The sequence below is a fragment of the Photobacterium aquimaris genome (assembly GCF_002954455.1).
Taxonomy (GTDB): domain Bacteria; phylum Pseudomonadota; class Gammaproteobacteria; order Enterobacterales; family Vibrionaceae; genus Photobacterium; species Photobacterium aquimaris.
This window is the reverse complement of sequence record NZ_MSCC01000002.1, coordinates 985440-1043110: the sequence shown is the minus strand read 5'-3', so window position 1 is coordinate 1043110 and position 57671 is coordinate 985440. Positions and strand designations below refer to the sequence as shown.

The 57671-nt window shown below is 36.8% G+C and carries 54 protein-coding genes and 1 pseudogene (1 of these 55 only partly in view); 28 read left to right on the top strand and 27 right to left on the bottom strand.

The genetic code is table 11. The annotated features are described in order from the left end of the window. The 3 genes from BTN98_RS15400 to BTN98_RS15390 form a co-directional block, all read left to right on the top strand. Positions 1–26, top strand: partial view of a hypothetical protein gene (locus BTN98_RS15400; protein ID WP_060999430.1) — the final stretch only. It extends 343 nt beyond the left edge of the window; 26 of the gene's 369 nt are visible here — the last part of the coding sequence; the start codon falls outside the window, past its left edge; its stop codon occupies positions 24–26. A gap of 48 nt (positions 27–74) precedes the next feature. After that, complete coding sequence (locus BTN98_RS15395; RefSeq protein WP_060999429.1) at positions 75–332, top strand: hypothetical protein; 258 nt, start codon at positions 75–77, stop codon at positions 330–332. 579 nt (positions 333–911) lie between these two features. After that, positions 912–1112 carry a hypothetical protein gene (locus tag BTN98_RS15390; RefSeq protein ID WP_060999427.1) on the top strand — a complete coding sequence of 67 codons (201 nt, stop codon included), beginning with the start codon at positions 912–914 and terminating at the stop codon, positions 1110–1112. A 310-nt stretch (positions 1113–1422) separates the two neighbouring features. Here BTN98_RS15390 and BTN98_RS15385 read toward each other — a convergent pair whose 3' ends face one another. The 9 genes from BTN98_RS15385 to cyoA form a co-directional block, all read right to left on the bottom strand. Then, positions 1423–3090: an RluA family pseudouridine synthase gene (locus BTN98_RS15385; protein ID WP_060999426.1), complete on the bottom strand. Its 1668-nt coding sequence runs from the start codon at positions 3088–3090 to the stop codon at positions 1423–1425. Positions 3091–3232: 142 nt separating this feature from the next. Further along, on the bottom strand, positions 3233–3733 hold the full coding sequence (locus tag BTN98_RS15380) for a hypothetical protein (RefSeq protein WP_060999423.1): 501 nt from the start codon (positions 3731–3733) through the stop codon (positions 3233–3235). A 13-nt stretch (positions 3734–3746) separates the two neighbouring features. Further along, the gene (locus BTN98_RS15375; protein WP_060999421.1) at positions 3747–4250 is read right to left on the bottom strand and encodes a copper chaperone PCu(A)C; all 504 of its coding nucleotides are present in this window, start codon (positions 4248–4250) and stop codon (positions 3747–3749) included. 11 nt (positions 4251–4261) lie between these two features. Further along, a complete protein-coding gene (locus BTN98_RS15370) occupies positions 4262–4882 on the bottom strand; it encodes an SCO family protein (protein ID WP_060999419.1) in 621 nt (206 codons plus the stop codon). Next, positions 4879–5796: a heme o synthase gene (cyoE, locus tag BTN98_RS15365; RefSeq protein WP_060999417.1), complete on the bottom strand. Its 918-nt coding sequence runs from the start codon at positions 5794–5796 to the stop codon at positions 4879–4881. The genes BTN98_RS15370 and cyoE overlap by 4 nt, the downstream gene beginning before the upstream one ends. A 13-nt stretch (positions 5797–5809) precedes the next feature. Next, entirely contained in the window at positions 5810–6163 is a 354-nt protein-coding gene (gene cyoD / locus BTN98_RS15360) for a cytochrome o ubiquinol oxidase subunit IV (protein WP_060999415.1), read from the bottom strand. Continuing rightward, the gene (gene cyoC / locus BTN98_RS15355; protein ID WP_060999413.1) at positions 6163–6807 is read right to left on the bottom strand and encodes a cytochrome o ubiquinol oxidase subunit III; all 645 of its coding nucleotides are present in this window, start codon (positions 6805–6807) and stop codon (positions 6163–6165) included. Before cyoC ends, cyoD begins: the two co-directional genes overlap by 1 nt. A gap of 15 nt (positions 6808–6822) precedes the next feature. Further along, complete coding sequence (gene cyoB, locus BTN98_RS15350; RefSeq protein WP_060999411.1) at positions 6823–8910, bottom strand: cytochrome o ubiquinol oxidase subunit I; 2088 nt, start codon at positions 8908–8910, stop codon at positions 6823–6825. After that, entirely contained in the window at positions 8900–9787 is an 888-nt protein-coding gene (gene cyoA, locus BTN98_RS15345) for a ubiquinol oxidase subunit II (RefSeq protein WP_060999409.1), read from the bottom strand. Before cyoA ends, cyoB begins: the two co-directional genes overlap by 11 nt. A 512-nt stretch (positions 9788–10299) precedes the next feature. On the opposite strand from cyoA, the gene BTN98_RS15340 reads away from it, so the two are divergent. The 4 genes from BTN98_RS15340 (at position 10300) to BTN98_RS15325 (ending at position 15677) form a co-directional block, all read left to right on the top strand. Next, positions 10300–11265, top strand: coding sequence for a LacI family DNA-binding transcriptional regulator (locus tag BTN98_RS15340; RefSeq protein ID WP_060999407.1), 966 nt, complete (start codon positions 10300–10302; stop codon positions 11263–11265). Positions 11266–11358: 93 nt separating this feature from the next. Further along, positions 11359–13092: a glycoside hydrolase family 13 protein gene (locus BTN98_RS15335; protein WP_060999405.1), complete on the top strand. Its 1734-nt coding sequence runs from the start codon at positions 11359–11361 to the stop codon at positions 13090–13092. Positions 13093–13151: 59 nt separating this feature from the next. Then, on the top strand, positions 13152–14774 hold the full coding sequence (locus BTN98_RS15330; RefSeq protein WP_060999403.1) for a PTS transporter subunit IIBC: 1623 nt from the start codon (positions 13152–13154) through the stop codon (positions 14772–14774). Positions 14775–14864: 90 nt separating this feature from the next. Beyond that, a complete protein-coding gene (locus BTN98_RS15325; RefSeq protein WP_060999401.1) occupies positions 14865–15677 on the top strand; it encodes an endonuclease/exonuclease/phosphatase family protein in 813 nt (270 codons plus the stop codon). A 71-nt stretch (positions 15678–15748) separates the two neighbouring features. On the opposite strand, the gene BTN98_RS15320 is transcribed toward BTN98_RS15325, so the two are convergent. Both BTN98_RS15320 and BTN98_RS15315 read right to left on the bottom strand, forming a co-directional pair. Further along, positions 15749–16261 carry a DUF3157 family protein gene (locus tag BTN98_RS15320; protein WP_268875311.1) on the bottom strand — a complete coding sequence of 171 codons (513 nt, stop codon included), beginning with the start codon at positions 16259–16261 and terminating at the stop codon, positions 15749–15751. A gap of 178 nt (positions 16262–16439) precedes the next feature. Continuing rightward, positions 16440–18422, bottom strand: a complete 1983-nt coding sequence (locus tag BTN98_RS15315; RefSeq protein WP_060999444.1) for an FUSC family membrane protein — start codon at positions 18420–18422, stop codon at positions 16440–16442. A gap of 601 nt (positions 18423–19023) precedes the next feature. Between BTN98_RS15315 and BTN98_RS15310 the strand changes: the two genes are divergently transcribed. Further along, on the top strand, positions 19024–23574 hold the full coding sequence (locus BTN98_RS15310) for a GEVED domain-containing protein (RefSeq protein ID WP_060999399.1): 4551 nt from the start codon (positions 19024–19026) through the stop codon (positions 23572–23574). A 60-nt stretch (positions 23575–23634) separates the two neighbouring features. Here BTN98_RS15310 and BTN98_RS15305 read toward each other — a convergent pair whose 3' ends face one another. The 3 genes from BTN98_RS15305 to BTN98_RS15295 all read right to left on the bottom strand — a co-directional run bounded on the left by BTN98_RS15305 (position 23635) and on the right by BTN98_RS15295 (position 26166). Beyond that, positions 23635–24354, bottom strand: coding sequence for a sulfite exporter TauE/SafE family protein (locus BTN98_RS15305; protein ID WP_060999443.1), 720 nt, complete (start codon positions 24352–24354; stop codon positions 23635–23637). 314 nt (positions 24355–24668) lie between these two features. Next, positions 24669–25151 carry a hypothetical protein gene (locus BTN98_RS15300; RefSeq protein WP_060999397.1) on the bottom strand — a complete coding sequence of 161 codons (483 nt, stop codon included), beginning with the start codon at positions 25149–25151 and terminating at the stop codon, positions 24669–24671. A gap of 352 nt (positions 25152–25503) precedes the next feature. Then, positions 25504–26166 (bottom strand): hypothetical protein, encoded by a 663-nt coding sequence (locus BTN98_RS15295; protein WP_105030032.1) that lies wholly within the window; start codon positions 26164–26166, stop codon positions 25504–25506. Between the two features lie 184 nt (positions 26167–26350). Here BTN98_RS15295 and BTN98_RS15290 point away from each other — a divergent pair, with 184 nt between their 5' ends. Beyond that, positions 26351–26671: a hypothetical protein gene (locus BTN98_RS15290; RefSeq protein ID WP_060999394.1), complete on the top strand. Its 321-nt coding sequence runs from the start codon at positions 26351–26353 to the stop codon at positions 26669–26671. 87 nt (positions 26672–26758) lie between these two features. Here BTN98_RS15290 and BTN98_RS15285 read toward each other — a convergent pair whose 3' ends face one another. From BTN98_RS15285 to BTN98_RS15265, 5 genes are all read right to left on the bottom strand, one after another. Further along, positions 26759–27217, bottom strand: a complete 459-nt coding sequence (locus BTN98_RS15285; protein ID WP_060999392.1) for an NfeD family protein — start codon at positions 27215–27217, stop codon at positions 26759–26761. 14 nt (positions 27218–27231) lie between these two features. Next, entirely contained in the window at positions 27232–28188 is a 957-nt protein-coding gene (locus tag BTN98_RS15280) for an SPFH domain-containing protein (RefSeq protein WP_060999390.1), read from the bottom strand. Between the two features lie 640 nt (positions 28189–28828). Next, complete coding sequence (locus BTN98_RS15275) at positions 28829–29125, bottom strand: hypothetical protein (RefSeq protein ID WP_105030031.1); 297 nt, start codon at positions 29123–29125, stop codon at positions 28829–28831. Between the two features lie 79 nt (positions 29126–29204). Further along, a complete protein-coding gene (locus tag BTN98_RS15270; RefSeq protein ID WP_105030030.1) occupies positions 29205–29816 on the bottom strand; it encodes a winged helix-turn-helix domain-containing protein in 612 nt (203 codons plus the stop codon). Positions 29817–30205: 389 nt separating this feature from the next. After that, positions 30206–30658 (bottom strand): DUF3069 domain-containing protein, encoded by a 453-nt coding sequence (locus BTN98_RS15265; protein WP_060999387.1) that lies wholly within the window; start codon positions 30656–30658, stop codon positions 30206–30208. Positions 30659–30872: 214 nt separating this feature from the next. Between BTN98_RS15265 and BTN98_RS15260 the strand changes: the two genes are divergently transcribed. The 5 genes from BTN98_RS15260 (at position 30873) to BTN98_RS15240 (ending at position 34652) form a co-directional block, all read left to right on the top strand. Next, complete coding sequence (locus tag BTN98_RS15260) at positions 30873–31847, top strand: GGDEF domain-containing response regulator (protein ID WP_060999386.1); 975 nt, start codon at positions 30873–30875, stop codon at positions 31845–31847. 182 nt (positions 31848–32029) lie between these two features. Further along, positions 32030–32689, top strand: coding sequence for a YceH family protein (locus tag BTN98_RS15255; RefSeq protein WP_060999383.1), 660 nt, complete (start codon positions 32030–32032; stop codon positions 32687–32689). Positions 32690–32801: 112 nt separating this feature from the next. After that, complete coding sequence (locus BTN98_RS15250; RefSeq protein WP_060999442.1) at positions 32802–33089, top strand: GIY-YIG nuclease family protein; 288 nt, start codon at positions 32802–32804, stop codon at positions 33087–33089. A 95-nt stretch (positions 33090–33184) separates the two neighbouring features. Then, positions 33185–33727, top strand: coding sequence for a YaeQ family protein (locus BTN98_RS15245; protein ID WP_060999382.1), 543 nt, complete (start codon positions 33185–33187; stop codon positions 33725–33727). Between the two features lie 265 nt (positions 33728–33992). After that, positions 33993–34652, top strand: coding sequence for a YdcF family protein (locus tag BTN98_RS15240; protein WP_060999380.1), 660 nt, complete (start codon positions 33993–33995; stop codon positions 34650–34652). An 86-nt stretch (positions 34653–34738) separates the two neighbouring features. Here BTN98_RS15240 and BTN98_RS15235 read toward each other — a convergent pair whose 3' ends face one another. The 3 genes from BTN98_RS15235 to BTN98_RS15225 form a co-directional block, all read right to left on the bottom strand. Continuing rightward, complete coding sequence (locus tag BTN98_RS15235) at positions 34739–36106, bottom strand: TrkH family potassium uptake protein (RefSeq protein WP_060999378.1); 1368 nt, start codon at positions 36104–36106, stop codon at positions 34739–34741. Continuing rightward, entirely contained in the window at positions 36103–36765 is a 663-nt protein-coding gene (locus BTN98_RS15230; protein WP_060999376.1) for a potassium channel family protein, read from the bottom strand. Before BTN98_RS15230 ends, BTN98_RS15235 begins: the two co-directional genes overlap by 4 nt. 507 nt (positions 36766–37272) lie before the next feature. Continuing rightward, positions 37273–37632: a VanZ family protein gene (locus BTN98_RS15225; RefSeq protein WP_060999374.1), complete on the bottom strand. Its 360-nt coding sequence runs from the start codon at positions 37630–37632 to the stop codon at positions 37273–37275. 221 nt (positions 37633–37853) lie between these two features. Here BTN98_RS15225 and BTN98_RS15220 point away from each other — a divergent pair, with 221 nt between their 5' ends. Then, the gene (locus tag BTN98_RS15220; RefSeq protein WP_060999373.1) at positions 37854–38183 is read left to right on the top strand and encodes a hypothetical protein; all 330 of its coding nucleotides are present in this window, start codon (positions 37854–37856) and stop codon (positions 38181–38183) included. Between the two features lie 80 nt (positions 38184–38263). Here the strand turns inward: BTN98_RS15220 and BTN98_RS15215 are convergent, their stop codons facing one another. Continuing rightward, positions 38264–39646: an endonuclease/exonuclease/phosphatase family protein gene (locus tag BTN98_RS15215; RefSeq protein ID WP_060999371.1), complete on the bottom strand. Its 1383-nt coding sequence runs from the start codon at positions 39644–39646 to the stop codon at positions 38264–38266. A 157-nt stretch (positions 39647–39803) separates the two neighbouring features. After that, positions 39804–40343 carry an NADPH-dependent FMN reductase gene (locus tag BTN98_RS15210; RefSeq protein ID WP_060999369.1) on the bottom strand — a complete coding sequence of 180 codons (540 nt, stop codon included), beginning with the start codon at positions 40341–40343 and terminating at the stop codon, positions 39804–39806. A gap of 131 nt (positions 40344–40474) precedes the next feature. On the opposite strand from BTN98_RS15210, the gene BTN98_RS15205 reads away from it, so the two are divergent. Continuing rightward, positions 40475–41374, top strand: coding sequence for a LysR family transcriptional regulator (locus BTN98_RS15205; RefSeq protein ID WP_060999368.1), 900 nt, complete (start codon positions 40475–40477; stop codon positions 41372–41374). A 138-nt stretch (positions 41375–41512) separates the two neighbouring features. Beyond that, positions 41513–42037 (top strand): spermidine N1-acetyltransferase, encoded by a 525-nt coding sequence (gene speG, locus BTN98_RS15200; protein WP_060999366.1) that lies wholly within the window; start codon positions 41513–41515, stop codon positions 42035–42037. A 93-nt stretch (positions 42038–42130) separates the two neighbouring features. Here the strand turns inward: speG and BTN98_RS15195 are convergent, their stop codons facing one another. Beyond that, a complete protein-coding gene (locus BTN98_RS15195; protein ID WP_060999365.1) occupies positions 42131–42790 on the bottom strand; it encodes a glutathione S-transferase in 660 nt (219 codons plus the stop codon). Between the two features lie 182 nt (positions 42791–42972). Here BTN98_RS15195 and BTN98_RS15190 point away from each other — a divergent pair, with 182 nt between their 5' ends. Both BTN98_RS15190 and BTN98_RS15185 read left to right on the top strand, forming a co-directional pair. Next, complete coding sequence (locus BTN98_RS15190) at positions 42973–44400, top strand: coniferyl aldehyde dehydrogenase (protein WP_231730710.1); 1428 nt, start codon at positions 42973–42975, stop codon at positions 44398–44400. Further along, positions 44393–44820, top strand: a pseudogene (locus tag BTN98_RS15185) (RDD family protein). The gene BTN98_RS15190 and the pseudogene BTN98_RS15185 overlap by 8 nt, the downstream one beginning before the upstream one ends. Before the next feature lie 97 nt (positions 44821–44917). On the opposite strand, the gene BTN98_RS15180 reads toward BTN98_RS15185, so the two are convergent. Next, a complete protein-coding gene (locus tag BTN98_RS15180; RefSeq protein ID WP_060999361.1) occupies positions 44918–45490 on the bottom strand; it encodes a PhnA domain-containing protein in 573 nt (190 codons plus the stop codon). A gap of 342 nt (positions 45491–45832) precedes the next feature. On the opposite strand from BTN98_RS15180, the gene BTN98_RS15175 reads away from it, so the two are divergent. The 7 genes from BTN98_RS15175 (at position 45833) to BTN98_RS20795 (ending at position 54613) form a co-directional block, all read left to right on the top strand. Beyond that, positions 45833–47062 (top strand): S1 family peptidase, encoded by a 1230-nt coding sequence (locus tag BTN98_RS15175; protein ID WP_065190125.1) that lies wholly within the window; start codon positions 45833–45835, stop codon positions 47060–47062. Positions 47063–47956: 894 nt separating this feature from the next. Then, on the top strand, positions 47957–49936 hold the full coding sequence (locus tag BTN98_RS15170; RefSeq protein ID WP_060999357.1) for a methyl-accepting chemotaxis protein: 1980 nt from the start codon (positions 47957–47959) through the stop codon (positions 49934–49936). Positions 49937–49938: 2 nt separating this feature from the next. Then, positions 49939–51321, top strand: coding sequence for an ABC transporter substrate-binding protein (locus BTN98_RS15165; protein WP_060999355.1), 1383 nt, complete (start codon positions 49939–49941; stop codon positions 51319–51321). 275 nt (positions 51322–51596) lie between these two features. Beyond that, on the top strand, positions 51597–52172 hold the full coding sequence (locus tag BTN98_RS20515; RefSeq protein ID WP_205853517.1) for an SIR2 family protein: 576 nt from the start codon (positions 51597–51599) through the stop codon (positions 52170–52172). A gap of 242 nt (positions 52173–52414) precedes the next feature. Then, positions 52415–52837 carry a hypothetical protein gene (locus BTN98_RS20510; protein WP_205853516.1) on the top strand — a complete coding sequence of 141 codons (423 nt, stop codon included), beginning with the start codon at positions 52415–52417 and terminating at the stop codon, positions 52835–52837. After that, positions 52834–53604 (top strand): helicase HerA domain-containing protein, encoded by a 771-nt coding sequence (locus tag BTN98_RS20800; protein WP_338090216.1) that lies wholly within the window; start codon positions 52834–52836, stop codon positions 53602–53604. Before BTN98_RS20510 ends, BTN98_RS20800 begins: the two co-directional genes overlap by 4 nt. A gap of 22 nt (positions 53605–53626) precedes the next feature. Beyond that, positions 53627–54613: an ATP-binding protein gene (locus tag BTN98_RS20795; protein WP_338090215.1), complete on the top strand. Its 987-nt coding sequence runs from the start codon at positions 53627–53629 to the stop codon at positions 54611–54613. A gap of 391 nt (positions 54614–55004) precedes the next feature. Here the strand turns inward: BTN98_RS20795 and BTN98_RS15150 are convergent, their stop codons facing one another. Then, positions 55005–55703, bottom strand: a complete 699-nt coding sequence (locus tag BTN98_RS15150) for a hypothetical protein (RefSeq protein WP_060999349.1) — start codon at positions 55701–55703, stop codon at positions 55005–55007. 129 nt (positions 55704–55832) lie between these two features. On the opposite strand from BTN98_RS15150, the gene BTN98_RS15145 reads away from it, so the two are divergent. Both BTN98_RS15145 and BTN98_RS15140 read left to right on the top strand, forming a co-directional pair. After that, positions 55833–56390 (top strand): recombinase family protein, encoded by a 558-nt coding sequence (locus BTN98_RS15145; RefSeq protein ID WP_060999347.1) that lies wholly within the window; start codon positions 55833–55835, stop codon positions 56388–56390. 323 nt (positions 56391–56713) lie between these two features. Beyond that, a partial coding sequence (locus BTN98_RS15140; protein WP_240616130.1) for a YobI family P-loop NTPase occupies positions 56714–57671 on the top strand: 958 nt, incomplete at its 3' end.

The window sequence follows — 57671 nt, the reverse complement described above, 5'->3', positions numbered from 1 at the left end:
TAGGTAAACAGGCTGTTATTATTTAAAATCAGGAAAATTTCTATCGCTATCAGGATTTTTTAGCAGTTATTGGTATGCCTAACTATGCCTTTGATTGCGATATATTATTGGGTGCAGGCAATCAAATTTGTCATTTATTTTGGAATGATAATCGTGGTGATGATGGTATTGGTGGACGTGTTGAAGGATTAAGTCCTACAAAAGTACAAGCATATCTAAAAAATGCTGATGATTATTTTAAGGTTGCGGTACGTCCACTGCAATTAAAGACGTTATATATGCTAATAGGTTACTTGATATTAATGCGATGCGCTTTTGTTTATTTCCATTAAAAGAAACTGATAACGCTAATGTGGGGGCATTTAGAGCGCTAGTTCGATTATTGTTTGATATGAAAACTGGATCTGACGCTTAGCGGTGGTGGCTTTTTGAATAATGTTGCTGCAGTCTTACGTTTTTCACTACGATCTTTAATGATTATATCGCTTTGCTTATTTGTAAATTAGATAAATTCTCCTTTGCATAAAGATAAATCAGTGTCATTTTCGATAATTGCGGTAAGCCCATTAATCCAGCAACATAAGTTGGCGGCAAGTCATGTAGAATATTTAATAATAACTCGATGCAAATTGTTTGATCAGGATTTTCCATTCTTGGCTGGTTAGTCGGCATTTCAAATATTTTTTGGATTGAAGGGGGGATTTTGTTTGTCGTGTTGAGTGGTTAGAGTGTGGTGTTTATGGTGCGCTTACACATTACAAAGTAATTTATATTTTTATGATTCAATGATTGTGCTGCGTTGGTAGATAAATATAGATATTGTGAATAATTTATTTTGGTCTTCCTTCAACTTTATTGGATATATTTAGTGACTTCTACTTAGCTATATATTTATGAAAATGAGGTGTGTAATGGAAATACTATTTTTTATTGCTTTTGTTATTTCGCTATTAAATGCGGTGTACGCATTAGTTACAAAAAATATATTCTTTTCCGGTGGCTGGATTAGTTATTATGCTAATAAGTTAAATTTTTTTGCCGGTTTGGTGACTTTTATAGCATTTATTTTTTTCTATGGTGGTTTTTACTTTTTTATTTTTCCATCATTATAATCGCTATCTCCAATGGTTTGCTTATCTCATCGAATAATAAAGATTTTTTCAAACACAGTATCGACTGCTGATAATTACTATCGCTCAGCTTCTTTTTATGTGTTTGGTTCCAATCATTGCTTTTTTAGTGATTGTTGAGAATAAGTTCGTATGAAGTAGGTTTATAAAATTGAAAATAAACGCAGATGTGTGGGGTGTTTCATTTGGATTCTTAATAGGATTTTTAACTGACCCCTCAATAGCTGGACACCTATTATTGGGAGTCAGTTAACTTCTTTAGCTTTGTAGATTTAGCCCATTCAAAGTCTACTTAAAAATCAGCATCGACCTCAAATACCATTGGCTCACCAGTGACGGGGTGGGTTAGGCCAAGGTATTGTGCGTGCAAATGTAAACGATCTGCTTTTTGACCATATAAGTCATCACCAATAATCGGCATGTTCATGCCGTTGTGGTGGGCAGAGTGAATGCGCAGTTGGTGAGTACGGCCTGTTTTGGGGTAATAATAAACCTTGGTTTTACCGTATTTACGCTCAAGAACCTGCCACTTTGTGAGTGCAGGTTTACCGTGTTCATAACAGACTAATTGGCGCGGGCGATCGTCTAAATCAACTCGCATTGGTAAGTTTATTTCACCGTGATCCTGCTCGGCAATACCATCTAATAATGCCACATAACGTTTTTCTGCGGTGCGTTCAATAAACTGTTTTTGCAAGGCTTTATGCGCATCTTTGGTAAGTGCAATGACTATTAACCCAGAGGTCGACATATCTAAGCGGTGGACAATTAATGGACTATCACTGTCAGGGAACATCGCTTGCATACGGCTATAAACAGAATCGGTGATGGTTTTTCCAGGAACCGATAGAAACTCTGCCGGTTTATTGATAACCACCATCGCATCGTCTTGATACACAATCTCTAGCTCTTTGCCTTCCGCTGGGTTTTGTAAAAGTGGATTAGCATCAATGTCTAGTCCTGCTAGCATATGCTGTAAAATCGGCTCGCATTTGTTTTTACACGCTTCATAAAAATATTTGTGCTTACGAATCTGTGCTGCAGGTGAGGCTCCCCACCAAAATTTAGCCATCGCTAAAGGTTTCAGATGTTGCTTAAAGGCATGTTGAAGTAATTTAATGGTGGCGCAATCTCCCGCACCTTGTGGCGGTGTTATACCACCAAAGAGATCATTTAAATCTTGTGTTTCGCCATACTGATTTAGAAATTGATATTGTGCGTAGCGCTGTTGTTGTAATGTAGCCGTTAAGTTGTCGTATTCTGATTTGAGTAAGGCCAACTCTGCTGTATCAGCTTGTAACTTATCGCTAATATCGGCCAGTGTTTGAGCCCACTGCTGACGAATTGTTTTCTGTTGGTGCTTATCAAATGCACTTTCACGGGCAAGGCGATGGAATTCTTGAGTCATGAATTCACTATCATTACTTTTCTCCGCCGCTTTGCGTTGTAATTTACGTTGTTTGCGCTGTTCTATCATTTGTAATCGAAATGATTCAGCGGCTAACTCAGCTTGAGTTTGAGCTGTTTGATACTGCTGTTGTAATTGAGTGTAGCTTGGCTTGCACTCAATTGCGGTTATTTTAGCGCTAAGTTCATCAATCAACGCTTGCTGAGCCTTCATCGCCGGATCGATGTTGCGTTCATCACACACTGGGGGAACAAAGTGAGGTAGGTGGGTTAGATTGGCAATCTTGTCTGAAAATGCCGATAAATAACCGAGTTCACCTTGTTGGTTTTGAACTAATAACACGCCAAACATGTGACCAATCGCATCATTGTTGTCTAACCCAAAATTATGCTGCCACTGCTGTTGAGTATCGATATGGTGCTGTAACTCTTGAGCGGCTAACACGCATAAGGGATGAGGCGTGTAGCAAAACGGAAACGTAAACCGCTCAGGTAGTGGGTGGATATCAGTTGCTGCGATAAAGCGGGTGAAGCTAGTGTCAGATGCGTGCATGATGGTATCTATTACGAATAAGGGCGGCGATTTTAACATCTTCACCACTCAATTTCGAGTTTGGGATACATATATAAAAAGGCTCTTAATTGAGCCTTTTTATGTGTGGTTATTTATTACTGATTCTTAAATAACAATAATATTAATTACTGATCACTTGCCTAGTTGTGACTAAACAAATATTGGGTAATTGATCAGTTAAAAAAGCTTGTTTGCCTTTAATACGTTTACTATTGAGTACATAAGTCCTGTCATTGAGCTTGCCTTGAAAATCCCATTTACTGAATGCTTCGTGACGAGCATCAGAACACGAAGTTTGTAATACGTAACTTTCTGTGACAGATGTATCACAGCGGCCAGCGGTATTTTTTACACCGTGAAAGCTAACATGGCTATCACGATCGCGATAGCTGGTTACTGCTAGTGCATTAAAGAGGTGAATATCGTCTGATTTATCGGTATAAGACAATATACGGTGAGGGTTGGTTTTCAATGTTGCGTCAGCAAGTTGTATCAATTCGCTCGAACAAGGGATAGCTTGACTCTCTAGTATACTGTCCATTGATGTTTTTGCCGTTGCTGGTGCAATAAACATACTTGGCAATAGACAGACTCCAATAATAAAAAGTTGTGCATCTTTCATTTCAGCGCTCCGATTAATGCTTTTTCAATGGCATAACTAATAACTGAACATCAAACTGTTCACCATCAGCTTGTTGCATGCGCACTGTGATCACTTGATCGGCTTTAAGCGCATTTTTAACCCCCATAAACATCAGGTGATAGCCATTGCTTGCAAGGGTAACACTGCCTTTTGCTGGAATTTCAAGCATATCTACTTTACGCATTGCCATTTTGCTATCACGCATAAACATTCGATGAAATTCGGTATGCTTGGCGATAGCTGTGGTCGCGCCGGTCAGGGTGATTGCTTTATCACTATTATTGATGATTTTCATATAACCAGAACTGACTTTTGCGCCAGGAATGGTAGCTTTTGCAGTCGCATTTTCAATGGTTAATGCAGCGTTAATTTGCTGAATATTAGTATAATCGTGCTGGTCTGGTGACTGATGTTCCGCATGGGGCATTTCAGTGGCAAAAACCGCAGTCGGAAAACAGCTAAGTAAGAATGCTAAATACAAAGAACTTTTTTTCATTATTATATCTCCTATTGTTTAGCAATTGATTTGGCGTAAACACGCTCAATACCTGCAGCGAGTTCTGTGGGGGTGGTGTTATGGCTCATCGCACCAACTAATGTGCCTGCTTCATCAATAATGTAGAACCGTGAAGAGTGATCAACGGTGTAGCTTAATTCCGATGATTCCATATCGACAATGTCAAAATAGACCCCATATTGTTTGGTTAATGCATCAATTTGTTGTTGTGTACCTGTCACGCCGACAACATGATCGTCAAAATATTTAGCAAACTGATTTAAAGACACTAAATCATCACGTTCAGGATCGACACTAATGAATAGCCCGCGCACATGGTCATAGGTTTGTGGTGATAGGCGTGATAAAGCCGCAGATAGAACCCCCATTGAAGAAGGGCATACTTCAGCGCAGTTTAAAAAACCAAAATAAAGCACCACGATATTGCCTTTATATTGATCAAGGCTAACAGTGCCATTTAAACTATTAAGCTCAAAAGGGCCACCAAGATCTTTAAGTGGCTTTACATTTTCACCAACAGGGGTAGTGGTGTTATAGACATAGCATCCCATCAGTGTGGCAAGAAATAGTGCTCCAACGAGAAGCACCATTTTAGTTGGGTTTTTGGTCATGAATGCGGCTCCATTATCACTGCAGGAAGCGCATTTACTTGGTAATTTTTCTCGAGAGTTTCAGATGAAAAATCCAGAGAAATTAAGGTGCAAAAGACCATGATGTTAAAAATAGAGCTTAACAGCATTTTCTTACCCCATTGAGCATTAGGCACTTTTTGATAGCCTACTTTAGCAATATAGAGCCAATGTAAACTCACCAGTCCCATACCTAATGCATACCAACTGCCAGCGTAACCAAGGTAAGTAAGGGTAAATGCCGCCATTGCAAAGGCAATAATGTAACCGATGATATGGTGACGTGCTCGCGCAATCCCCACTTCAACCGGTAACACTGGAATTGATGCGGCTTTGTAATCTTCGAAACGATAGATTGCAATCGCATATGAATGTGGAATCTGCCATAAACAAAAAGTGATGAATAATACCGCTGCACCAGCATCAAACTGGCCAGTAACAGCACAATAGCCAATAACAGGTGGACACGCACCAGATAAGCCACCAATTAAAGTGCCATGAATAGATTTACGTTTGAAATAGAGGCTATAAAAGCCGACGTAAACCACAAATCCAAGTACACCAAATTCAAAAGCGACCACAGATGTATATTGATAAAGGGTAAAAAACCCCGCTAGGCATAATGCTGTCGCCCACATTAAAGCATGAGAGACAGGCACCACTTTTTTGACCAATTCACGCTCACAGGTACGTTTCATTAACTTGTCGATATCAATATCGATGACATTATTGAATACACACCCAGAAGCGACAATTAAGGTTGTACCAACGCATACTGCGAGTAGTAATAACCAATTAATGTTGCCTTGAGATGCAAGTAGAACGCCACCCACGGCGGCAACTAAGTTGCCACCGATGATGCCCGGTTTAGTGAGTTTAAGATAAGGTTTAATCATAGAACATCCCTGATCAATGACCCATTAGCATGTTGTGGTTTAAGTGATCCATGATCCACAAAGAGCCAATAAGAATAATAGAAACAATGACGACCACGAATACGGCAGATGACGTATTCCACATTTGTTCTGATGAGGTGTTCATATGAAGGAAGAACACCAGTTGTACCAGGATTTGTGCCACGGCTAATACCATGATCACACCAATAATGAACTGGGTTGAACCAACGCCAGCCATTACCATTGCAAAAGGAACAATGGTTAAAATAATCGAGAATATCAGTCCTCGAACATATTCTTTAACACTGCCATGGGCTTGGCCGCCTTGGCCATGTTCAGTTGCGTGTTGGTTAGTTGAATTGCTCATTACAATACTCCCATTAAGTAAACAACACTAAACACACAGATCCAGATAATATCTAAGAAGTGCCAGAATAGACTCAAGCAGGCTAAGCGCGTTTTGTTGTCCTCAGAGAAACCATCACGTTTAAAGTGGAAGAACAGCACAATCATCCATACTAAACCAGCAAATACGTGTAATCCGTGAGTTGCAACTAGGCCATAAAATGCAGACCAGTATGCGCTGCTATGGAATGTCGCACCTTCATTGCTGAAATGGTAGAACTCATATAGCTCCATGATTAAGAATGAGAAACCGAGCATGAAAGTAATGCCTAACCATTTGAGCATGCCTTTCATATCTTCATGGTTAGCCTTTAACATTGCCATGCCAAAGGTAAAACTACTAAACAGTAGTAACGCCGTTTCTGCCAATACAAAAGTTAAATTAAACAGTTCCTTAGGCTCAATTAAGCCGGCGAAACTGTTGGAGTAAACCGCATAAACGGCAAATAATGTACCGAATAATAAACAGTCACTGAGGATGTAAATCCAAAAGCCGAAAATGGTATCACCAGCGTAGTCATGATGGTCATGATCATCGAGATCATGACCGTCATGAGACTGAGCAGGGACATTGAGGTTAAGTGTATCTTTTACGTCTGTAGTCATAACTGCTCTCGTCCCTTATGCTATTGAATCTGCTGGATTTAGACCTGATGGATTGAAATCATCATCATCTTCACCATCTTCGTTTTCAAATGTCTTCTCACCGCGAACTTTGGCTAAATGCTTACGTTCAATAGCTTCAATTTCAGCAACTTCAACATAGTAATCTTTAGTGCGTTGGAAGCTATAAATGATCCAAGACGCAATCATACCCACGGTGCCGACAATCACCATCCACCAGATATGCCAGATAAAAGCAAAACCAAACATCAATGAGAACAGACTGATAACCACACCCGCCCAAGTATTTTTTGGCATATGGATGCGCTTATAACGCTCAGGCTCTTGGTAGGCTAAACCATGCTCTTTCGCGTAATGGTGTTCATCACGATCATGAATTTTTGGTAATAAAGCAAAGTTATAGAACGGAGGCGGGGACGATGTAGCCCATTCCAATGTACGGCCATTCCATGGGTCACCAGTGAGATCTACATTCTTCTTACGATCACGAATACTGACGTAGATTTGGTAGAATTGAACAGCGATACCTGCCGCAACAATACACACACCAAATGCTGCCACCCATAAGTAAGGTGCCCACTCTGGGTTATCTGCAACATTAAGGCGACGGGTCATGCCGTTAAAGCCAAGCACATATACTGGCATAAAGGCAACGAAGAAACCGACGGTCCAAAGTGCACATGAAATCTTACCTAGACGTTCATCAAGGGTGAATCCAGTTGCTTTAGGGAACCAGTAAGTTAAACCAGCAAAGTAGCCAAATAACGCACCACCAATAATTACGTTATGGAAGTGGGCAATAACGAATAGGCTGTTATGTAGTACAAAGTTGGCCGCAGGTATTGCTAGCATTACCCCTGTCATACCACCAATGGTAAAGGTGATCAAAAACGCAATCGTCCACCACATACTGGCACTGAATTCGACTCGGCCTTTATACATGGTAAATAACCAGTTGAAGATTTTAACCCCAGTTGGAATTGAGATAATCATGGTTGCAATACCAAAGAAGGCGTTAACACTTGCTCCTGCGCCCATGGTAAAGAAGTGATGCAGCCAAACGATAAACGACAACACCATAATTACCATTGTTGCCCACACTAATGATGTGTAACCAAACAAGCGTTTACGAGAGAAAGTTGCGGTTATTTCAGAAAAAATACCAAAAGCGGGTAATACTAAAATATAAACTTCAGGGTGACCCCATGCCCAAATCAGGTTGACGTACATCATTTGGTTACCACCCATATCAGTGGTAAAGAAATGGGTACCGACGTAACGATCGAGGGTGAGTAAGGTTAGGGTGACAGTTAAAATAGGGAAAGCAAGGACGATCAGTGCGTTGGCACATAGTGATGTCCATGTAAATACTGGCATTTGCATCATCTTCATGCCAGGTGCACGCATACGAAGGATGGTAACAACAAAGTTAATACCAGTTAATAGCGTACCAATACCTGATATTTGCAGTGACCATAACCAATAATCAACTCCGACCCAAGGATTGGCATCCATTCCAGAAAGTGGCGGGTAAGCTAACCAACCTGTTGCGGCAAACTCACCAATAAACAGTGACATGTTAATCAGAATAACACCGACAACAAATAGCCAAAAACTCAGGGAGTTCAAAAATGGGAAGGCTACATCACGGGCACCAATCTGTAATGGCACAATAATATTCATTAACCCCACCACGAATGGCATTGCAACGAAGAAAATCATGATCACGCCGTGGGCTGTGAAGACTTGGTCGTAGTGTTCTGGTGGTAGATAACTGGCATCAATAGTTGAAGCTGCTTGTTGGGAGCGCATCAGTATTGCGTCAGAGAAACCACGTACAAGCATCACCATTGAGACAATGATGTACATAATACCTATTTTTTTATGATCGACAGAGGTAAACCATTCGCTCCATAGGTAGTGCCACTTTCTTTGATAAGTAATCAAGCCAAGTAGTGCTAATCCACCAATGACAACAGCCATCATAACGGGGAAAACAACTGGATCGGTAAAAGGAATGACATCCCAATTTAATTTGCCGAAAATTGGATCCGCTTCGGCGTATACATCTCCTTTATAAGCCATTTTGGACTCCTGCATGCTTTTCAATAATATCTTTAAATTTCAACGGTGCGACAGAGGCAAAATAGGTCACCGGATGCGGTGCCTTTATCTGCTCTTTAGCATTAGCTGTAAGTTGGTCATAAGTGTTGTTATTTAGAACTTGCTCAGAGGTTTTTACTTTCTGTATCCATTGGTCAAAATCGGCATCACTTACTGCATGAGCTTTAAAGCGCATGTTGGCAAAGCCATAACCACTGTAATTTGCTGAAATACCGCGGTAAGACCCTTCTTGTTGTGCCATGAGGTTTAAACGGTTTTCCATGCCGGCCATTGCGTAAACTTGACTACCGAGCTGAGGAATAAAAAAGGAATTCATGGCGGTATCTGATGTGACTAAGAATTTAACGGGACGGTTAACGGGAAGGGCTATTTCATTCACTGTTGCAATTTGTTGTTCTGGATAAATGAAAAGCCATTTCCAATTCATAGCAACGACTTGAATCGTTAATGGTTCTTTATTCGAAACGATCTCTTTTCTTGGATCGAGAGAATAAGAAGTTTGATAAGTGATCCATCCTAATGCTAATACGATCAAGCATGGTACGGTCCAGACAATGACTTCTATTTTAGTGGAATGCTCCCATTCTGGAGTGTATTCCGCTTCTTTATTGCTATGACGATATTTATAAGGAAAGTAAATCGACATAAATAAAACGGGCACAATAATAATTGCCATCAGTAGTACTGAAGTAATGATCAGTGATGACTGTGCTTCGCCAATGATGCCTTTAGAATCGAACAGCACCATATTACTGCTGGCAAAAAGAGCCACCATAAGCAATGTTACAAGTAAGGTAAGAAGAATTATTATCATCTTCTTACTGCGGATTATTTTCATTTTTTCCTCCATGAAACAGTTTACTTATACAAATCAATTGAGAACGTTAAATAACTGCTGATAGCACCGAATTTGCGTTAATGAATTGTAATCACTCTGGTTGCTAGTGTAACAAAAGATAACTGCATGATATATAATATTTAATTATTTTTTATGGTGAAAAAGTGGTTAGTTGTGCGATTTTTAGTTGGTTATCAGTTAATAAATTAATCTGTCTTTATCACCATAACGACTGATTTTCTCTATTTTTGATCAATTAACACTAGTAATAAAATGCTTATTTTAAAATACTGTACTAAAAATGTTAAAATTTATACATACGTTGTATTTTTGAAAAAAAGTTTCAATTTTGTTGTGTTTCTGAGGGTTTTTTGTTGGTAGTGGTAGGGTTAGAGCCCGCTATAGACTGTGGAGTGAAGGATAATAGGCGCTGTATGTCATTTAGTTACTGTGTTGGAGGCAGATATATTGGATACTGTGAATAATGATATTGATAGAGTAATACAGTTTTTATGACGCAAAAAATGACTATGGCTGATATTTCAAAGCAGCTTGGAATTTCAAAAATGACAGTGTCACGTTATTTTAATGGTGGCTATGTGTCAGAAGAAAATCGTATTAAAATTGATGCGATCGTAAAAGAAAATCACTATACCCCCAATAAATTTGCGCGATCAATTCGTAGCCAATCAAATATTATTGGTTTTATCGCACCAAGAATTGAATCTTATACCACCAGTTTAGTGATTAAAGGTGCACTAGCGGCAGCAAATGAATCGAATGCGCGTATGCTGTTTCATGCAACAGGGTTTAGCCATGAATCAGAACGTCAAGCGGTTAGCGAATTTAACGGTTTGAACGCATTGGGTACCATTGTTATTGCTTCAAAACACAGTGTCGTCGAACCTTTTTATCAAGGATTAGAAAATTTAATATTTATTGGTAAAGAGAGCCAGCAACGCTGCTGTTTATATTATCCAGAACACGCTGCAATTTCCGCATTAGTTACACAAACTCTGACTCAACTTCAGCAACAGCAGGCCCCTGTGGTTGCGATTGATTATATTTATGATCAGCGAATGTTATCAAGTCGAACCCAGTTAATTCAAACCACTATTGCAGCTACTGCGCCTCATTTGTCGTGTTATCTACAATCCATAACAGATTCCGAGCAAAAGCAAGCCTACCAAGATATTCAGTTACAACCTCAGCACGTGTATTTTTGCGCGACGGATAATATTGCCATTCGTTTATACCGGTTAGCAAAGCAACAACAATTGAAAATTGGTCATGATATTTGGGTGGTAGGTATTGGTGATTATGACTATAGCGACTTGTTAGTACCGAGTTTAACCAGTGTTAGTTTTAATTATTATCAGATGGGTTACCAAGCGGTTAAGAAGCTAATCAAACGTGATTTCAGCAGCTGTGAAGGTCAATTTGAGATAAAAATCAGAGAAAGCTCTCAGTTTATTTAAAAAGATTTTGCATGTTTTTAGCTTCGATCTTATCGTGTGTGTTATCGGTAACACACGCAAAGAATGCATTGTACATTCTCTAAGGTTAAAGGGATGAATCACTCCAATAATGTACCACCATCGCCATTAATATGGTGGAAGGCCGCCACGGCTTATCAAATTTATCCACGCAGTTTCTATGACAGTAATCAAGATGGAATTGGTGATATTGCAGGGATCATTGCCAAGCTTGATTATCTGGTTGAGTTAGGGATTGATTTAGTATGGATTTGTCCATTTTATCAATCACCTAACGATGATAATGGTTACGACATTAGTGACTATCAAGCGATTCATCCTGATTTTGGTAACCTTGTTGATGTTGATCGCTTGATCAGTGCTGCTCATGCGCGTGGCATTCGTATCATTATGGATTTAGTGATTAACCATACAAGCGATGAGCACCCGTGGTTTATTGAATCTCGTCAGAGCAAAACTAGCCCTAAACGTGATTGGTACATTTGGCGTGATGGTTGTGAAGCAACGGCTGAAAAACCAACACCAGAGCCTAATAACTGGGAAAGTATTTTCCATGGCAGTGCATGGCAATATGATGCTGATACGGCGCAATACTACTTACATCTTTTTTCTAAAAAACAACCGGATCTTAATTGGCAAAATCCTGAAGTTAAGCAAGCGCTGTTTTCGATGATCCATTGGTGGTTAGCGCGCGGTATTGATGGATTTCGTGTCGATGCGATCAGCCATATTCAAAAACAACCTGGTCTACCGTCATTACCTAACCCTAAGCGATTAGATCATGTGTCTTCTTTTGATTATCACATGAATGTTGATGGTATTGAGCAGCACCTTTATGAATTGCGTGATCAAGCTTTTGCACCATTTGATATTGTCACTGTGGGTGAAGCAAATGGTGTCGAGGCTCAAGATGCATTGACTTGGGTTGCTGAAGCTACTGCCACCGATAAAGGCGGTATTTTTAATATGATCTTCCAGTTTGAACACATGAAACTGTGGGCTGAAGAACAATCACGTGATCAGTTTGATTTAGTGGAATTTAAGCAAATTCTAACCCGTTGGCAAAATGCATTAGAAGGCAAAGGTTGGAATGCGTTATACCTAGAAAATCATGATCAAGCGCGCAGTATTAATACCTTTGCCAATGTTAACCATTGGTATGGTAGCGCAACAGCATTAGCCGCTTGTTATTTTCTAATGAAAGGCACGCCGTTTATTTATCAAGGCCAAGAGATTGGCATGGTAAATCATCAGTTTACATCACTAGCTGAGTTTAATGATGTATCAGCCAAAAACTTGATCATTAAATTACAGCAGCAAGGACAAACCGATGCGCAGATTTTGACTTTACTAAACCAAATCTCGCGTGATCACAGCCGCTTACCAATGCAATGGAATAATACGTCGTTTGCTGGCTTTTCAGAAGTCACGCCGTGGTTAGCAGTAAATCCTAATTACAGTGATATTAATGTTGAACAACAATTGCATGATCCGTCTTCCATTTTACAGTTTTATAAACAGCTAATCGCACTTCGAAAAAATAACCACAGTTTGATTGTCGGTCGCTATCAATTGTTGCTTGATAATGACACCAATATTTATGCCTATCAACGCAGCAGTTCAGATCACACCTGGACCATTATCACTAATTTAAGTGATAGAGAGGTAGTGGTTGATCTTGATAGCGACCAACTCGGGGAATTAGTACTCGATAACCAGACTCCGAACAATGAAGCCACGCGAACAGATTTCACAACCACACATATTGCGCCTGCTTATGCCGCTTACGTGTTTGTAAAAAAACATTAATTGTGTTTATGGCAGGTCATTGATGACGTAAACCTGCCGTCTCAGTCAAGGAAATAGTTATGAGTAAATTGCTATCGTTTGATTTTTGGCAACGATTTGGAAAGTCACTGATCGTTGTTATCGCCGTAATGCCAGCTGCCGGTATTATGATTTCATTGGGTAAAGTGGTTGCCATGTATGCGGGAGGAATCGGTGCACTCGAAACCCTTGGCCATATTATGGAAAATATTGGTTGGGGGGTGATTGTTAACCTTCATCTTCTATTTGCGGTGGCAATTGGTGGTTCATGGGCAAAAGAGCGTGCAGGTGGTGCATTTGCTGCGGTGATTGCATTTATACTGATCAACCGTACCACTGGGGTTATTTTTGGCGTGAATGGCGCGATGATGACCGATCCTCATGCGACAGTAATGAGCTTGTTTAGTACTGAACTGCCTGTTTCTCAATTTTTTACGACTATTCTTGGCGCGCCAGCACTGAACATGGGAGTATTTATTGGCATTATATCTGGTTACTTAGGTGCTAATTTATATAACCGTTATTATGATTTTTCTCGATTACCAGAAGCGTTAGCTTTCTTTAATGGTAAACGTTTTGTGCCGTTTATGGTGATTGTGTATTCAGTGATCATTGCGTTTGGTTTAGCTGTCGTATGGCCATTAGTACAAGGTGCGCTTAACGATTTCGGTCAATGGATTGCAAGTTCAAAAGACAGCGCACCGATTATTGCTCCGTTTGTTTACGGTACTTTAGAGCGTTTATTATTGCCTTTTGGCCTGCACCATACGTTAACTATTCCAATGAACTACACCGAGCTAGGTGGCGCATATCAGTTATTAACAGGGCCAAGTGCAGGTTCAAGCGTATACGGTCAAGATCCATTATGGCTCGCGTGGGTGAGTGATTTAAATAACCTTAAACTGACCGATCCTACTACTTATCAGCATTTATTAGATACTGTTCATCCAGCACGTTTTAAAGCAGGGCAAGTGATCATTGCTGCATCTTCTTTAATTGGTATTGGTCTAGCAATGTATCACTGTGTGGATAGTGATAAACGTCTGCAATATAAACCGATGTTCTTCTCTGCTTGTCTTGCGGTATTGCTAACAGGTGTGACAGAGCCGATTGAGTTTATGTTTATGTTTGTTGCGCCAGTACTTTATGTTGCTCATGCAGTGTTAACAGGCTTGGCCTTTGCACTGGTGGACTTGATTGATTTACGTGTACATGCATTTGGCCTTATTGAACTGATAACACGTGTTCCGATGATGATTTCTGCAGGGATTGGCGGTGATTTAATTAGCTTTGTGATGGTGTGTATTGCGTTCTTTGCGATTAACTATGCTTTATTCCGCTTATTAATTGTGAAATTTAATCTACCAACACCAGGGCGCGCAGGTAATTACATTGATGAAAAAGCAGAAGGGATGTCACAAGACGACAAACTGGAAATTATCATTCAAAATTTAGGTGGTCGTGACAATATTGCTGAGGTTGATGCTTGTATGACGCGTCTACGTATTACGGTAAAAGATCCTGCATTAGTGGCTAATTATACGCTATGGAAATCAACTGGAGCATTAGGACTGGTGATTAAAGATCAAGGGGTACAAGCGATTTATGGCCCAGGCGTTGATGTAATCAAATCAGGATTAGTGGATAAGTTTGCTATAGCATAATACTTGCCCAGAGACTGGATATTATCGATAAGCGCAGAAGATTATTGCTGCGCTTTTTTATCTCATATCGTATCGATAAGTGAATGATTTATGAAGTTATTGACCTTAAATACCCACAGTTGGCAAGAAGAAGATCAATATCAAAAGTTAGATATTGTTGCACAAGCTATTATTGAGCAAGGGTGTGATGTGATTGCCTTACAAGAGGTTAATCAGCATTCACTAAGTGACATTATTAGTGATCAAATATTAAGTAATCATCCTGTGCGAAAGGATAATTATGGCTATTTATTACAACAAAAATTGGCTCAATTAGGACATCATTACCAGTTAACGTGGGATTTTGTTCATCAAAGTTATGAGGTTTACCAAGAAGGATTAGCTTTTTTAACGCGGTTGCCGATTGTTGAGCGCCGTGTGATTGATTTGAACGATAACTATGATGAAAGTGACTGGAAACATCGCCGAGCTGTACGTATTACAGTCGCTTATCAGCACCAGCACATTGATTTTTATAATTGTCATTGCGGGTGGTGGAATGATCAAGAAAGTCCGTTTGAAGATCATTTAAACCGTATTACAGCAACGCTATCATCACGATTAAGCTGTTTATTAGGCGATTTTAATAATCCAAGCCATATTCGTGATCAAGGCTACGACTATGCGTTACATTGTAACCTGTATGATTGCTTTGTATTAGCTCAAAGTAAAGATAACGGTACCACGGTGGTGAAAAATATTGATGGCTGGCAACAAAATAACCAAGCTCTACGATTAGATTATATTTTTGCAAATCAGCCCGTTATCGTACCCCAACATCAAGTCATTTTTAATGGTGATTTTTATGATGTGGTATCAGATCATTTTGGTGTGATAGCTGAGGTGAGTATATGTACAGACTGAAGAGTAATTAATAGTGATATGATGGATAAAGAAGCTCAAATATATTTGATAATTTGAGCTTCTTTATGTTGTTATCTCATATCAACGTCTGTGATTTTAGCATCAATAAAATAATGTTCGGCTTTAGGAACAGTGAAAGTAATCGCTTTTCCTTCGCGTTGTGTTTTAGGTCGAAAATAAGTATCAGGCATGCGGTTAATTGAGCGCCATATTGTGAAATCGTCCTTTGCTATTGTTTGGCCGTTACTATCACTTAAGCGGACATTCAGAGTGACATTTACCACTGACTTTGAATTTTGGTTGGTTAGCATGGTGGGAATAGTCAGTGTTCCATTGGTGTACTGTGCCGTAGTTAATCGTACGTCTAAGCCGCTGTCACTGAGTTGTTGAATAGGCTTATCGTTGCCCAGTTTAACTTCAACACCTTTTGATTCTTTAATCACTGGGATTGCAGCGGTTGCGATAACTGGAATGGCGGTTGTTGCCTGGAGATTAGGCTCAGCGGCTGGATTTTGAGCTTGGGGTTTATATTGCCAAGTAAAGTTATCATGCAGAATAACTTGGCGACCATCATTGAGAGTGATGGTTTAATCTGCTGCCCATGTAGAAGTTGATGCGAGCAAAGCAATGGTTATGCCACATAGTTGTGTTTTTTTAAGCATTATCCTGTCCTTGAACTCTGATACTTTTTAGACCGCAATTCTAACAGCTTTATCACTGAATAATGCTTGCTGTGTTATTGCGGCCAATACAGGCCCAATATTATTGCTGTCGGTGATTTATAGCATTAAGAAATAACCTAATTTCTGTTGCTAATAATACGATTAACTGGTCATTATCTAAGCGATAAATTTCATTTTCTATATAAGTAAATGATTGATAAATCACTTGTTCTTGTTTAGATATATGTTCAAATAAATCAGTATGATGTGGTGATTGCTGTAACTTTTGCTGTAATAAAGTTAGTGACGTAATTGCATTTTCTAGATTTGAACTAACATCAGGATTAAGCGGCAAAGTCTGCTTATTTTCATTCAGCTGAGTTAAGATCCGTAAAATAATATTAGAACTACGGCTACACAATAGAATATGACTGCTTGTGTGTGATTTACGGTGCGGTTCTCCAAGATAACCCATCCAGTGATCAAATAAGTTGGTATCATTAACAACGCAGTCTTGGAAGTGGCTTTGAACGATACTCAGTTGTGACTCTTGTTTATTTACTAAATATACTTGTAAACTTTTTAAGTAATCGATATAGCCGTTAATCGTTGCATTAAGTTGAGTTGGAAATGATTTCTTTTGCCAACCAGGGGTTAAAATAAATACAAACACGAGTGGAATAATAACCCCTAATACGGTGTTATCAAGTCGTGGTAGCATGATGTTATCGCCCTGACCATTAAGGGAGAAACCAGCGAAAACAAATAAGGTTACAAAAAAGACCGCAAATCCATAATGACGGGCTGATGTATGAAAAAATAATACCGCCGCAATACAAAACATAAACGGTAAAATACTGGTTGCTACTTGAAAGTGCAATAATCCACCGACCACAATTAAACCACAGATTGTGCCTGTTAGACGTTGTAGTAAGCGAGTCCAAGTCATTGATAAATTAGGACGAAGAATAAGTAAACTTGTCATTAATGTCCAAAAGCCAAAATCAAGATGCAATAAACGTACTATGATAAGGCCCGTGGTAAGACTTAATGCTCCACGCAATGCATGACGAAAATAGCTCGATTTTAATGTCATTTGGCTGGTTAACTTAGAGGCTATTTCACGCCATTTCCAGGTTAACAAAATCGGTTTAGTGATAGTCGGGTTAGTTAATGTATTTGACTGATTTTTTAATTCACATAAAGACAGATAAATAATATCCAGTTTGTTTATAAACGCCTGTGCTGCGATGATTTCTTGCTGTGCCTCTTTGGGGGATTGATAACGACGTAATGCATCAAAATCAATGATCGGTAATGCTAGATGGTGGACGTTATTGACACTCACTTGTGCGAGATATTGGCTGATTTTTTGGTTAGCATGGTGGATATGTTCTAACCATTGCGGGCAATGTTGTTTTAAAAGCGGTGTCGAAGTGAAATACATCAGTCGTGTTTGTTCATTGATACGTTCCGCAATTTTTAGAAAGCGGTAAATATCTTGTAATTTTGCACTGTCTTCACCACAACTAAATTGCTGGTGGATTCGATATTCAAGTGTATGTGAAAGAGCAGCGATTTGTGATCGTAATTGCGCAGATTGAATAAATAATTGATTTTTATCTGTTGCAAAAATAAAGCCTTGATCATGAATCATCAACTTTTTGGAAAGCGCCTGATATAAATCAGATAAAATATCTTTAGATTCTTGGTTTGGAAGGAAAATAATAGCTAAAGTTTGCCATAAAATATACCAAACAGCGCCACCTGTCAGCCATAAAGGTATTAACCATATTTGACGTCCATCAAGGTGTAATAGCATTGCATAGATCGCTAATAGAATAGCGGCAAAACCAATGGCACCTAAGCGTGGTGTTAATACCGCTAGCATAAAAAGTGCAAAACTAACGACAGCTAATGATCCAATAAATAATAATGAGTGCGGAAAAACAATTTCAATGCCTAAACTGATCAAGAAAAACAGTGGTAGGGCAATTGTAAAATCTAAAATACGGTATTTGGTAACACTTGAAGTATCGGCAAAGCCGCAACTGATACTACCTAGCGAGAATGCAATCCCCATCGTGACGTGACCCATAAGAAATAAAGGTATAGAGCAGCTGATAAAGCTAAGTGCTGCGATATTTGTTCTTAAATTTAAAAAGGTTCGTAAAAATGGGTAACGAAGTAAAATATTTGATTGAATCATTGTCGGCACGGTAGTTAATAAGAAATGCGCATAGTTCTAATTTATCTCTTGTTGAAATATTTATCCAGTGTGATGACAGTTTTAAGAAGTAAATTGTCTAAAAACAGGGCTTTTGTTTGAGAACCTTATGTATTATATGAGGATGTAATGTTTATTTAGCCTATAGTTTACTCATGAACAGTAAAAATATCTCATCGAGTTGCTACTCTTGGTTAACCTTGTAACGCTATATTCTTTTAATATCATTAACATAAGGGTTGCCGTATGTGAAAAATAATAAGTAAGGATCTAGAGTTATTGGAAAATAAAAATCATCAACAAGGATAAATTGTATTTTGTAAATATAAATGGAATCTGATGAGTGAGCTCTGATTTTTTTAAAATCAATTGATTATGAGATTCTTATTTTTGATGCTTAGTTGGTTTAATATATGCATGTCTGTTTGGTCTTTATACAAAAGTCAGATGATGAGATATGATATATAAAAAAGATAACAATTATCAACAAATAACATTTAACATTATCACTTTATTAATGTTTTTTTGTAGCGTGTTTTTTTCGACAGTGATTCATGCAGCTCACTGGCGTGGAGGGGGTATAACATGGTCGCCTGTTGCTTTAGATGCTGATGGTATCAAAAATGATGTGATTATTTCATTAAAAACTGCCTGCCATGTTAATCGATCTGACTGTAATGGTAACCGTGTAACCGTCTCTGGTGGTTCAAAAACCTATCTTGGCGTAATTACTAACCAAATAATCAATGGTGAATATAAATTAGAAGTATCAGAAACTCAGATTAAGAATGTTGATGTAAATACGACGTACTTTGCTAATTATGGTAGTTGTTGCCGAATTAATTTGAAGAATAACTCTGGTGGTTCTTGGAATATACAATCTACAATTCTTGTACAAGGTGGTAATAGAGCCCCACTTATTGATTTTCCTATCTTATTTCAAGTTCCTCAAAAAGACACTGATGGTTCGGTTTTAACGAATTATACAATTAAAATTCCTGCCTTAGATCCTGATGGCGATAATATTAAATTCCGTGTTGGTAATACAAGTGAAATGGGCGGTGGCGGAAATCCACCTGGGTTAACTATTGATGAGAGTACAGGTGTTTTAACATGGAATAACTCTGGAACATTGGCTCCTGGTCTATATAGTGCAGGTATAGTTGTAGAAGATGTTGATAATAATGGTGTTATTAAGTCTAAAACACATTTTGATGTGCTATTTAAACTTGTTGATAAGCCTGTCGTTAATTATATTGCTTTCACTGATAGTGAAGTGATTGTTAAAAAAGGAGACAGTTATACTTTTAATGTCACCGGAACCAATATTGATGTTATGAGTTTAGGTGATATCTCTGGTGCTTTGGTTGAAACTGGTGTTGATGAGTTTACCTTTACTCCAGGACCCGTTGGTACTGGGTTAGATCCGGGCATTTACCCAATGACATTTCAAGTTGTTGATACTACAAATAATTTTGTTCATGGCTACTTTACTATCACCTATATTGTTCCCGATCCTAATGCTCCTGAAATTTTAAATATTAATGGCGATAAATCCCTTTATATTATGGGGCTTGTTGCTTCTTTGGATGTTAATGGAGATGCAGTATCAACAGACATTGATAGCGTTACCCTCAATGGCGGTCAGCTTAAAATTAATGTGGCCTATAAAGATGCTGCAAATGAAATTACCTTTATTGAATCTGTTGGTGATGGTGCTGGTGAAATTCGCGTTGATGCGCAAAATAAAGTTTATTATGAAGGGGTATTATTTGGTGAAATTGACATTATTAATAATGGTGTTGGAATGCCATTGCAGATTAACTTTATTGATGATGAAGCGACAACAACCACTGCTGCTGGTTTAATGAAAGCAATTCGCTATCAGAATAATAGTAGCATTGTTGGTAATAGAGATATCAGTATATATATTGAGGATGATACAGGGTTAAGTAATATTTATGCAATGTCGACAGATGTGTTACAAGGTGATATGGGTGATGCTTTATTAGCCGGTAACGATGCTTTTCATGGAGAAGCTGATAGCGACGGTAATTATATTATGGATCTTCGTTTAGGTACGTTGTGGGATCCTAATATAAATGAACAAGATAAACTGGCGTTAGCTGATGATAATGACAATTTGGCTGATGATGATGGTGTGACATTTTCTTCACCCTTTATCGATATTCATAATGATCTTGAGCTAACTATTGAAATTCAGGAAGAAGTTGATAATGGACGTCAACTTCATGCTTGGGTTGATTTTAATCAAAATGGTGTTTGGGAAGTTAGTGAAAAAGTAATTAACGATAATAGTGCAATTGTGGGTAGTAAACTTTATTCAATTACTATACCTAATAATACGTTATTAGGTTATAGCTTTTTACGGGTTCGCCTTTGTAGTCTTAATACAAGTTGTGATACGCCAAACGGTATTTCTTATGACGGTGAAGTCGAAGATTATCGATTATATTTCTCTGATTTAATTGCTAACACAAGCTGTGATGTCATTCTTAGAACTGATTCGGTAGGTGGCAGTAACGCTGCTTTATCGCAATTAGATCCAGCCTCCAATCCGATGGCATTCACAACCTTGTCGTCAGCAATTACTATAGCTGGTCATCCTACTGTTACTGATATTAATAGCTTTGGTTTCAATCGTATACTTGGGTTATTTTATGGTGTCTTTTATAGTGGTGACGATGCTTACTTATTTAATACTGACCGTATGGGTAATTCATTTATAGGTTTAGATTCAATAACGGCGAATGGCGCACAATCAATAACACATGCTACTCATGGTGTGATTACGTTTTCTGATGGTGATACTTTGGCATCAACGGTTGGAGGTAATGCTATTGGTAGTGTAACGATGGGAGATATATCAACGGATGGATTATATCTTTACGCATCTTCACCGAGCTTAAAAGGGCTGATAAAGATAGCATTAGCATCCGGTAAATTTGAGGTTATTCCGTTAACTCAATATATACATGATGGTGATATTGCCGTTAATACAGAAACAGATATGATTTATGCGACTAAGGTGACCACAGGTAAGCTGTCATCTATTACAGCGCAAGGTAGTGTTACTGAACAGAACATTATTTATACTGGTGGATTATTTCCACAAGATAATAGCGGAGAAGCCATATCCGGCGGCTTGATTGCAGATAAAAGTTATAATATTTATGCTTTTGTTAATAATGGTGATCATGATACCAACCAAGATGGCAGTTATGATTTAATTAATAAGTCAGCTATTTATAAAATAAATGTCTTAACAAGAAAAATGACCTTCTTTGCAGAAGGGCAAGATATTAATATTGTTGATCAAGATATCGCAGGTTGTTACTTCTCTCGTGATTATGGTGATGCTGTTACCTCTTATGGTATTGCTGGTCATGGTTACCACGATAGCGCAAGTAACGGCAATCAAGATCTGGCTTTAGGTAGTTTATGGGACAGTGAATTAAGCACTAAAGAAAGCAGTGCGGCTAATTCTGATCCTGAAGATGATGGTGTTAATGTTCCTGCGTCAATTACCGTAGGTATTCCTGCTCAGGTTGCAGTGACAGTGCCAGCAAGCACGGGGTTCTTAAATGTATTTGTAGATCTTAATGGTGACGGTGACTTTAATGATACCGATGAACATATTGAAAATGATAAAGCGATTAGTCAGCAGACAACCAACCTTGAGATAACCATTGATCCCGCACAAACAGATTCTTATAACGGCGATAGCATTATGCGTTTTCGTCTCTGTAGTACAGCTGGTGCGTGTAATAGTGCTGCGAGTGTAGCTGCTGATGGTGAGGTTGAAGATTACCAATTTAGGTTGATTAATCAAATTGTACTAAATGGTAATGTATTTGAAGACAATGGCTTAGGAATGGCAACGGCAGCGCATGATGGAATTATAAATGGTAATGAACCCGGTATTGCAGGCTTTACGGTAAGGGCGTTGTTTAATGGCTTAGTTGCTGCTGCAGGCTATAATTCTGGTGATGTGGTTGCAACGGATATTAGCGGTGGTAGTGGGCAATATAGTTTGATTATTCCTGTTATTCTCGCTGGTAAAAGTCTTAAGCTTGATGTCGTTGCTCAAGCAAATTGGATTGATATTAGTGAAAATAATGGTAATCATGCACAAGTTACAGCTGGGGCAGTAACAGATAGCCAAATGGTTGTGATTGCGTCCGCTGGTGATAATCTTAAAAATATCAACTTTGGTAAAGTACAACAACCAGTTATGAATCCTGATAACTACTCCGAAGTAGAGCCTGGGAAAATGATTACTTTTCATCATAACTTTACAGCAAACACTAGTGGTAGTGTGACATTTTCTATTATCGATAAAGTAGTTACTCCTGCAAATAGCAATTGGAGTACGGTGTTAAAACATAATATCGATTGTGATGATCAACTTAATAATGATCAGACTATTTTAAATAGTATTAATGTTGATGCAGATACCAATAAAGAAGTGTGTTTAGTTGTCCAAGTCTTTATTCCCGCAGAAGTCTCCCTAGATAGTCTATTTAATTATAATATTCAAGCGGAAATGGTATTTGATGATACGACCTCAACAGCGCATGGTGTGACGAAAACTGTGGTTGATTCAGATACTGCACGTGCAGTTTATTCTGGTGCAGGAGCGCTGAAATTAGAGAAGAAAGTCGTCAATATAACTGCATCAAATGGTAATGACATTAGTAATACGGCTAAACCGGGTGAAGTCATAGAATACACTGTTATTTTTACCAATACTGGCAGTGGGGACATTAAAGAAGTGGTGATCTTAGATACTGTACCTGAACACACATCGCTTAATAGCGCGATTAATTGTACTGCTGGCACAATACCTGCTGGACTAACATGTAACTTCGTACCTGTCGCACCATTGAATGCAATTGGTTATCGAGGTGGCGTGAAGTGGATCTTAGCCGGAACATTAAGACCTGGTGAAAGTGGTAGTATTGTATATCGCGTCAATATTGATTAAGCGGCGTGTAGTTAACAGTAGGAATAATCGTCACTCCTACTGTTATTTCATGAGACGGTATCACCCGATACTTTTATAGACAGCTAGTGCACCACAAATAAAGCATAATGCTAATGCACCGTAGCGAATGGTTTCTTTTGGTAGTGATTGTGTCGTTTTAAGTGCTAACCAATAACCTGCCCATGCAGCGGGTAATAACGGCAGTGTCAGCCATAATTTTTCAAGATTTAAAAAACCAACAGGTATCAATGTTGTTAAGGAAATAATAGAGCTAAAGACAAAGAATGCTGATAAATTAGCACGTAACTGGTTAGCTTCTTGATGTTGTAGCAAAATAGCCATCGGTGGCCCACCAATCGCTGAACTTGTGCCAAATAATCCAGAGAAAAATCCCGCAAAAACCATTCTTGTTGGTGTCGGTTCAATTCTAAAAGGCATGATGCTAATAAAAACAGCTAATAATACTAATAAACCAACCCATAAAGATAATGTCTGGGCTGATACAAAAACGAGTAGCGCAGCACCTGCCATCGAACCTGGAATACGACCAAGAATAGCCATTTTTAATCCTCCGAGTTCGATAGATGAGCGATATTTTCGGCTATTAAGTAGTGATATAAATAGAGCGACAAGACAAATAGGGGCAGGAACATATTGTGGTGCAATAATAATAAGAATAGGTGCAGATATAATCGCCAGTCCAAACCCGATAGCCGTTTGTACAAACGACCCTAGAAAGATCATAGCAATGGCAAGTAACGTCGTTGAGTCGATGATCATAGTAGTATGCTTATCAAAGGAGTAATTAAGTGATCGCAAAGTAATATCATTGGCGATGAATGTAAATGATAAATTAAATGATCCGGTATAGTTACCCACAGTGAGTGCACCTGTCGCATTATCAATATCTGCAGTACCGCCATCTGTTGTAACAACAATGACATCTGTGGTTCGATCGGAGAATATAGATTCCAAAATATAATGAGCTGGTTTGTGAAATAGATAGGGGAGCAAGACAAACGATTTATAATAATGAAACAATAAAAAAAGCAATAATACTCTTTTTATTGTTATCATTATTGTGATTTTTGAAGTTATTTTTCTACTGTTTTTTCAATGAAATGAATATAGATTATTAATATCATGTTGATACTAAACAGATGTAATAAATATTGTGCATCTTTAGTATTTGATAATGTTTCGCTAAAAAGCATAATGGCAGTGACGATAAATGATGAGACAGCTGATCTTATTAACCATGGACGATGTGTATTTGTAATGAATTCTTTATTTATTAACGAAATAAATATGAATAAAAACGGTAGACATTGTAAAACTATAATTATAGGAAATAATATGTCGAAAAAAGGGCTAAAAAACAAATGCCCTATTTGGCTATGATCCCAGCTATCAACAATACGATCATGCCAACCATTCCATGTTAAACCATAATAAGCAGTTTCAGGGTGAATTATACCTAAAAAAATGCCGACTATTTTATCAAGAAAGCCATTTTTCAACCAATATGCAGCTAAAAATAACTGTACAGGAATTATATATAAAGAAAGCTTTTTCACTCATCGTTACCCTAAGAATAATATAGCTGAATGATAATAAAATATTTTCTGAATTCTTAATATAAATGCAATTTTAAATGGAATCAATATCACAAAGTTGACAAATATAGAATGATGTATTTATTTTGTGAATATAGTGAGGCTAATTATTGCGTTTTAATATTTAATTTTTGAATATAGAATGTGTTAATTGTAGTAATTTAAACTAATGAGTCGAGAATATGTCTTGATTACTCATGAGTGAGACATATTCTCTATCTTGGAAGTAAATTATTTAGACAGTTTATCTAAAAAAATAATCCCTGTTTTAAACCATTAACGGTTAAGGTGTTATAAAAGCTATCGATATCTGCTAAATATTGCTTATTGCCTGTTTTTCTTCTTCATTTTTAGTCATATTTAAAAAAATTAGGCATACGGTTCCTGTTCTAGAATGGATCACTTGCTCTAATAATTGACCACCGGCTTGTGATGATAGTTTAATGCCAAGATCTAATGTGTTATTTGTCATTGCGCGACTGAAAACAGATAATAATTCATTATCAATATCTTCTTTTTGTGAAAATAGGTCAGCGAGAAATTTGACATGTTTACTGGCAAGTGCCGTTATCATGTTCTCAAGATTTTCAGGTATAGGGGATGACTGCCAACGAAGCATATCATTAGATGTTACTGTCGTTATTTGACCGCAGGTATTTGCTTGTTCTATTGCATTGTCGTGATTTGAAATATAAAACATATTAAAGCAATGTTGTATTACCCACTCAAAATTAACTTCAGGAGTGGTAATGTTGTATTGAGAAAGAATATTGGCAGTAGTGTTTTTGGCCTCACCATGAAGTGATTGCACCATTAAATACAACGTAAAAAAGATTTTACCTTGATAAATAGCCTCATGCATTCGATCGTCAATGGACGCTGAACGTGCTGTTAGTTCCGTAAATGTCGCAATTTCCCTAACAACGGCTTGAATATGTAGTTCAATACTGACTGTATCACTTAATCTTGTACTCATTAGCGTATTCCTTTTTCGCTGGTACACTTTAATTGTGGTACAGATTTATCCTTTCTGCATAGTATGAGGATCATTCTGTGAATAATGTTCATTTTTTTTGAAGGGGGATTTAACCTGCTTAAACTGTAATGTCTGAAAATTAAGGAATATAATAAGTAAAAATTATAACTAGATATAAGACATCATGAATATTACTTATAGCGAAAATAGACATTTACGAAAGTTTTTTCACTTACAACAACAATATCAGGAAATTATTTATAAAGATGTAAGAGAGCGGTTACCACATTTAATTCTTACGCAGTCTGCAAAAATAAAGACAGCAAGGCAATTGCGTAACCATGGATTAAGAATTTATGAATATAAAATTGTAGCAGCCAAAGATGCTGTATTTCGATTAGCATATACGTATTTTAATGATACGATTAATGTTATTTATATTAGCCAAACAATTATAAAACATCAGTTTTGTCAATTATTAGAAAAAACAGAACTTGTTGATTAATAGATATTATATTGAAGAAGTTTTAAAAAAAGCCGCTAAATAATATTAACGGCTTATTTATAGATGAAATATTTTATATATGCTATTTTAACTTATTGTGTTATCAACAGGTTCAACCCATAAGATACCGACTTCTTTTCTGACTACTTTTACAATGACACCTTTATCGATGGCTGACGTTGATTTAATGTTCCATTGAATGCCTGAGTAATTAAAGTGATACAGCGTTGATGGTAATAAGTCTTTTTCTAATTCAAATTGGATAGTAGCAAAATCACTATTTATATCAGTTTTAGCTGATTTATTTTGCAATTTTTTCATTGGTTTCCAAAGTATAATGGTCAACAATAACGTTATAATCGCTAAGGTTGAAAGTGTACTTAACCAATTTGCATCAATGATACCAATGTAAATTAAACTACTCGTAAGTAGCATAGCAACGCCGAAAAATAACAATACTAAGGTACTGCAACCAAGTATTAGCACTTCGATAATAAGAGCTAATAGCCCTAAAGTGACTAATGTTTGCGGAATATTGCTAAACATATAACACCTTAGCTCTAGGATTTACCTGTTTGAGCTTTGTTAATTGAGTTAATAATTGATAAACCTTGAGCAACCATTGAGCTTGCATTCGTTGCATCATCTGCAAGAAGAACAACCGATGACTCTTTAGCAATGGCTTTTTTTGCTTCAATAGCTTTGGTTGCCAACTCAAGTTGAATCGCTTTTTGGCCTTGTTCTGTATCAGCAGCTTCACCGATTTTTCGTAACGCTTGTGCTTGAGCTTCTGCAACAGCCAAAATAGCAGCCGCTTCACCTTCGGCTCTTAAAATTTGCTCTTGTTTATCAGCTTCAGCAGAAAGTACCTGTGCTTGTTTTTTACCTTCTGCGACATTGATTGCTGATTGACGATCACCTTCAGATTCAAGAATCTGTGCTCTTTTTTCTCGCTCGGCTTTCATCTGTGCTTCCATTGCTTCCATCACAGAACTTGGCGGTACGATATCTTTAATTTCGTATCGTAATACTTGTACACCCCAAGGTTCAGATGCGGTATTAATTGCAGCAACAATATTAGCATTTAAAAGATCACGCTCTTCAAATGTTTTGTCGAGTTCCATTTTACCTAACTCACTACGCATAGTTGTTTGTGCTAGTTGAGTTACTGCAAAGCGGTAATCATCAACACCATACGTTGCTTTATAAGGTTCTAGAACACGAAAATAGAGAACGCCATCAACCACAAGGCTAATATTATCTTTGGTAATTGCAGATTGTGATGGAACATCAACCGCTGTTTCTTTGAGGCTTCTTTTTGCACTAATACTATCAATGAATGGTATTAGAAAGTTTAACCCCGCTTCCTTTGTTGAACGGTATTTACCAAAGCGCTCAATGAGCCATGCTTCGTTTTGTGGTACAAAAATAATGCTTAATTTAAGTGTGACAACAATAAATATCAGTAAATACAGTTGTGGACTTGTAAGCAAGTTAGTTATGAGATCAAGCGGCATCTATACATTCCTTATGTTGATTAACCATTGAGTTTACTAACATATTAATAAGGGTATTTATTACTTATTAATGTATTTTATATAAAATATCCTTATAGGATATTATCATATTTAGTTATTATATTCATAACATATTGTTAGTATTATGGCATATCGATACGTAATTATTATTAATAATGTGGCTATATATGTTAATACAAAGTGTTTGAGGTATAGGTAGTTGTTATTTATCTATCTAGAAGGGGAGTAAGATAGGTATTGTTGGCAATAGATATAGAAGGCGGTAACGGCACTATTTTATTACAGATAGACAGAGCTAAGATTGTGTATCAGTTGATATTTAACATGATAAGCTACTTATAATGTTTTGTTGGTAATACGGTTAATGGATTGTTTTTACTACTATGTAGCCAATACAGGCCAGACTTTTCACCTAAAATGAGTTGTAATTTCTTCTGAGCGGCAATTATATAGTCATAGCGTATAGCATTATTTTTATATGAACTAGACGCATTATCATCATCTGAAAAAAGAATGGCTTTGTTTTCATTTAAATTAGCATTTTCTTGATAGGTCCAGTGAAAAACTTCAGGTGTTATTTTTAAGGTAGCAATAAATTGAGCATCCTTTTTAATTATTGTTAACGATTCTGCTGATAGTGATAAGGCTGATAGCGTCCCGTCTTTCTATCGGCGATAAAACTAACTTTTGAATAATCGAAAACATTACTTTTATCTGTTGGTGAGATATATAAATTTGATACTTTATATGTTACACCATAATCACCAATGTATGAGCGGTAGACAACTGATAATGGTTCGTGGATAGCATCAGAAGCGATACTAATATCTTCATGAAATAGTTTTTTATTATCAACAATCAGATGAGTGAATTGAGTCCATTCATCGGGCGCAATTTTATAACTAAAATCAGTCATCGGTATACATTGATTAGTTTCTGGCTTTACTTTACACCAAGCAATAGAATAAAAGTCATCAGATTTATAAAAAAAGATTTTATGATCTGTTGTTGTTATTTTTCCATGCTTGTTTACTTGCTGTGAAAAAAATAGCTTGAATTTTATTTCTTAAATCAACTTGTTGTTCTAAATTTTTGGTGATGAACGTGATATTATTAGAGCCGATTTTTTCATTTTCAGTTAAAAAGTGTGTTGGTTCTGTTTGAGCTGGTGACATATACCATGCACCACTACCTAATAATGCCACTGCTAAAATAGTGACAGAAGCAACGGTCTTTTTATTAATTTTACTAATAATAGAATGTGTTTTTTGTTCGCTTAGATCAACTTCTTCTCGCGTAAATTCACGAATTTGATAGCCGACACGAGGTAATGTTTCAATAACATCGCCTTTATTTTGCTCATTGAGTTTTACACGTAACGCACGAATAACCTGAAACAGTGAGGCTTCAGTAACAATACGATCAGGCCAGCCGATCTTGAGTAACTCATCTTTAGTGACGGGAGTACTATGGTTCTCGATAAGGTAGCTAAGAATATATTGTTCTGACAAATTTAACTTGAGCGTAGATTCAGATGTTTTTAGTACGCCTTGGCTTGCAATGAAGCATACTTTTGTTCTAAATTTTATTTGCTCAATATTTGTCATTTATAAACCTCACATATTAATTTTTAGTTTGTCAATTCTATCATGAAAGAGTTATAAAATGACTTATAGGTGTTAAAGCTATATCTAATTGTTGAGATAATATTAATAATTACCATAAAATACAATATGCCAAATTAATATTCATATAGTAATAATAAACAATTAGCTAATAAGTATATTATTAATCAGCAATAACAATAATAAAATATGCTATTTAAACACTTTTCATGTGGTGAGTATGATTTTTTATCAAAGAATCATGTAAATTGACGTGATTTTTACATTTGTTCGATTTAATTATGACCAACAGAGGAGGAGAATGCTTGTTAAAATAAAAGAAAGAGCATTAATGCCCTTTCTTTAAATATTATTTATAGCTGTAATCGTAATTATTTTTGAAAAATTTCAGTAAACTCGCGTTTCATTGGCGGGTTGCGACGAGCTTTCTTTAATTGCTTACACATATCTTTAACACAGTTAACCAGTACTTTATCAAGCATTGATGCTTTGTATTCAGCTTGTTCTTCAGCACTCATATCTTCTGGGAATTTGGTATCTTGCATTTCACCAAGGAAGTCTACACCAGAGTAACTTTGGCTTAGTGCAACAAGAGAGTGAAATTGCTCAAAATTATCCAAAACATTTTGTGCGCTGGCTGGTAATGTATTCCATGCTTCACGTGAAGTAGGCTCTGATACCTTATAAACGTTCACAAGCATATCAATCAACTCTGCTGGCACTTCTTCAAATTTGACTACTTGGCGAAGTTCTGGAGAACAGTCATCTAGTGTGAATACTGTCTCTTCGATGATTTGCTCTTCGTTGTTATTAATTTCAGACATAGTTTTTCCTAACGCATTGTGTTTTGAGAGGAGGAATCCTATATTCCTACTGATAAATGTCAATATATGATTATCAAAGTGATAATAAAATTTATTTTAGTAAATAGTCATGGTGTAATCACGCTGTTAAGGGATTTTTTTATATCCATAATATATGGCACGAACAATGCAATGTGTTTTATATTGTATGCTTGCTATCGTATAAGGATCTCATATGGGAGTGATGCGGATTTTAATTGCTGATGATGTCGCTAGTGAGCGGTTATATTTAACGGCATGTTTAACTAATCTTGGTCATATTGTTAAGTCAGTATCATCAGGAGCAGAACTATTGAGATATTACTCAGAGTTTAATCCCGACTTGTTACTTATTGATATTGAAATGCCTGAACAAAATGGTATTGAATTAGTTCACACAATTCGACATCAATATCAAGAGTGGGTACCTGTGATATTTTTAAGCGGTCTTGATGATCCTCATATTATCGCAAAAGCTATTGATGTTGGCGGCGATGATTATTTGGTAAAGCCGGTTAATGCGATTATTTTAGCCGCAAAAATTCAAGCAATGAGTCGAATTGCTGTTGTGAGGCAACGGTTAGAACATACGACGATACAGTTACAGAAAATAAATAAGTTATTGTTAGAACAAGCAAATGAAGATCCACTGACGAAGCTTGCTAATCGACGTTATCTTGATCAAAAGTTAAAAGAGTTTATTGCCTTACATGGACGCAACAATTTACCGCTAACAATTATCCTACTAGATGTCGATTTCTTTAAATTATTCAATGATTTCCAAGGGCATATTGAAGGAGATAATTGTCTTAAACTATTGTCTACAAGTTTGAACAAAATATTTAATCGCGCGGGGGAGGTTTGTGGTCGCTATGGTGGTGAAGAGTTTATTGTATTAATTTGTAATTGTGATGAAAAACAGGCAATTAAAGAGTGCCAACGTCTTAAAGATGAGATCTTTAAGCTTGCCATTCCACATGAGAATTCGTTAATTAGCAATCAGTTGACAGTGAGCCAAGGTGCAATTTCATGGGTGCCAACAGGACTTGAATTGGTTGAGAATTTATATCAAGCGGTTGATGCTTTATTATACCAAGCTAAAGATAATGGTCGTGATCAATTTGTAACAGCAGAATATCCATATTCCTTAATCAGCCATAATGAAAACTAATATTCACTTGTCTTTGGTCAAGATTATTGCATTTGATGAGCTAACTGCTTGCTGCGAAAGCTAAATGTGCTAGTCTTCTAAGAGTATTTTGACAGTGTATTGTAGTAATGTCTTTGTGAGTGATGAATATTAATACTGTATTTTTACTTTAAAGCTATTTGGTAATAATGAATAGGATGATCATGGATATGCAATTAACAGAACACCAGGCTCGAGTGATTGGTTGTTTACTTGAAAAAGAAATTACAACTCCAGATCAATACCCTTTAACGCTCAATGCGTTAACGACAGCATGTAATCAAAAATCAAGTCGTGAGCCTGTTATGGTACTTGATGAAGCAACGGTACTTGATACGTTAGAAGAGCTGAAAGAAAAGCGAATGGTGCGCGATGTATCAAGTTTTGGTAGTCGTGTTTCTAAGTTCCAACACCGTTTTTGCAATACTGAATTTGGCTCATTGCAATTTAATAAACAACAATTAGCCGCTATTATTGTGTTGCTATTACGTGGGCCACAAAGTGCAGGTGAAATTCGTACACGTACTAATCGTTTGTGTGATTTTGCTGATACGCAAGAAGCAGAATCAATACTTGAACAATTAGTCTCAGACGAAAAAGGGCCTTATGTTGTTAAATTGCCAAAAGAATCAGGTAAACGTGATTGCCGTTATATGCATTTACTGAGCGGTGAGATCGATGTTGATAATTATGTTCCTGTTAAGTCTGCCACTGCGAGTAGTACAATTAATGAAGAGCGAATCATTGCGTTAGAGCAAGATGTTGAGCTATTAAAGTTACAACTGACTGAATTACAAGCAATGTTAGAATCATTGACAGAATAGTTTCTATTATTTACGAATACTGGTAGATTACTCTGCCTGTATTTGTGCAGCGTTATCGTTTATATAGCTCAACATTATAATGTTGAGCCTGTTTGTTTTACGGCTTGTTATTATGGCTACCATACCTTGGTTTGTTTATCTTATACGTACTCGACAAGGGACACTTTATTGTGGTGTTACCACAGATGTTGACCGTCGTTTTGAAGAACATCAACATAGTAAGAAAGGGGCTAAATATCTTAAAGGTAAAGGTCCTTTAACGTTAATGTGGTCGCAACAGGTAAAATCTAAACGCGATGCAATGCAGTTTGAGTATCGAATTAAAAAACGTTTAAACAAAGCGCAAAAAGAAGATTTGATTCAGCAGAATACTTCTTTATATATGCTGTTTAGTGATTAAAACGTCAGCAGTATTTTTGTGTTTGTGTGCCATAGCTAATGTATGGTCTGCGAACATTGTTATTTAAAAATGATTATAATCATGAAGGTTTTTCCATGGCGATCAGTGCCACTATATACAAAGTAAATATTAACGTAGCAGACATGGATCGCCATGTTTATCTTGATAGTCAGCATACTGTTGCTTGTCACCCATCAGAAACATTACAGCGCTTTATGCTGCGAGTGCTTGCATGGGGATTAAATGCGGATACAGACTTACAATTTACTAAAGGCGTAAGTTCTGCTGAAGAACCTGATTTATGGACTAAAAACTTAGTCGATGAAATTGAATTATGGGTTGAGTTAGGTTTACCTGATGAGAAACGTATTCGTAAAGCATCACATCGCGCTAAGAAAGTGATTGTTTATGCTTATGGTGATCATGCCGCTCCTGTATGGTGGCAAGCAAATAAGTCTAAGATCAGTGCTCTAAAAAATGTATCAGTAGTCTTTATCCGTGATGAGGAATTAAAGAGCTTGGAGCAGCTAGTTGAGCGATCAATGCAGTTACAATTAACGATTGAAAGCGAGCAAGCTTGGCTAAGTGATCAACATGGTACAAGTATTTCGATTATGCCTGAATGGTGGCAGCGTTAATCAATACGACCATTATAAGTATTGCTTAAAAGAATGGAATAAGTGCAGACTTATTCCATTTTTTTTGATCATTTTTAAGTAACAGCGGGTTAATTGGTTTTGGTATTATTCAGCTGTAGTATATTGATGGTGCTCATGGTAGCGTGAGGTAACGAATAAAATCAAAACACTACTAATAATGAGAATGATATTTTTGATATTATCAATATACAATTTATCGTTATCATTATTGAAATAAGAATTTGAGATAACCAAAGGATTGCTTATGCCGTCAAACATTTATCGTTCAGCTAAAACTGTTTGGGATTATCATTTGTTACATCAATCATTGGTGAAAAGTGATTGTTTATTTGTACTTTGTAGTAATGATGTAAGAGTTGCCGAGTATGCAGCTCAGCTTTTTTTACAAGGATATGCGCCTTATATTGTTTTTTCTGGCAATGTAGGAGAAATTACCCAAGGTCTATTTCCATGCACAGAAGCCGAACATTTTGCGAATATAGCACGTGAAATGGGCGTTCCTGACAACTGTATTTATATTGAATCACAAGCGACCAATACGGGTGATAATATTATAAAAACGCGAGAGTTGTTAAAAGATAAGCAGCTTGATCCACATCGATTTATTTTAGTACAAAAGCCCTTTATGGAGCGTCGAACACTGGCAACATTTGAAAAATTATGGTCAACGAAAACGGCTTTAGTAACATCTCCGCCGATTGAGTTTGATGATTTTGCTAATGATGTTATTAGCTATGGTGATGCTATTAATGTGATGGTGGGAGACTTACAGCGTATTCGTCATTATCCGGTTTTAGGTTTTTCGACTGAACAAGTTATCCCTCAACCTGTGTGGCAAGCATATCAACATCTCGTTGCAGTAGGATTTGATGACCATTTATCATCTGAGCTTCCTCGAGATTAATATAAAAAAGCGTGTTTCTTATATACTTTCAAGAGAAAGAAATAACCAGAAACACGCTTTTTTATTAATTATAACTAGTCTAACTATTAGCCAGCAGCAACATTATCTTCAGGATAACTAAGCAATGTTGGTTTTGGACGTGCCAACATATATGCTAATGTTAATGGTCCAAGACGACCAATAATCATAACCACAATGATAATGTATTTACCTGGTTCAGAAAGGGTTGCACTTAAACCAGCTGTTACACCTACCGTTGCAAAGGCTGAAATGGTCTCAAACATGACTTCATAGAATGGCGCTTTTTCCGTTAGCATTAAAGCAAACATCGCTATCAACAGAACAATTCCACTAACTACAATAATTGCCAATGATTTAGTTACTGTTTGATTTGATATGGTACGTTTAAATAAAACGACACGATCTCGCTGCTTTAAAAACGACCATGTTGCTAAAATTGCAACAACAAAGGTCGATACTTTAATACCACCACCGGTTGATGTTGAACCTGCACCAATTAGCATTAAAAGCATCAGAACTAGTAAACCAGGCTCTGTAAAAGCACCAATATTGACACTGTTAAAGCCTGCAGTACGTACTGTTGCTGATTGAAAAAATGCTGCAAGCCATTGACCAGAAGTGTTTAAGCTACCTAATGTTTGCATATTATCGTGTTCAAGCAACCAAATCATTACTGTACCGACAAGTAATAATATTGGTGTCGCAATAATCATTATTTTTGAATGTAGTGATAAAAAATGAAAACCACGATGTGAATTACGTTGTAAATCTGAAATAACCGTAAAGCCTAAACCCCCTAAAATAAAGAGCATAGCAATAGTAATAATCACTAAAGGATCATCTACATATTGAGTTAGGTTATCAGAGAAGAGTGAAAACCCAGCATTATTAAACGCAGATATTGAGTGGAAAATAGCCGTAAATAGGCCTTTATCCCATCCCATCATTGGTACCCAACGCAATGATAGAAAAAATGTACCAATCAATTCACAGACAATAACGAAAATAATGATGTGTTTAACCAGTAAACGTATATTGGTGAATTTTTCTTGCCCGAGTTGCTCTTTTGTTAGCGATTGTTGGCGTAGACTAACGCGTAGACCAAACATATATAACAAAACAGCAGATAAGGTCATTTGTCCAAGGCCACCAATCTGCATTAAGATCATTAATAATACTTTACCACTGGTAGTAAAGTGGGTGCCAGTATCAACAACTCCAAGTCCTGTAACACTAATCGCAGACGTTGCCGTAAAAAGCGCATCAACAAAACTTAAACCGGATACAGAAAATACCGGTAAGGTTAATAAAATGGCACCAGGGATCAAAATCGCCAAAAAACTAAAGATAATGATTTTGGGTTCAGACCAACGTTTATTGCGCTTGTCTGTTTTTATTGGGACATACATTGCCCGATTAGGGATAAAACTCATAACTTTCTTAATGTTTCTGATAATACATCTTCAGGACCAGTAATAATTAGAATATCACCAACTTGCATTTCCATGTCCATATCAGGAGCTTTACGTACTTCAGGGCCACGTTTAAGTGCTAGCACTTGGGTTTCATCACTGTTTGCACAAGGGTGTTGTGAAAGAGGTTTACCCATATTACGTGCTGTTACGACAACTTCAGCTAAAGAAATGCCACTGCCAAGCTCTGAAAACTCAAACACACGTTTATCTAACATGTTGCGAGCAATACGAATGCCCATATCACGTTCTGGTCTTATGATTTTATCAGCGCCAATTTTTGAAAGGATTTTACAATGTGGGGTATCTTTGGCTTTGACCCAGACAGTTTTAACACCAGCATCTTTTAGTAATAGTGTCGTTAATATATTTGCATTGATATCGTCACCGATAGCAACCATCACTAAATCATAATCATCAAGTTTTAGTTCGGCAATGGTAGCTTCGTTTGAACAATCAGCGACAACAGCTTGCGTGGCAATATCTGCTGCTTGACGAACACATATTTCATTGATGTCAATGGCTAATACTTGTGCTCCACGTTCGCTAAGCTCTTCACATAACGACATACCAAATCGGCCAAGGCCAATTACAGCAAACTGCTTATCTTCAGCATTCATTTTTTTTCCCCACATTACTTTTGAGTAATGCTTTATTTGTTTTGTTGTTGATTGTAAGAACATTGAATTAACAAATTAGCGATTTCTATGCTACTGAGTATCCATTTCGTTAAGTCATTTTTATTATGACGATGCACATAGAACCATCAAATTCCGGTTAGGTATAATTTTTGGATATTGCTCGCATTTTATATGTAATTCAAGTTAATGAATTTCATGTCTCTCAGATTTTTTATTACAGTCAAATAACATACCAATTATAACTATATGATTAAATGTGATTTTTATTCTTCTGTTTGAAATGTGAACAATAATAGCATTGAAAATAGTAATCTTATATTTAGCTCTAATTGTGTTATTCACTCAATATATGCTGAATTATCAGCCGATATTGCTTGTCTGAGTCACAAACAGTGTCATTTATATATAGACAAAATAAACCTAAATAACCATTTTTTTGTCAACAATTGGTCAGGGAATCGAATGAATAATGATGAAATTAACGGATTAATACGTAGCTCGACAAATATAAGCCATCGCTCTAGCCACAATAAAGCCAGAGATTAATCCACCCGTATTGGCTGCCAGATCGAGCCATTCACCATAACGATTAACGTAAGGTTGAATTAATTCAATAGCGCCACTCCAGCAAAAGAAAAAAACAGTAATCATTAACCATTGCTTAGGTTTAACAAACGCAACAGCAAAAATTAATGCAGCGTAAGCAATGAAATGATGGGTTTTATCTGTGCCTGCAACAACAGGTAACTCAGCTTGCGGTGTTAAAGATAAAACAGTAATAAGAATGAGTATGAGTAAGCTGATTAACTTCCAGTAGGCATGAAAAAATTGGCTAAAGCGTGACATTATAAATAACTCTTTTTAATAAGGTAAAGATGCAAATTATATCGATGTCGATTCATGTTAACAACAGTAATACTAACCGATAACTGTTTGATGATAATTGAAATAATGAACATTTAAGACTTATTTACACTAACGTTAATTATAATTGAATAGAGGCGAGCGATAACAACATTCTATGATGCATTATTATCTTTAATATTATAAGTAAAGTTGAGTACGTCATGGCTAAAGTTCATATTTCTCAATTGCATCATACTTTTCAGAGAGCGTTGACTGATATGGTGGCAGGTGAGGCGATAGAAGCCAGAACATTTAAAAAAGATCGCGGTATTGTGGTCTTAAAGCAAGATGTTGATTATTTTATCTTTAAGCAATTTGGTTTCGATAATAAAACACTCACTTTTGATAGTGTGGGCTTATTGAAGCAACTCAAAAAAGCCATTGCAAAAGAATTTCCCCGTAGCAATATGGCATGGATTGTCCATTTTGAAGGTGTGACTTTAATCGAGACACTAAGTGCAGATCATAGTCCTCAGCCAAGTTTGTTTTAATTACAAGTTTGTTTGAATTAAAAGGCACTTAGTTGTTTACCTAAGTGCCTTAATTTACATAAAGGTAGATACCAACAGGCTTATAAGGCTGCTTTTATCCATACCATACGGTGATCTGAAGATATGTCTTTTCCTGCGCCTTTTTTGCCAATGCGCGTATCGTTAACAAGTAATCGACCTTGTTCATCATGTGCAGGCCAATATACACCTGAATCAGTGATACTAAGATTATTGGATGGAATCGCATGGTCGACTTGTAAACCAAAGTTACTGGTTAAACGATTTGGATAAGGGTTATCTTGATGACATTCACCATCACTAAAGCAAGTTTCAGCCCCTAAACTACGAGGAGTTAGTTCACCATCCGTCGCTGTTTGGTTGACACGATGATGGTTTAACAAGCTTTCAATCGTTTGGCGGTAACCGTCACCAGCATAAGGATCAGCATTTAAATCACCAACAATCACAAACTTTTCATTTTCTGCAAGGCCACCGGTTGTACCGTTATCATCGTAAATAAAGTCGCCGTGGGTAATGTAATTATTCCAAAATTGAATCTCATCGCGGTTTTGCATTTTATTTTTTTGAGTCACCGTATCAAATACTGGTGGTGTTGGATGTGACATCAAAATATGAATGGTCTGCTCGCCATTAGCAGTTGGAATAATAATTGGTGCATCGACGTGGTTTTTTGATGATAAGCGTAGATGATTCCATTCAGTATTGGTGTACCAATCATCACCACATGCCATACCATCAGGTATTTTATTTTCAGTATCATTGCAATTGGTGATTTTTGGCATTTCTGCTGAAGGAAGATCTTTCCATTTAAAGTTTTGGAAGGTACGGGTATTAGCTTTGTCGATTTTATATTGTGACATCAGAGAAAATCCGTATTGGCCGTGATATAGACCAAATCCCCATGCATCGTTAGGCCCTGAATTTACATTTCCATCGTTATTAAGATCAAAGCCACTCATTAAACCCGTATTGGTTGCATAGCTCTCAAAGAATGGGTATTTGATTGGTTCTAACGTATCACCACCATCAATACTATTTGGACTTTGACCAATAGAGAGATAATTATCTTGGAAACCTGTTAGTGCAGCAGTATTTTCACCACTACCGTCATTATTAAACTCAGCCAATAAAATTATATTAGGGCGTTTGGTTTGAATAATCGCAGCAACGTTACGGATTTGAATAATTTTAAGGGCTTTTTGTTTTTGTTCTGGAGTAAGAGTATTGTCATTAAAGCCTGTGACTAATGCTTGTTGCTCAACTGGAGAGGTTTGCATTTCATCAACGAGTTGCTTAAAGCTAGTGCGATCAAATGACAGGTTAAAGGTAGCGATCGTGACATCCTTTGCCACGGGTTTAACGCTATTCGTATTATGACTATTACACCCGCCTAATAGTGCTGAAGTAATAGCAATAGCAGCAAGACTTTTAATTAATTTCATCCGTAATCTCAGTTAATTCACAACAACTATCATTAGTCTGCTCAGAATTATACTAATAGATTTATTATTAATAGTGATCTCAACGGAGTTTTTATGTAATCAATACCGCTACAGCATCATGTTATTATTTAGTTTGGAACTAAGATCTATTTTTTATTTATAGCTGTTTATTTTCAGTTAAGCTATTAACTGTAGCTATAAATGCTGTATCAAGTTCTTCATTGGTTATTTTAGCGGTAACAAAGTCAAAATTATCATAAAAACTTGGTATTGATAGTGAGGCTTTTACTTCACCAGCAAAATACGGTGCAGAAGTAACGGCAGTGGTTAATACTGTGTTTGCGCCGCCAGGACCTGATGATGTGGCTAGTAACACCATTGGTTTATTTTGGTACACTTTAGCATTAATACGTGATGCCCAATCAAATAGGTTTTTATAGGCGGCAGTATATGAACCATTGTGTTCTGCAAAAGAGATGATTATTGCATCAGCTTGAGCTATACGATCCAAAAAGTCTTGCGCTAATGATGGAATACCTGATTCAGTTTCACGATCAATACTATAAAGTGGCATTTCAAAATCATTAATATCTAATAAATCAATTTCAGCATTCGTAACTAATGATGCTGCATATACTGCAAGATGCTTATTAATTGATTGGCGACTACTGCTAGCTGCAAAAGTAAGTAATTTCATGTTTAATCCCTCATTATAATCTTTGATTCGCTATATTGATTGGTTAATAACGATACCTTGTTGGTGTTGTTCCAGTATATATTGATAGTCTAAATTAATTAATAGACCAAAAGTATTTTAACTATTTCCATATGACTAATAATAAATTGTTTGATGGCATCATTATTTTTGCTCAAGTTGTTAAAAGTGGTGGTTTTAGTGCTGCTGCTGAAGTGCTTGGGTATTCAAATTCACACATTAGTAAAGAAATTAATAAATTAGAAGCACGCTTGGGTGTACGGTTACTCAATCGTACGACACGCTCACTGGCATTGACTCCTGAAGGGGAAGCCTATTACCAAGAATGTACACAATTAATTATAGATGCAGAGCAAGCATTAGGGCTTATTTCACAAGACAACTTAAATCCAAGAGGCACGCTTAAAATAAGTTGTCCGGTATGGTTAGGGACAACATATTTACAGCAGATTTTTAGTGACTACTTAGCCTTGTATCCTGATATGCAATTAGATATTGATTTAAATGATAAAACGGTTGATGTTGTTGCTGATGGTTATGATCTTGCTATTCGTGCATCAGTTGCATTAACTGAATCAAGTATTATTTGTAAACGTCTTTTTAGCAGTCCGATATGCACCGTCGCTGCGCCAAGTTATCTTCAAAAATACGGTGTGCCAAAACATCCATCGGAATTGATCCATCATCAATGTTTATGTTATAGCAATCTTAAAAAATCAAACCAATGGCAATATACAGCGGTCGATGACAAACCGTTTAATGTTGATGTTCAACAAAAGTTACGATGTAACAGTGTGCCGATGATGGTTGCTATGGCTGTATGCGGGGTAGGAATTTGCCATATACCCAAGTTTTATATTGAATCAGAAGTAGAAAACGGAGAGTTAGTGGCGTTATTGCCTGAATATGATCGTACATTAGTAAATGTGTATGTTGTTTATCCAAGTCGAAAACATTTATCAGCGAAAGTGCGACGTTTTATCGAACTGTTAGAGTGCAAAATAAGCGGGTAATTGTATTTTTAGCATATAGTAGTAATAATTTACATTTTACATCTTTTATTTTTACGTTTTAGTGATATTTTCTAGAACACAACAAGTTCACCAATAGATTCTTCTAGAATAGTGATTTTTAGGAAAGGGATAACCATAATGAATAATGAAATTCGACTACGTGCTTTAGAACAAACTGATTTACGATTCATTCATCAATTAAATAATAACCGTGCCATTATGTCATACTGGTTTGAAGAGCCGTATGAGTCATTTTATGAGCTGGAAGAGCTTTACCGTAAGCATATTCATGATAGCACTGAGCGACGTTTTATTGCTGAAAATAATGATAAAGAATCGATTGGTCTTGTTGAGCTCGTTGAGATCAACAGCATTCACCGTAGTGCAGAGTTCCAGATTATTATTGCACCTGATTTTCAAGGTTGCGGTTATGCGCGTGCATTAATTAATCGTGCTTTAAATTATGCCTTCACGATTTTGAATCTACATAAAGTGTATTTACACGTTGCGACTGAAAATGAAAAAGCGATTCATTTATATGAAGAATGTGGTTTTATTGAAGAAGGTCATTTAGTGAAGGAAATCTTCATTAACGGTCAATACACTGACGTTAAGCGCATGTATATGTTGCAGGATGAGTATATAGCTAGTCGTAACAAATAATAAAATACCCTGACGGTGCAGCACTGTCAGGGTGATAATTTTAACTTATTACTAATGCCTCAAGCTTCGGATTATTGGTTAGATTACCCATTTTTATGCTGTTTCATGTGGGTATGAGGTAGAGGTATTGCTAGATTGCCAGCGAGGATGCTTTTTCATTATTTGTGAAAAAATAGGATCTTGATAATGCATCTCTAGCCAAGCCTGTAATCGAGGGTAGGGAGCATGACGAAACCATTGCCGTTCAACATGAGAAAACTGACGAATGAAAGGTAAAATTGCATAGTCAGCAAGGCTTGGATTATCACACATGAAGAAACGGTGGTTGTTTAGACGACCTTCGAGATCATCAAGAAAAGAACGACATAAATTACGATAAATAGCGATATTCGGATTATGGTAACGGATATCAGCTTTGTAGTGTTCGAGCGCGGCAATATATTTACAGTCATTACGAGCGATAAGATTGATCATATCAGTAAATAAATGACTGCTATCTGCTAAGAGTATATTTTGAGGATCATGTTGGTTCAGCGCCCAAATCATAATATTCAGACTTTCGTCAATATAATCGCCATTATTTAATACTAAAAGAGGGACTGTGCCTTTAGATGTTACAGTCAACATTTCGATGGGTTTATCTTTTAGGGATATGTCACGGATTTCCACCTCTTGTTCTGCTAGACGTAAACCTAAACGTGCTCGAATAGCATAAGGACATTGACGTAAACTATATAATATTGGTTTGGTCATATTATCCCCTCAAAAAATCCGTCCTTTAATGATAATTAAGTTTAGTACATATTCTTAATAATAAGATATTTGCTTGGATTTTAATGTGATAAAGAACAAAAATAATGCTGTTATAGGTAGCATTGCTATGGGTATATTAGGTATATAGTTTGATAGATTTTATACTGGAAAATGATAAACCTATGATGATATCAGTTGCAAAACTTGAACATTACCGCTTATGCCAGCATCAGGCTTTTATACAGCAACCTATGCCGTCTTTAGATATTCGTATCAGTGACTTAAAAAAATTAAAGCAATTGATAACTAAAAATCAGTCACAGATTTGTCAAGCAATAGCCACTGATTTTGGTTGTCGTTCAGCCAGTGAAACAGCACTTCTTGAAATATTTACTTCGTTAGAATCAATTAATGATGCGATTAAGCGTTTGGCAAAGTGGATGCAGCCGCAGCGACGACATACATCGTTATGGTTTAAGCCAGCAAAGAATAAAGTGATCCCACAACCGCTGGGTGTTGTCGGTATTATTGTACCGTGGAATTATCCACTATTTTTGACGATTGCGCCGATGGTTGCGGCATTAGCTGCGGGTAATCGTGTAATGGTGAAAATGTCAGAAAATTCCCCTTCTTTGTGTCAGTTATTACAGCAATTGTTTGGTTATGAATTCTGTGAGAAACAAATATGCATTATTGCTGAAGAGGGGCATACCGGTATCGCTTTTTCACAGTTAGCGTTTGATCATCTGATTTTTACTGGCTCTACAGCCACGGGTAAAGCAGTTATGGCTGCAGCCGCAGCCAATTTAGTTCCTGTAACGTTAGAACTTGGCGGTAAATCGCCGGTTATCTTGGCTGATGATTATGATGTACATACGGCTTTATCTCGTATCCTTGGTGGTAAGGTCTATAACAGTGGTCAAACTTGTGTTGCACCGGATTATTTGTTGATCCCTGAAGGCTCTGAAAATGAACTGATTAAACACGCGCAATCAATCATGGCACAACGGTTTACCGATATTCAGCATTCAGATTACACCTCAATTATTGATGATGCTTCTTTTGTTCGTTTGTGTGATACCGTCAAAGATGCACAGCAGCAGGGAGCAAAGGTGATTAATTTAATCCCTCATTCAGTTCCTGATCCCCAACGCCGCAAATTTCCGTTACAACTTATTTGTCAGCCAACAGATACGATGGCAGTCATGCAGCGTGAAATTTTTGGTCCATTATTGCCAATAGTGACCTATAAGAACCTTCAACAAGCATTGAATTATATTAATGTTCGAGAGCGTCCATTAGCGTTGTATTTATTTAGCAATGATAAAGCAGTACAACAGCAAGTATTAGACCAAACACGTTCAGGTGGTGTTGCATTGAATGATGTTATGTTACATGTCGCGCAGGATGATTTACCTTTTGGTGGCATAGGTCACAGCGGTATGGGGCATTACCATGGCCGTGAAGGTTTTGAACGATTGTCCAAGATGCGCCCAGTAATGCAACAAGCTGCGTTGAGTTCAACTAAGTATCTCTATGCACCGTATGGGAAAATAGGTAAGCGATTGATTAACTTTATTATAAATAGAAAGCTATCTCGATATGAATGAGCAAACAACAATGACATATGTCGGATTTTGGCCGCGAGTATTAGCCAGTTTGGTTGATACCGCAATTGTCGCTTTGATTACAGCGCCACTTATGTACCTTGCGTATGGTGAAATGTACCCATCAACCGATAGTTATGCTGTTGGGCCGATGGATGTAATGATCAATTACTTATTACCGTTTATTGGAGTGATTTTATTTTGGATTTATAAATCAGCCACACCCGGGAAAATGGTCATTAAAGCACAGATAGTTGATGCTAATACCGGTAATAAACCCAGCGTAAAACAATCGGTGATTCGTTATTTAGGCTATTTTGTGTCAACTATTCCTTTTGGACTTGGCCTAATGTGGGTCGGGTGGGATAAAAAAAGCAGGGTTGGCATGATAAATTGGCTCGTACTGTTGTGGTTAAACCGTAACAATAAAACGACCAATAAAAAACTACTGGCGTAATATAAGAAAGCCCTTGCTGTGATTAAACAGCAAGGGCTTTCTTTATTCTCAATACAGTAAGAATTACTTCTTAGTGTAAGCAGAGATGATCACCATTTGCACACCGTCTGCACGACCTTGGATGTGAAGTGGATTGTCAGTCAAGCTGATGTTACGTACTGGCGTACCACGCTTGATAACCATGCTTGAACCTTTAACTGGTAGATCTTTAATGATAGTTACGCTATCACCAGCTTGAAGGATAGCACCGTTTGCATCACGGGTAGGGATTGAAGCTTGTTCTTCTTCAACAAGACCTTTTTCAGCCCACTCTTTCACGTCATCTTCTAAGTACATCATATCAACTAGGTCCATAGCCCAGTCAGTTTTAGCAGAAAGACGCTTAAGCTGGCGGTAAACCATAACTTGAACAGCAGGAACTTGACTCCACATGGTGTCGTTTAGACAACGCCAATGGTTTTCGTCAGTTGTTTCTGGATTCTCAAGCTGACCACGGCAAGTATCACAAAGTAGTACGCAACAACCCGCGCTCTTGTCTTCAGAAGCAGGAACAGCGTATACCGCTAGATTATTTTCAGAAGAACATAGCTCACATTTTGATTCGCTACGCGTTTTTAATGCTTGTTCGATAGTCATGGGAATTGTCCATTGATTTATTGTGCCGATATTATGCCGTTCTATTGTACAGAAGAAAAGCAAACATGTCCCTGATCACGAAATTTATAGTACAACAGACTGTTTAATATCCAGCTGGCTTTATTTTATTAACTCAATAGAGCGGGTAATGTTGCATATTTAACAATGTGGCCACACCATCTCTTATTGGGATATGTTAGCTATTGGCATAATCCAGTAAGTAATATGCGAAGTAGTTACATCAAAAAATGAAGCCTATCGCAGTGTATCAGTTTCGATCAGCGCATAAAACATGATAGAGGTAAGCTATAGCAATTATTATTAATTCAAAGGAAAACAAGGATGTTCCAGTATAAATACAGTGCGTTGATATTAGCTATTGTTGCCAGTATGAGTGCGCCGGCATTAGCTTCAACTAAAGCTATTTCATCATCAAACACAATTTCACCTTATGTGATTGGTGGCATTCCTGTTGTTATTGATCCTGCAAATAATTTTATGGCGTCATTGAGAAACAACAAAGACGGTGAAGCTCCTTTTTGCGGCGCAACGATTATCAATGATCAGTGGGTATTAACGGCTGCTCATTGTATTGTCCAAGGTAGTGGTGACAGTGCCTTTGTGATTCCGCCATCAGATATAACAGTTAGTGCTGGCTTAATTGATAATCGCTATCCTCAAAAAGAGCATTTATTTTCAGCAACGCATATCGTTATACACCCTGACTTTAGTCCTGTCGCAGTAATTAAAGAGACAATAGATAATAATCAACTGATCACCGAGGTTGTTAGTACAGCATTAGATAACGATGTGGCTCTAATACGGGTAAACCGTAAGTTTGTTGATTTAGGTAAAGTTACATTAGCAACATTATCGCAATCACAGCTGATTGAACAACGCTTAAAAATAGAATGGGAAGTGGCTAATGATCCTATTCCTACTGACCATCGTCCTGAAAATATTGAGGTATTAGGTTGGGGAGCAACGGATCCATCAGGAAGTAGCGATTCAGCGTCTGATACCTTGCAGCAAGCGATGTTGAGTTTTTTCCCAATCGATCTTTGTTATGAGCGTATTGAGTCTAATGGTAATCCAGGCTTAATTATCGATAACCCAGCAAATGTTACTAAATTATGTGCTTTACCACCTGTTGTTATTGAGGAACTTGGTGATGGAGCTATTGTTGGTGCTGATTCGTGTAAAGGTGACAGTGGCGGTCCTATTTTAGCAACCGATAGTGAAGGCAAAAAGCGACAGGTAGGTATTGTCAGTGGTGGTACGGCTGGTAATCCTGTTTGTGGAGCGATGACACGTCCAGGCTTTTACGCACGTGTCGGTAATTATACTGATTGGATTGTAGACAACAGTAGCAAATTGCCAGCGAATCCAATTACGCCACCAAATTTTATTTCAGATAAAGATGATGACCAAGGCGGTGATGAAGACTGTAATGACAGCCTTTCAGCGAACAATTGTAATATAGGTAAAGATCGTGATAGTGGTGGTAGTTTTGGTTTTATTGGCTTATTAATTCTTTGTAGTAGTGCGTTTTTTAGACGTTTAAGAGTTTAAATAGCACAAAAATAGTAATAGCAATACGATTAAACTGTTATTAACAGCCAGATTTAGAGTGATGAATATGGAAATCTACTTTATTGATAGGTTTCCATTTTTTTTCAACATAAACAATGTGATAGTGTAAAATTACTGAATTTATAATACATCGCAATGTTATTTTTATTTTGTTTAAATTTCGAAGATTTAATGCTGGTGTATTTATAAATTACAGTGTTATTTAATGTATAAGTAGCATTTTGTTAACAAAATATGTATTTTTAATGATGAAATAAATTAATAAAGGTATTGATTTATTTAGTAATTATATTTATGGGTAATGATTCTTGTTTTTTAATTTATTTAAAATCAATGAGTTGGTGTTTTTTGTGTTGTTGGATATATTGTTTGAATTAATAACACTATGTTTTATTTATTTATCCCCAAAAATGTCTTTATCCACAGAAGCTGTGCATAACTCTGTGGGAAATGCGCTAAAGCTAGATTTGGTGCAGCCTCTGGCAAAGTCAACATATAGTTAATTGAAATTTGTTAATAACTATAAATTTATTGATTTAGTTCAATATTCAAACAGAAAGGGTGTTTTCTGTATTTGGGATTAAAATAAAGTTTAATATTTAAAATATAAAGCTATAGCCAAATCGTTATTAAACGCTAAATGTTGAAATAGTGTTTCTAATATAGTGAAGTCATCATTCGCTGGTGAAATAATTTCTCATTAACGGCAGGCTTATATGTCTTATGGAAATATAGAAGTAAAATAGTGTGATCTATGTATTGAAATGGCTGATATTTTTTTATTTTGAGTGCCGAAATAATTATATTTAGCGACTATCCATTATTGATGCAATTATTGGTAGTGGTTTCATTTCTTTAATAATAGAGCGCGGTATGTCATTCTCAATTGTTCAACGTACCATTGCTGGGTTTACGTTAATGCTAGTGCTTATTCTCATTATCGGTGGGGTAAGTTATGGTAATACAGATAGAATCCACAGTCGATTACAGCACGTTACCGAAATATCAACACCTATGGTGATCTCTGCCAGCCAGCTATTAGCCAGTCTGCGAGAAAATCAGTTAACAGTGATTGATTATCAAACGACAACCAATATTGATTTATTAGCGCTAAAAAAAGTTGATGTTCAAAAAGCGGAGCATCGGTTTCGATTATTAGAGCAACAAGCTCAAAGCTATGCTACTGATGAAAAAGCACAGGTTGAATTAACAACGGCATTATCGGCAGCAAATACTTTTTTTGCATCATCAAGTTCTGCCATTGAACGTTATAACCAATGGCTAGAGGTTAAACGTCAGCATCAACGATTAAATCTTGAATTTATTCATTTAGAAGATACTTACCAATCAGCAGCTAATTTACTTATTCAAAGTGCTAGCCATAAACGCTCATTGCGCAATAGAGCGGAATTGATCACCAGCGGTATTAGCCGTGATTTAAAAAATGTTCGTCGAGCCAATCCTCAAACAGATCTTAAGGCACTATCGAAAGTATTAACAAAAGATATTGAAATGGCGAAGCAAGGTATTGCACGTATTGATGTCACTAAAGATGTAAAAGCACGTTATAGCAAAAATCTAAACCGTGTTTATGAGCTGACATTAGGGGGAAATAGCATGCTCGCGGTGATGGAAAAACAGCATCGCCTAGCCACAGAACTCACTGCATTAAATGAAAAATCAAATCAACAAGTAACCGTAACGCAGCAAGCATTAACAGCATATATGGAATATGCTCAAGCGAATGCTAAGGCAAGTCAAGATGCTGCTGATGACGCTGCAAATCAAGCGACATTAAGTATTATTATTGCTGCTATTATTTCTGCTGTCATTGCATTAGTTGTCGCCGTGACGACCGCGAAAAGTATTCATACGCCTTTAGTTAAGATTAACGCAGTATTAAAAAAAATGACCGCTGGTGATATGACACAACGGACAAATTATCAATCACGGTGTGAATTTGGTGCATTATCACGTTCAATTGATCAATTATCTGCAAGCATGGCCGAGATTTTAACCCAGATAAATGTTGGCTCTGCTCATTTAGTGGAAGAAGCTACCAAGACTGCACTTACTAGCGAAAAAGCCATGAATCGTGTTGAAGATCAAAAGTCTCGAACTGATCAAGTTGCAGCGGCTATTTCAGAATTAGAAGTCAGCGCCAAAGAAATTTCACGTTCTTCAGAACAAACAGTTGAAGAAGTAAATGAAGTTAACCAAACTGCGCAACAAGGACGAGAGTTAGTGTTAACCAGCCGTACTATCACCGAGCAACTTGCGGTTGAAATGACAGAAGCTGTAGCTATTACTCAAAAGTTATCTGAATTTTCTAAAAATATTGGCAGTATTTTAGGTGTTATTCGTAGTATTGCAGAACAAACTAATCTGTTAGCTCTAAATGCTGCAATTGAGGCTGCTCGCGCTGGCGATCAAGGTCGCGGATTTGCTGTGGTTGCCGATGAAGTAAGAGCACTTGCCAATCGCACCCAACAATCAACGGAAGAAATTCAGCAAATGATCACTAATTTGCAGCAAAACGCGTTGCAAGTATCACAAGTGATGACCCGTTCGCAAACGCAAACTGAGCAATGTGTTGAACAAGCTCGTTCGACAGATATTGCATTACAAACAATTGCTGAGCGAATGCATCTTATTTTAGATATGGCTATTCAAGTAGCCCATGCGACAGAAGAACAAATTTCTGTGAGTCAAGATGTGTCGGAGCATATCAACGGTATTGCTGCAGTGGCATATAACGCAGAAAGTGAAGCGAGGGAGTCTGCACAAAGCAGCGAAGCGTTATCACAACTGGCAACTCAACAACGTCAATTGATTGAACGCTTTAAGGTCTAATTATGCAAACTTTATCAGTGTCTAAATGTGCACGTAACTCTTTTAAAACGTTAACAAAAGTGTTTTGTTACTCAGTATTGTTCGTTCCCTCTTTGGCGATAGCAAATGCACAGCCAATTAGTGGTGAAGTCGTGATTGATTCGTGGCGGAATGATAATGCTATTTGGGAACAAACCATTATTCCAGCGTTTAATAAACATTACCCGAAGATTAAAGTTACCTATCGCTCTCCAGCTGATCCATCGACGTTTAATCAACAGTTAAATAGTGATTTAGCCAAGGGGGAGGCTGGTGATTTGATTGCGTGTCGTCCTTTTGATGGTTCATTAACATTATTTAAGCAAGGCCATTTTAGTGATATTACTGAAATGCAAGGCATGGAAAATTTCCCTAGTTTTGCCTTAGGGCCCTGGCAAACAGATTCTGGCGCTCAGACATTTTGCTTACCTATGGCGTCCGTTATTCATGGTTTTTTTTACAATAAAACCATTTTTTCAGAGCTAAACCTGCAAGTGCCAGCGACTACCACTGAATTTAAACAGGTACTTGAAAAAATTAAAGCCAGCCAACGTTATGTGCCGTTAGCATTGGGCACGAAAGATAAGTGGGAAGCCGCGACAATGGGGTTTCAAAATATCGGACCTAATTATTGGCAAGGTGAAGATGGACGCTTAGGGTTAATTCAAGCGCAACAACGTTTTACTGACCCTGCATATCTTAATGTATACCGTGAATTGGCAAGTTGGAGACCATATTTAGGTAACAATTATCAGCAGCGTAGCTATGCCAATGCTATTGAGTTATTTAAAACCGGTAAAGCCGCTATTTATCCAACGGGGTCGTGGGATATTTCTACTTTTGCTAATAGTGTTGATTTCGGTGTATTTGCTCCTCCTGTGGTTAATAAAGGCGATGAGTGTTACATCAGTGATCATACTGATTTAGGCATGGGCTTAAATACCGCATCAGAAAAAAATGTCGCCGCAACCGTATTTTTACAATGGATGACCACTGCTGAATTTGCTGAATTACTAACTAATGCAATACCGGGATTCTTTTCACTATCAAATCACTTTTTTGATGTAAAACATCCGATAGCAAATGAAATGATAACATGGCGCAACAACTGCGATTCTACGATCCGTAATTCAGCGCAAATATTGTCACGTGGTACACCTGATTTTGAACTGCAATTATGGGAAACCAGTGCTGAAGTGTTAAATGGCACTATGACACCAGAAGAAGCTGTAACGACCGTCCAGATAGGATTAAATAGTTGGTATCAACCACAACGAGATGCCAAAACGTTAGCCGAAATGTGTCAAGCGATTACCCCTATGGTGGCATCCGTTCAGCCATCAATGAACACTGATCCTAGCCTGTAGCTAATGTTGATACAACCAACTTATAAATTTATAGCATTTTATGTACTAAATTAATTTTATTTCTATAAAACAGTAGATTATATTAGTAATAATTTAGTACATATGATTCGTAATGTACTATATAAATTTATTAGTGTTATGAAATTAGCATTAACGGCTTATGCGATTAGAATATTTTCGTAACTAATTGTAAAACAATGAAGTAATGTAACGATAAACAACAAGTTTCTCATATAATATGGTCGCTATTAATTGCCTGTATATCAGGTTTTACTTTGCTGAGCTATCCGGATCAAATGACTTCTGAATTTAACTTACATAAAATCTATGATCATAACCTAAACTTTCTTGTCGGTGCTGGTGCATCAAGTGGTTTTCTACCGACGCTAGCACTTAAGATAAAAGAATTAGATGGCCAAAAGTGTACCTTCGAAACCCTCGCTAAAAAGTATGAAAACAATCAAGAAATGACAACATTGCTATTTATGTTGTACTACCGTGAATGTATTAAGCCTGGCTTGCCTACTGCTGCATCTGGAGGATTGAAACTCCGTCCTAGATACCCAATGAGAAATAAAGTAATTAATGAGTATAAACGCTTCATAACAACGTTAATTCAGGTTTTAAATAAGCAAAAAGCGTCAGCGAAAAGGGCGAATATTTTCACAACTAATTATGACAGTTGTTTTGAAATTGCAAGTGAAGAGTTGATGGCAGAAAGAATTGCCCAATTTGAAGTGAATGACGGTAGTACAGGTTTCCAATCACGTACATTTCATACCAGAAACTTCAATAATCGAGTAGTAAATAAAGGCGTATTTGATCGCATGATCAGTATATTCCTCAATTAAATCTGCTTCATGCACATGGTTCAGTACATTGGACGAAAGGTAATAAAAACGGTGATATTAAGCTTAATTATGGCAATAGCTGTTATAAAATAGATTTTACGCTGTCTGAAAATCAGCTTTTAAATGCCTTTAAAACGATTCTTTATGATGAAAATAAAACGATTTCAGATCTGATTACATTTGCAGAAGACAGTGATATTTCGGTGCTTCGCTCTGAACACTTTTGGCCGGCATATAATAAGATGCCAATAGTTAATCCTACAAAGTGGAAGTTTCATGAAACTGTTTTTGAAGAGGCTTATTACCAAATCTTACGCCATCTAAGCTATGAGCTAGAAAGGCCTAATTCTATATTAATAGTATTCGGTTTTTCATTTGCAGATGAACATATTCTTAGCCTTGTACAACGGGCATTATCGAATCCATCATTAACGATGTATGTAGTGTGCTTTAACGAATCAACGAAAGAATGGATAAAGGACTTATTCAAAGAGTATGCAAATGTTAAGTATCTATATTCTGAGAGTAATGCATTGGATTTTAAACTATTTAACGATGAATATTTCACAATATATAAACCCAAAAAGCAAGATCAACGGTTAGATGCAGCGAAAGTCATCGTTAATCAATCACTTGAAGCTATAGCTGCAGGTGAGCAATTATGAGTATAGAAATTGGTGAAGTGATCTCAGTCAAAGGCACGAACATTATTATCGAGCTTTATGAAGAGTCTAACAAAGAAACGTTGTTCTATAATGGTGAAAAATTCAATGGCGTTTCAATCCAAGAGTTCGTTCTTATACGCCGAGGATTCAAGGATATTGTCGCGAGGGTTCAAGGCGAATACCTCGATGAACGATTTAAGGATGAAGAGAATAATTGCTATATTCGTAAAGTTGAATTATCACCGATAGGGTACTTTCAATTTGATGAATTCTTTGAAGGTATTAAACATCTCCCAATGATCCGTGATGTTGCTTATTTAATGAGTGATACACAGGTTAAATCAATTTTTGGGAAAACTGACGATAGTTTTATCGTTGGTGAAACACTTATTGAAGAAATACCGGTATCACTACCGTGGTCAAAGTTATTTAATACTCATATGGGTGTTTTTGGCAACACTGGTAGTGGTAAATCGAATACCTTAACTAATCTTTATACAACACTGTTTAGAAATAAACGCGATAGTTTTGGTGGGAAAAGTCACTTTATTATTATCGATTTTAATGGCGAGTATACCAATGACCAACTTATAGCGAAGAATGAGGGTAAGAAAGTATACGAATTAGATACTCGTAATAATGATGGCGATAAATTCCCACTGACAAACGAGATATTTTGGGACGAAGAACTATTTGGTATCTTATTTAAAGCTACTGAGAACACACAAAAACCTTTTTTTAAAGCGTGTTGTATCAGGTCGAAATAAGTACCAACAGTATACGGATAGTTTGCAGAAATATGTTCAATCCACAGTTAAACGGGCACTTGTAAGTACATCCCAGAAAAAAGAATTTGTAGAGCTTATAGCTGAAATTGCCAAACTTGTTGGTTCGCAAGATTTACAACAGACAGTTAGAGAGATGGCTTGGCATAGTAACCAAAATACTCTGTACTTCCCTTGCAGAGCACGTCCAAGTTTTTTAGATGGTGGTGAAAATAACCTGACCTTTCGAACTCATTGTGAACAACAAATTAACGGAATAAATATAGTAGATTTATCGCCATTTAGTGAGTTAAAGTTGAGAATCAATATTCAACTGCTTTCTGATTTAATTAGCGGTTATGTTCAATTTGACCATATTCAACCTCTGCTAAAGAGAGTAGAAGCATCATTAACAGCGTTAGATCGCGTGTTTGAAATATCTGAGAAACAGCCAGTAGAGGCTTTATTGTCGGTGATATCCCTTAGAAAAACCAATCAAGAAATAAAGAAAGTTTTACCACTTTTATTAGCTAAGTTTTATTATGGTATGCATAAGCAGAAGGTACTGAACCAGAACCCTCCTCAACAAACGTTCCATATGATAATTGACGAAGCGCATAATATTCTGTCAACACAATCAAATCGGGAAAGTGAAAGTTGGAAAGACTATCGTTTGGAGTTATTTGAAGAAATAATTAAGGAAGGGCGTAAGTTTGGTTTTTTCTTAACGCTATCAAGCCAAAGGCCAGCTGATATTTCCCCTACAATTATGTCTCAGCTACATAATTTTTTCATTCATAGACTGGTCAATGATCGTGATCTCACGTTATTAGAAAATACAATTAGCTCACTTGATGATATATCACGACAAATGATACCTAATTTATCAAAAGGTTGTGCGGTGATCACAGGTACATCATTTGATATTCCAATGGTTGTTCAATTTAGTGAAATGCCTAATGGTAGCCGCCCAGATAGTGATGATATTGATATTGGATCACTTTGGTCTTGAGACAGACATATTAAATTAGTATTTATGAATATCAACTTAAAGTAAAAAAGTTATTAACATAATAATATTTAAGTTTAAATTAAGTGCGGCTGCGTAAATTTATAGGTATATCTCTGCGTAAAGGTATTAATTTATATGCAATGACAACTAAACCATTCGTTTTCGGTTTTGATAACTATTAATTTTTTACAAGCTAGTTGTAATTGGTGTTTATCGAATTTTTAATTTAATGAAAAAGTCAGAGTAAGAACATTGTCTTTCTCTGGCTTTAGATAGATTTTAGTATTGCTGTTGATTCTATATTAATTGGGTCAATATGCCCTTGGATGTATTTAATAAGAAACAAGTTTAATATTGTTTTAACCTCAAATCAAGCAAGCCTAAATTTATATTATTCTTTCGTTTTTAAAATATTGTCTAGGCGTTTACGAAATCCTTCAGAAGAAATTGCTATTATTTTTTCTTGATGGTTACTCTCCCTGATATCATTTTCACATTTAAGTCGTTCTAGATATTCTCGATACAACGTCATCATCTTCATGTTTTTATTACATGCAATTAAAAAAGCATCAATTAGTTGATCTTGAGCAGGACATACCTTAGCTGAACGATTGCCACGATTATTGAGCTTTGGATTGAGGCTTAACTCATCTTGACCGCTTTTGAGGTAAGTATTAATCCATCGATATACTGAAACTGCACTGGGTGGTTTTGTATCAACCAGTTCAAGTGAACGAATACTAACGTAAGCAGCAAGTTTCGGCTGTGATCCATACTTAACTGATGATTCAAGTGCTCCTTTAACATAATTAAGTCTACGAATTCTTTCTTTATTTATTTGTTGTTCGATAGGCAATATTGCTTCTTGTGTACTTTTTAGAATGGACTCAAGTTCGTCGGGTTGGGCGACTAATAGAGAGCCATTTTCGATTAATGTTTCAAGATGGTTACTGTCGAAAATGAAATCTACTTTGTTTTTGATATCTTGTAGCGTCACAGTTTTTTGATTTGTACTAATAACTTTCAGAAATGTTTTTCCTAATTTGGTTGCCTTGGTCAGAACAATATCATTAGTGATTGAATAAGGCATGTAGGTGCTCATTTGAGGTTTACTCTAAATCAACATATAGAATTTAGTTGTTTATTGCTCATTTAGAGTGGTGAATTGAATAAATTGACACTATGTTCATAAAGTCTAGTACCTAAATGAGCAAAGTGTATGAGTAAAGTAGGTTATGCACGTGTATCGACATTAGATCAGTCGCTGGAAGTCCAACTGCAAAAATTACGTGATCATGGCTGTGACAAAATATTCTCTGATATTGCATCTGGTTCTGATACTAGGCGGCAGGGATTGAAGGACTTAATGGCATATCTACGTACAGAAGATATGCTAGTTGTAACACGTGTAGATCGAATTGCTAGGTCAGTACTCGACTTGCAGCAGCTTGTCCGTGATCTAAAAGCATCAGGAATTACTCTATCTGCAATTGAGCAACCAGTTTCAACAAATTCGGCGTCTGGAAAGGCCTTTTTAGATATGCTTGCAGTATTCGCTGAGTTTGAATTAAATATCCGGCGTGAGCGCCAAATGGAGGGAATCGCTGCTGCAAAAGTGGCTGGTAAGTATAAGGGAAGGAAGCCTGTATCATTAGCGAAAAAAGAAAAGGTTATTTATCTTCGCAAACAGCATTATTCGATAACTGATATTGCTAGGCAGTCAAGTTTATCAAGAAATACGGTGTATAAAATACTTAGGGAGTATTGTATGAGTTAGCTGTATGACTTCACACTTCACAGTTGGCATATGTCAGCGCGTTGTGCGCTGGCTTATTTTTGCCCCATTATTGGTTTGAACAAATACTCATTCTTATGTGTTAACGTGATTTTGGATTAGTTTTATTTATGTGTATGACCTTTTCGTTTAGTTCAATATCAATTCTGATATTTTCTACAGCAATTTCTCTATTAACAGTAACAAAGCGTTACTAGCAGAATGACTTCATATGCATATATAAAGTATGATTGGCCAAATATCAGTCATATCTCTGTATTTACTTTCCTCTGTAAGCTTTGAATGAATAAGAAAATAAGAACTTTATGAAAAAATACACAGCTTCATTTGCTGGGTGGATTGCCCAAAGGTTATATAACATTGGCTCTTGGCTGGAAAAGAAATATTCTTCCACCGATTTACAAGAGAAGTTTGTTGATCTTGCACCAACAGATAAAGCAGATAAGGATGGTATATATTCTGATGCTCTAATATTTGCAATAAAGAATCCAAATGTTTTCAATATTGCTCTGACTGGCCCATATGGTTCAGGCAAGAGTAGCATCATCCAAGCTTTCCTGAAAACGTATCGTCGGCGTCCACTTCATATTTCTCTTGCTACTTTTGTACCCGAAAATAATTCTGAGGAGGAGAATGTGAGTCGTCAGGAGATTGAAAGAAGTATTTTGCAACAGATGCTTTATGGTGCTGATGCAAACAAATTACCTCTTTCGCGATTTAAAAGAATTCAGTCCCCAGGCGTTGGAGCACTATTAAAATCACTCTATATAACGCTTGGGGTTATTTCAATCTGGTACATAATGGAGCGGCGAGAAGATATCATTAACGGCTCTTATTTTACTCCACCTGTACTCGATAATATTGTTGATTTAGGCTTTTTTTCATTTGCAGTAATATTTTTATGGGCGTTACTTCATTACTTTTATATTAAAAGTTTTGGCTTATCGCTTAAGGGGATCTCATTAAAAAATGTCGAGATTAAACCTGCGTGTGATGATGAAACGTCCATACTCAATCGTCATTTAGACGAGATAATATATTTCTTTCAAAGTACTAATTACGAACTTGTAATTATCGAGGATTTAGATCGATTCAATAATTCTGACATTTTTGTTACGTTACGGGAAATTAACTGTTTAGTGAATGCAAATGCAGGCGTGAAACGACACATTAGATTTCTCTATGCACTACGTGACGATATGTTTATTAACACTGAGCGAACCAAATTCTTTGAATTCATTATTCCTGTCATACCTATCATTA

Excerpts from the sequence above, each read along its gene's own strand:
- BTN98_RS15395 (WP_060999429.1), top strand. The coding sequence starts at position 75 with ATGCCTAACTATGCCTTTGATTGCGATATATTATTGGGTGCAGGCAAT.
- BTN98_RS15390 (WP_060999427.1), top strand. The coding sequence starts at position 912 with ATGGAAATACTATTTTTTATTGCTTTTGTTATTTCGCTATTAAATGCG.
- BTN98_RS15385 (WP_060999426.1), bottom strand. The coding sequence starts at position 3,090 with ATGCACGCATCTGACACTAGCTTCACCCGCTTTATCGCAGCAACTGAT.
- BTN98_RS15380 (WP_060999423.1), bottom strand. The coding sequence starts at position 3,733 with ATGAAAGATGCACAACTTTTTATTATTGGAGTCTGTCTATTGCCAAGT.
- BTN98_RS15375 (WP_060999421.1), bottom strand. The coding sequence starts at position 4,250 with ATGAAAAAAAGTTCTTTGTATTTAGCATTCTTACTTAGCTGTTTTCCG.
- BTN98_RS15370 (WP_060999419.1), bottom strand. The coding sequence starts at position 4,882 with ATGACCAAAAACCCAACTAAAATGGTGCTTCTCGTTGGAGCACTATTT.
- cyoE (WP_060999417.1), bottom strand. The coding sequence starts at position 5,796 with ATGATTAAACCTTATCTTAAACTCACTAAACCGGGCATCATCGGTGGC.
- cyoD (WP_060999415.1), bottom strand. The coding sequence starts at position 6,163 with ATGAGCAATTCAACTAACCAACACGCAACTGAACATGGCCAAGGCGGC.
- cyoC (WP_060999413.1), bottom strand. The coding sequence starts at position 6,807 with ATGACTACAGACGTAAAAGATACACTTAACCTCAATGTCCCTGCTCAG.
- cyoB (WP_060999411.1), bottom strand. The coding sequence starts at position 8,910 with ATGGCTTATAAAGGAGATGTATACGCCGAAGCGGATCCAATTTTCGGC.
- cyoA (WP_060999409.1), bottom strand. The coding sequence starts at position 9,787 with ATGAAAATAATCCGCAGTAAGAAGATGATAATAATTCTTCTTACCTTA.
- BTN98_RS15340 (WP_060999407.1), top strand. The coding sequence starts at position 10,300 with ATGACGCAAAAAATGACTATGGCTGATATTTCAAAGCAGCTTGGAATT.
- BTN98_RS15335 (WP_060999405.1), top strand. The coding sequence starts at position 11,359 with ATGAATCACTCCAATAATGTACCACCATCGCCATTAATATGGTGGAAG.
- BTN98_RS15330 (WP_060999403.1), top strand. The coding sequence starts at position 13,152 with ATGAGTAAATTGCTATCGTTTGATTTTTGGCAACGATTTGGAAAGTCA.
- BTN98_RS15325 (WP_060999401.1), top strand. The coding sequence starts at position 14,865 with ATGAAGTTATTGACCTTAAATACCCACAGTTGGCAAGAAGAAGATCAA.
- BTN98_RS15315 (WP_060999444.1), bottom strand. The coding sequence starts at position 18,422 with ATGGGGATTGCATTCTCGCTAGGTAGTATCAGTTGCGGCTTTGCCGAT.
- BTN98_RS15310 (WP_060999399.1), top strand. The coding sequence starts at position 19,024 with ATGATATATAAAAAAGATAACAATTATCAACAAATAACATTTAACATT.
- BTN98_RS15305 (WP_060999443.1), bottom strand. The coding sequence starts at position 24,354 with ATGATCATCGACTCAACGACGTTACTTGCCATTGCTATGATCTTTCTA.
- BTN98_RS15295 (WP_105030032.1), bottom strand. The coding sequence starts at position 26,166 with ATGAGTACAAGATTAAGTGATACAGTCAGTATTGAACTACATATTCAA.
- BTN98_RS15290 (WP_060999394.1), top strand. The coding sequence starts at position 26,351 with ATGAATATTACTTATAGCGAAAATAGACATTTACGAAAGTTTTTTCAC.
- BTN98_RS15285 (WP_060999392.1), bottom strand. The coding sequence starts at position 27,217 with ATGTTTAGCAATATTCCGCAAACATTAGTCACTTTAGGGCTATTAGCT.
- BTN98_RS15280 (WP_060999390.1), bottom strand. The coding sequence starts at position 28,188 with ATGCCGCTTGATCTCATAACTAACTTGCTTACAAGTCCACAACTGTAT.
- BTN98_RS15275 (WP_105030031.1), bottom strand. The coding sequence starts at position 29,125 with ATGACTGATTTTAGTTATAAAATTGCGCCCGATGAATGGACTCAATTC.
- BTN98_RS15270 (WP_105030030.1), bottom strand. The coding sequence starts at position 29,816 with ATGACAAATATTGAGCAAATAAAATTTAGAACAAAAGTATGCTTCATT.
- BTN98_RS15265 (WP_060999387.1), bottom strand. The coding sequence starts at position 30,658 with ATGTCTGAAATTAATAACAACGAAGAGCAAATCATCGAAGAGACAGTA.
- BTN98_RS15260 (WP_060999386.1), top strand. The coding sequence starts at position 30,873 with ATGGGAGTGATGCGGATTTTAATTGCTGATGATGTCGCTAGTGAGCGG.
- BTN98_RS15255 (WP_060999383.1), top strand. The coding sequence starts at position 32,030 with ATGGATATGCAATTAACAGAACACCAGGCTCGAGTGATTGGTTGTTTA.
- BTN98_RS15250 (WP_060999442.1), top strand. The coding sequence starts at position 32,802 with ATGGCTACCATACCTTGGTTTGTTTATCTTATACGTACTCGACAAGGG.
- BTN98_RS15245 (WP_060999382.1), top strand. The coding sequence starts at position 33,185 with ATGGCGATCAGTGCCACTATATACAAAGTAAATATTAACGTAGCAGAC.
- BTN98_RS15240 (WP_060999380.1), top strand. The coding sequence starts at position 33,993 with ATGCCGTCAAACATTTATCGTTCAGCTAAAACTGTTTGGGATTATCAT.
- BTN98_RS15235 (WP_060999378.1), bottom strand. The coding sequence starts at position 36,106 with ATGAGTTTTATCCCTAATCGGGCAATGTATGTCCCAATAAAAACAGAC.
- BTN98_RS15230 (WP_060999376.1), bottom strand. The coding sequence starts at position 36,765 with ATGAATGCTGAAGATAAGCAGTTTGCTGTAATTGGCCTTGGCCGATTT.
- BTN98_RS15225 (WP_060999374.1), bottom strand. The coding sequence starts at position 37,632 with ATGTCACGCTTTAGCCAATTTTTTCATGCCTACTGGAAGTTAATCAGC.
- BTN98_RS15220 (WP_060999373.1), top strand. The coding sequence starts at position 37,854 with ATGGCTAAAGTTCATATTTCTCAATTGCATCATACTTTTCAGAGAGCG.
- BTN98_RS15215 (WP_060999371.1), bottom strand. The coding sequence starts at position 39,646 with ATGAAATTAATTAAAAGTCTTGCTGCTATTGCTATTACTTCAGCACTA.
- BTN98_RS15210 (WP_060999369.1), bottom strand. The coding sequence starts at position 40,343 with ATGAAATTACTTACTTTTGCAGCTAGCAGTAGTCGCCAATCAATTAAT.
- BTN98_RS15205 (WP_060999368.1), top strand. The coding sequence starts at position 40,475 with ATGACTAATAATAAATTGTTTGATGGCATCATTATTTTTGCTCAAGTT.
- speG (WP_060999366.1), top strand. The coding sequence starts at position 41,513 with ATGAATAATGAAATTCGACTACGTGCTTTAGAACAAACTGATTTACGA.
- BTN98_RS15195 (WP_060999365.1), bottom strand. The coding sequence starts at position 42,790 with ATGACCAAACCAATATTATATAGTTTACGTCAATGTCCTTATGCTATT.
- BTN98_RS15190 (WP_231730710.1), top strand. The coding sequence starts at position 42,973 with ATGATGATATCAGTTGCAAAACTTGAACATTACCGCTTATGCCAGCAT.
- BTN98_RS15180 (WP_060999361.1), bottom strand. The coding sequence starts at position 45,490 with ATGACTATCGAACAAGCATTAAAAACGCGTAGCGAATCAAAATGTGAG.
- BTN98_RS15175 (WP_065190125.1), top strand. The coding sequence starts at position 45,833 with ATGTTCCAGTATAAATACAGTGCGTTGATATTAGCTATTGTTGCCAGT.
- BTN98_RS15170 (WP_060999357.1), top strand. The coding sequence starts at position 47,957 with ATGTCATTCTCAATTGTTCAACGTACCATTGCTGGGTTTACGTTAATG.
- BTN98_RS15165 (WP_060999355.1), top strand. The coding sequence starts at position 49,939 with ATGCAAACTTTATCAGTGTCTAAATGTGCACGTAACTCTTTTAAAACG.
- BTN98_RS20510 (WP_205853516.1), top strand. The coding sequence starts at position 52,415 with ATGCCAATAGTTAATCCTACAAAGTGGAAGTTTCATGAAACTGTTTTT.
- BTN98_RS20800 (WP_338090216.1), top strand. The coding sequence starts at position 52,834 with ATGAGTATAGAAATTGGTGAAGTGATCTCAGTCAAAGGCACGAACATT.
- BTN98_RS15150 (WP_060999349.1), bottom strand. The coding sequence starts at position 55,703 with ATGCCTTATTCAATCACTAATGATATTGTTCTGACCAAGGCAACCAAA.
- BTN98_RS15145 (WP_060999347.1), top strand. The coding sequence starts at position 55,833 with ATGAGTAAAGTAGGTTATGCACGTGTATCGACATTAGATCAGTCGCTG.